Source organism: Lentzea sp. DG1S-22 (assembly GCF_036321065.1).
In the GTDB taxonomy this organism is placed as follows: Bacteria; Actinomycetota; Actinomycetes; order Mycobacteriales; family Pseudonocardiaceae; genus Lentzea; species Lentzea jiangxiensis.
Map to the genome: position 1 here is coordinate 570,164 of NZ_CP143276.1, position 57,207 is coordinate 627,370.

Consider the following 57,207-nt stretch of genomic DNA (forward strand, 5'->3'; position numbering starts at 1 on the left):
GAGCGGCGGGGTGGCGGTCGACGCCAGCAGCGAGTCGTCGAACCCGACGACCGCCACGTCCTCCGGGATGCGCCGCCCGCGGGCGTGCAGCACCTGCAGCACACCCAGCGCGATGATGTCCGCGGCGACGAACACCGCGTCGATGCCGGGGGCGCGGTCGAGCAGCTCGGTCATCGCACGCGCGCCGCTCTCCGGCGTGAAGTCCGCCTCGACCACCAGATCGGCGGGCAGCCGGGCCTCACCCAGCCCCCGGCGCCAGCCGCTGAGCCGGTCCAGGCCCGCCGCCATGTCGCGCGGCCCCGCCACGGTCGCGATGCGGTTGCGGCCCAGCGAGACGAGGTGCCGCACGGCGTCGAGGCCGCCGGTGAAGTTGTCCGAGTCCACGAACGGGACCGAACTGGCGCCGAGCGGCCGCCCGCCCACGACCACCGGCAGGCCGATCTCCTGCAGGCGCTGGGGGAGCGGGTCGTCGCCGTGCAGGCTCACGAGCAGTGCGCCGTCCACGTGGCCGCCCGCCAGGTAGACGAGGAGGTCGTCGTGGTCCTCCGGGCGGCTCATCATGAGCAGCAGCTGGACGTGCCGGCCGGACAGCTCGGCGTGGACGCCGCGCAGGACGCCCGCGAAGAACGGGTCGCCGAGCACCCGGCTGCCCTGTTCGGAGACGACCAGCGCGATGGCGTTCGCCTTGCTGCCCGCGAGGGAGCGGGCGGCCTGGTTCGGGCTGTACTTCAGGTGGGTGATCGCCGTGTGGACGGCGTCGCGCGCCCTGGCGCTCACGTACTGCTCGTCGTTGATCACCCTCGAGACGGTCGACTTGGACACGCCGGCCAGCCGGGCGACCTCCTCGATGCGAGGGCCTGGCCGGCGATACCGGTCTACGTCCGTCATGACGCTCATCGTAGGAGCACGCGAACATCAATTCGAACGTGACGAAACGCCCGCGTGTCACCGTGAGAGCGCGACCGCAGCACGGCGCTGTGCGCGGGGTGCCGCTGGGATCGGGGCGGGACGCCTGTGCCGCGCAGAACGTCCCGCCCCGAAGATCGTCAGGGCTCGACGCCCCACGCGAGCGTGCCGCCGGTGTGGGCGGTGACCCTGTCGAAGTCGGTGAGCGCGCCGCTCACCCGGTAGCTGTGGTCGTCGGTCTGGGTGAAGGTGGACCAATCGGACTTCGCGATCCGCACCTGGACGTCACCGGTACTCGCTCCCGCCGCGAGGCTGCCGGACGTGAACGACACCTCGGCGTACGCGTCGGCGCCGGGCCGGGCGGCGGGGAGCTTCACCACCCGCACCTGGACGCCGGCGCACCCGATCCGGGCCCAGTCGCACCACGTCTGGTAGCTCGCCGAGGGAGCGTCGCCGGTGAACCAGTACCGGATGGTGGTACCGGTGAGGCTGACCGGCGTCGTGCCGCGGTTCGTCAGCTGCAGCGTGGCGCCGATCTGGTTGGCCGTGGCCGCCCCGGAACCGCTGTGCTGCACGGACAACGTGCTCGCGCTCCCCGGCAGCGTGCGCGTGGTGACCGGAACGCTCGCGGCGGACACGTTGCCGGACGTGTCTCTCGCGCGCACCGAGAACGTGTACGGCGTGTCCGGGGTGAGGCCGGTGACGACAAGACCGGTCGTGGCCGACGAGCCCGTGACGGTAGTGCCGGCGAGCACGTCGTACCCGGCGACACCGACGTTGTCCGTTGAGGCCGTCCAGCTCAGCGTCGCGCTCGTGCTCGACACGGCCGAGACCGTGAGGCCGCCGGGAGCCGAGGGCGGTTCGGTGTCGTCGACGACGCCGCCGGGCTCGGTGCCCCACACCGTCCTGCCGTCCTGCCGCAGCACGATCCGGTCGGTCTGGGCGACCGCGTTGCCGGTGCCGAGGCCCACCGCCGACCAGTCGTTGGACGGGTCCCAGGTGCCGGCGCTGGTGATCCGGAACTGGACCTCCTTGCGGAACGCCGACTGCCCGGCCGGGGCCACGCCGGTGCACGGGATCTCGACGTAGTACACCGAGCCGCGGTGCTGCACGGGGGCGCTCGCCGCGCCGCACTGGTTGTAGTTCGTGGTGACGCTGATCTGGCTCGGCGCGGTCGTGCCGTCGAGGGTGAAGTAGTAGCGCAGCGTGCCGTTGAACGTCCGCGCGGGCCAGGCGCTCCTGTTGAGCACGAACGCCTTGATCTCGGTGAACTGGGCGGCGCTCTGGTTCACCGACGCCTGGACCGTGAGCTCCGGGCCGTCCGGGGTCTCCGCGACCGGGAACGAGGCGAGCGGCGTGCCGCCGTACTTCCCGTACAGGCGGGCGAGCGCGCCGGTGAAGCCCGCGTTGTAGTCGAGCGCGACCTCGTTCATCACGTAGTCGCTGCGGCTGTCGGTGTAGGCGTCGTTGTTGGTGCTGGGGCCACCGACCAGCGCGCCGTAGAGCACGTGACGGCTGACGGCCGGTTCCTGGATGCTGTCGGCCCACGAGCCGTGCGCGCCGCGGTGGTGCGGGTTGCGCGGCGGGTTCGCGCCGAACCCGACGACGTAGCTCGCGTTGCGCGGGTTGTCGCCGAGGGCGTAGTTGATCTGCCGCACGCCGAAGTCGTGGTAGGTCTTCGCGCGGGTGGTGTCTCGTGTGGACAGCCAGTCCGAGTAGGTCAGGGCGGCGAACGCCGTGTTGGCGGCGTAGCGCAGGGAACCCCAGCTGTCGAGCACGGCCTGGCCGCCGGGGGAGTAGCGCACGCGGTTGCCGTTGTAGCCGGTCGTCCAGAAGTCGAGCCACCGGTTGGCGTCGGTGATGTAGGTCTGCTCGCCGGTCAGCTTGGCCATCAGGACGTAGGCGCCGTAGGACTTGTCGTCCCACGCGATCGTCCACCGGTAGGAGCGCTCGGTGCTCTGCGGTTCGGTGCCGAGCTTCTGGTACTCGGTCTTCGCCTTCGTCAGGTAGCTCGCGTCCCCGGTGGCGCGGTGCAGCCAGATCGCACCCCACACCAGCTCGTCCTGGTAGCCGCTCCAGGAGTTGTAGAAGCTCGCGGCGTCGGTGATGCACGAGCTGTACTTGCCGCGGTAGGTGTCCGCGAAGCTGTAGAGCTGCTTGGCGTGCGTGAGCAGGGTCGCCGCGTACGTGGGATCGGTGTCCTTGAAGACCATCGACGCCGACGCCATCGCCGCCGCGTACTCGCCAGCGAGGTCGGAGCCGGGGCACGAGGCGTCCACCTTGTACGACGGACGGGCCATCGGCATCACCTCGGCCGAGCCCCACCAGGCGTGGTCGGGGTTGCCGGCGCCGACCTGGCCGTAGACGACGTTCGGGGACGGGTGCGCCTTGATGATCCAGTCCGTGCCGTGCCGCAGGTTCGCGAGCAGGTGCGGGAGTTGCCCGGAGCTCGCGTAGGCGGCCCGGTTCTCCACGGCGCCCCAGGCGAGCATGGACATGGTGAACGCGAACGGCAGCCCGAACTTCACGTGGTCGCCCGCGTCGTAGAAGCCGCCGGACAGGTCGAGCCCGACGTCGGCTCCATCGCGCAGGGCCGAGTCGGCGCGCCAGCTCACGCGGTTGCCCGCCGGCAGCTGCCCCGACCGCTGGGCGTCGTAGAACCAGACCGACTTCTGCAGCGCCTCGCCGTAGTTGAACGCGGGCGCGGCCACCGAGGGCCGCACCAGCGGACCGGTCGCCGCCGCGAGCACCGCGACGAGCGCGGCTGCGACAGCTCTCCACCTGCGACTGTGCACGTGGGCCTCCGAGGACTCCGGGCTCCGACTGAATCTGGGAGCGCTCCCAGGTCCGGGACTGTAACGGTCACGAATCCGGTCCGACAGGGGTGGAGGTGAATGTTCGCGACAAGACCACCGCTCGGCGCAATTTCGCCCGGCATTTGCGAGCAGGACGATTTCCGGCGCTCACCGCAATGTCGTGGCCGTTCGACTGTTCGATGCACAATACGTGGTCAGCGCCTCGGCCGTGCGGGGGACACCACTGGGCGAGAAGTGCTCAACAAAGGACGACGACCTGTCGCGGAAAGTGCAACATGAGGTTCGCTATTGATTCGACCGCGATTCGACACCACTTCCTCGGGGTGTTGCCGGGTGATTACAGTCCGCTCCAATCTGGGAGCGTTCCCAGGCTTGGAGGTGTGTCATGACCGGAAGGCGCGGCGTCGCGCTGCTCGCGGCCTTCGTCTCGGTGGCCGCGACCGTAGGCCTGGCGGTGGTCGCCCCGGCCGCGGCGGCACCCGGCTGCAAGGTGGACTACGCGGTGCCCAGCCAGTGGCAGGGCGGGTTCACCGCGAACGTGGCCGTGACGAACGTGGGGGACCGCGTCGACGGCTGGCGGCTGACCTGGACGTGGCCGTCCGGGCAGAAGGTGACGCAGGCGTGGAACGCCACCGTGACGTCCTCGGGCGCCGAGGCCACGGCCGTCAACGTGGGGTACAACGCGGTGATCGAGCCGAACGCCAAGGTGTCGTTCGGCTTCAACGGCAGCTGGTCCGGTGCGAACACGGCACCGACGTCGTTCGCCCTCAACGGTGTCACGTGCACCGGCAGCCCCGGCACGGACCCGACGACGACCACGACCACCACCACGACGTCGGACAACCCGGTGCCGGGTGACGCGATGGCCCAGGTGGCGGCGATGCAGCCGGGGTGGAACCTCGGCAACTCGCTCGACGCGACCGGCGCCGACGAGACGTCCTGGGGCAACCCGCGCATCACCGAGGCGTTGCTGGACAACGTGAAGGCGCAGGGCTTCAAGAGCATCCGCATCCCCGTCACGTGGGGGCAGCACCAGGGCGGGGCGCCGGGCTACACGATCGAGGCCGCGTACCTCGCCCGCGTCAAGGAGGTCGTCGGCTGGGCGCTGGCGGACGGCTTCCAGGTGATGATCAACATCCACCACGACTCGTGGCAGTGGATCTCGGCGATGCCGTCCGACCGGAGCGGTGTGCTCGCCCGCTACAACGCGATCTGGACGCAGCTCGCCACCGCGTTCAAGGACTCACCCGCGAAACTCGTGTTCGAGAGCGTCAACGAGCCGCAGTTCACCGGCAGCTCGGGTGACGCCCAGAACGCCCAGCTGCTGCACGAGCTGAACGCGTCGTTCCGCACCATCGTCCGGAACTCGGGCGGCAACAACGCGAGCCGCCTGCTCGTGCTGCCCACCCTGCACACCTCGTCGGAGCAGGCACGCCTCGACGAGCTGGCGACGTCGATCAGCGGGTTCAACGACAGGAACCTGGCCGCGACCGTGCACTACTACGGCTACTGGCCGTTCAGCGTGAACGTCGCCGGCGGGTTCCGCTTCGACGCGACCGCGCAGAAGGACCTCACGGACTCGTTCGACCGCGTCTCCAGCACCTTCGTCTCCCGCGGCATCCCGGTGATCCTCGGCGAGTACGGGCTGCTCGGCTTCGACCGGCACACCGGCACGATCGAGCAGGGCGAGAAGCTGAAGTTCTTCGAGCTCTTCGGGTACTACGCGCGCACCAAGAAGATCACGACGATGCTGTGGGACAACGGCCAGCACCTCGGCCGCACGTCCTTCCAGTGGAGCGACCCGGAGCTGATCGCGCAGATCAAGTCGAGCTGGACGACCCGGTCCGGCACGGCGTCGGGCGACCAGGTGTTCAGCGCCCGGTCGAGCGCGGTCACCGCGAAGACGATCACGTTGAACCCCAACGGGACCACGTTCACCGCGTTGCGCCAGGGCTCGACGGACCTGGTGCGCGGCACGGACTACACGGTCTCGGGCGACCAGCTCACCCTGACCGCGGCGGCGATGACCAGGCTGAGCGGTGCGCGGAACTACGGCACGAACGCCGTGCTGACGGCCCACTTCTCCGCCGGGGTGCCGTGGCGGATCAACCTCATCACCCACGACACCCCGGTGCTGTCGGCCGCCACGGGCACGACGAGCGCCTTCTCGATCCCGACGAACTTCCGCGGCGACGTGCTCGCCACGATGGAGGCGAAGTACGCGGACGGGTCGAACGCGGGGCCGCACAACTGGACGTCCTTCAAGGAGTTCGACCGGACGTTCGCGCCGAACTACACCACCGGCGCCACGACGCTGACGCCCGAGTTCTTCGCGGAGGTCAACGACAACGCGCGGGTGACGCTGACGTTCCACTACTGGAGCGGAGCGACCGCCACCTACCACGTGACGAAGTCGGGGAGCACGGTCACGGGGACTCTGTGACCCCGAGCCCGCGGCGGAGCGCGTCCACCTCGTCGGCGAACATCCGGCGTGAGATGGACGCGCTCTCCACGAGCGAGGAGCCGTGGAACGTGGCGGGGTAGTGGCGCAGCTCGGGTTGACCTCCGCGTGGTTGTGCCGGAACCCGGGAAGTCCGGGCTCTTCCGCTCCCGCCTGGTCCGCCCCGGCCGCGGTCACCCCGGTGCTCGCGGCCAGCGCGGCGCCGGCCCCGGCGCGATCACCTTGCGCCTGGTCAGCTCCACGTCCTTCGTCCCCCTCGCGGTTCGGCGCCGACATCCGAACGAGCGGCGCTCGAACCTCGGTGGAGGTCAGGGGACGAGGTGGTACGCGACCGTGGGCCAGACCTCGCCCTTCACCTCGCGGTCCTCGTCACGGGCGGGGTCGCGGACGAACCCGGCGCGTTCGGCGACCTTGCGGGAACCGGCGTTGTCGCGGTGGGTCCACAGCCTCAGCTCGGTGACGGGGTGGTGCGCGAGGATCCACGCGACGAACTCGGTGAGCGCCCCGGTCGCGAGGCCCCGGCCGCGGGCTTCGGCCGCCACGAGGTACGAGACGTGCCCGACGCCGTCCCGGAAGTCGACGGCGACGTTGCCGCAGCGCTCACCGGCGTCCTCGATGCAGAACGACGCGACCGCCGGGTTGCCGGGCAACGCCTCGATCGCCGCGGCGACCTGCTGCTCGGTGGTCGTGGGCGGGTCGGTGGTGTACCGCTGGACCTCGGGGTCCCTCGTGGCCCGCGCGTACCAGGCGGCGTCCTCGACGGTCCACTCGCGCAGCCTCACCCGAGCTCCGCCGAGTCCGTGAGCCGCAGCTTGCGCCGCGCCCGCTGGTAGAAGGTCGTCATCCCGAGCCGCACCACCCGCGCGGCACGGGCACGTCCGCGCAGCGACACCCGCTGCCCCGGCTCGACGTACCCGGCGACCATGCCGTCCACCTCGACGGCCAGGCGGCCGCTCGACGGCAGCAGGTCGAGGTCCACCTCGTCGTCGACCGACAGCACGACGCCGCGGCTGTAGGCCGAGTGCGGGGAGGCCGGGGTGACGAGCAGCGCCTCCACGGACGGGCTGGTGATCGGGCCACCCGCGCTGAAGCTGTAGGCCGTGGAGCCGGTCGGGGTGGCGACGATGACGGCGTCGGCGGAGTAGCTCACGAACGGCTGGCCGGCCACGCGGACGGCGACCCTCGCACTGCCCTGGCCGGGCGTGCGCACCACGGCGATGTCGTTGAACGCCGTGACCTTCCGGTCGTCGAACACCGCGTCGACGGCGAGGCGCGGCTCGACGGTGAAGTCGTGGGCGTCGATGGCCGACAGCGCCGCCGGCAGGTCCGGGACGTCGACCTCGGCGAGGAAGCCGAGCTTGCCGAGGTTCACGCCCAGTACCGGGGCGTGCGCGCCGTCGGCCAGGCGCATGGCGCGCAGCATCGTGCCGTCGCCGCCGAGGCTCACGACCAGGTCGGCGCGGCGGCCCAGCTCCTCCGCGGTGACCGGAGTGGCCTCGCAGCGCAGGCGCTGGATCTCGTCGGAGATGCCGAGGATCTCCACACCGCGGTGGGCCGCCCAGCCGAGGACGGCCTCGACGGCGGCGGCGGAGTCCCGTTGCGGGTGCAGCACCAGGCCGGCGGCGTGCACGTCAGCACTTCCTCAGTCGGATCACCCGACCAGTCTGCCGAATTCCCACGGGTCGTGTGCGCTGAAGAGCGTGACCTCGGCGGAGTGGTCGCGGGCCAGCGCCCTCAGCCCGTCCTGGGTCGTGACGCGGTCGCCGTGGTCGTGGGCGGAGCGCGTCTGCACGACGTCGAGAACCGGGTGTGTTTCGGGCGTTTCCTCCAATTCGCGGTGGTAGTAGTAGGCGTCACCGCAGTGCAGGAGCCACCGCGAGCCGTCGTGCACCGCGATTCCCATGTGGCCTTCGGTGTGGCCCGGCAGCGGGACGAGCTTGAACTCCTCCGGAAGGCCTTCGGGCTGGACGGCGCCGAAACCGAACCACGAGTCGTCGGCGGACTCGTAGGCGCGCCACCGCGGACCGTGTGCCCAGTGGGCAGGGCGGTAGCGGTAGCTCGGGGCCTGGTCCAGGGCGGTGCGCAGTTCGGCGGCCAGGACGTGGACCGTGGCACGCGGGAAGTCGGGCAGGCCACCGCAGTGGTCCACGTCGAGGTGGGTGACGAGGACGTGCCGGACGTCGGCGGGGTCGTGGCCGAGCGCCTCGACCTGGCGGAGAGCCGTTTCCCCCTCGTCGAGAACCGGTTGCGCCATCTCGGTCCAGGCCTCGCCGAGCGTCTCGAGCGGAGTGCGGACGTCCGCGAGCCCGAGTCCGGTCTCGACCAGGACGAGGCCCTCGCCGGTCTCCGCCAGCAGGCAGTGGTTCACCGCCGGGGCGCTCGGCAGACCCGCGCGGGTGGGGTCGAGGCGGCGCATCGAACCGCAGTTCAGGTGGTGGATCTTCATGGCGCAGAGCGTGCGACTTGAAGCGCGCTTCAAGTCAAGCCCCGCGTCCGGCCGGCCCGGTGCCGAGCCGGACTAACCTCGGCCCCGTGCTGGACATCGCCGAAGTCGCGCAGAGGTCAGGGCTCGCGCCGTCCGCCCTGCGGTTCTACGAGAAGAAGGGCCTGCTCTCCTCGAACGGCCGAAACGGGTTGCGCCGCACCTACGAGCCCGAGGTGCTGCACCGGCTGGCGCTCATCAGCTGCGCCCGCCGGGCCGGGTTCTCCGTCGCGGAGATCGGGAGGTTCCTCCTCGCCATGCCCGGCGACACCGCCGTCCAGCAGCAGATGGCCGTGAAGGCAGCGGCGCTGGACGAGGACATCGCGCGGTTGCGGCGCATGCGCGACAGCCTCGGCCACGCCTCCACCTGCACCCACGAACCGCTGGTCGAGTGCCCCGAGTTCAAGCGGATGCTCGCCCCCTAGCGGCAGAAGGTGGTGATCGTGGCGGTCAGGACGTCGGTGAGCCGGTCGAGCGAGGCGAGGTCGACGTGCTCGGTGGCCGCGTGGGCTCCGGCGCCGTCCACGCCGAACAGCACGCAGGGGATGCCGGCGCGGTCGAGCAGGGCGCAGTCGGTCCAGAACGGCTCCGCCCGGATGACCGGCGGTTCGCCGAGCACGGCGACGAGGGTGCGCACGACCTCCGCGTCCGGGTCGGCCTCGAACGGCTCCCTGGCGAGGCCGCGGGTGAGCGTGGCGCTGAAGTCCGGGACGGTCCACTCCAGCCTGTCGATGATCGCCTGCAGCTCGTCCTCGGTCTGCCGCGGTGACTCGCCGGGAACCGTGCGGCGTTCCAGCGTGATCCGGCAGCTCGCCGGGTAGGTCGACGCCTCCTCGCCGCCGCTGATCAGCGACGCGTGCACGGTTCCGGTGCCCAGCAACGGGTGCCGCGGGCCGGCCGCGAGGTCGTGGCCGAGCTGTTCCAGCGCCACGAGGAAGTGCCCCGCCTTGGCGATCGCGTCGACACCGAGCTCCGGCCGCGACCCGTGGGCCGCCCTGCCCCCGATCTCGACCTCGAACCACACGAACCCCTTGTGCGCCAGCGTGACTTCGAGGTGGCTGGGTTCGGTGACGATCGCCGCGTCGGCGGTGAACGACTCCAGCACCTCCTCGGTGCCGAGACTGCCGTGCTCCTCGTCGGCGACGCACGCGACGATCACGTCGCCGCGCAGCGGTCGTTCGGTGGCTCGGGCGGCCGCGACCATCATCGCCGCGATGCCGCCCTTCATGTCGAACGTGCCGCGGCCGAACATCCTGCCGTCCTCGACCACCGGTTGGAGCGGGTCGCCGTCGTAGCCGGCCAGGCCGACCGTGTCGACGTGACCGTTGAGCATCAACGACTTCCCGCCGCCTGTGCCCCTGCGGACGGCCACGGTCGAGGGCCTGCCCGGTCGTCTCTCCAGCCGGTGCACCTCGAAGCCGCGCTCCCGGAACCACCCGGTGCAGAAGTCGGCGATCTCGCGTTCGCCGTTGCCGTCGGGGACGAGGCCGGGGTTGACCGAGTCGATGGAGACCAGCCGCGCCAGCAGGTCGCGTGGTGTCACGAACGTCCCTCCGTGCTGATGAGGACAACGGTGTCGAGGTCGCCGAGGTCGTCCCGGATGGCACGTAGCCCCGCGAGAGCAGCGGCGCCACACGGTCCTGAATGGACGTTCTGCGCGAAGAGGTTTTCGACTGCTTCGGCACACTCTTCTTCGGAGACGGACACGGCGGCGTCCAAGCCGTTCTGCAGGAACGGCCACGCGGTGCTGGAAGGTGTACCGCAGTTGAGGCCCGTCATGATCGTGTGGCCGGTCGGGACGCTCCTCAGCTCGCCCGCCAGGAGGCTTTCGAGGACGCAGGCGGCCCGGTCGGGTTCGACGGCGAGAATCCTCGTGCGCGAGTCGCGGCCGCGGTAGTGCGTGATCACGGCCTGCGCGAACGACCCGACGCCCACGGGGACGACGACCAGGCCGGGTTCGGAGCCGAGCTGCTCGTCGACCTCGTGGCAGAGCGTGCCGTAGCCCTCGACGATCCAGCCGGGAACCTCCTCGTAGCCGTCCCAGCCCATGTCCTGCACGAGGATGCCGTCGGCCTGCGCGGCCCGTGCCACGGCGTCGTCGTACGTGCCGTCGACGACGGTGACCTCGGCGTTCTCCGCGCGGATCGCTTCGATCGCCTTCTCGGGCACCGTGTTCGGCACGAAGACGTGCGCGCGTTGACCGCGGAGCCGGGCCATGCGCGCCACCGCCCGGCCGTGGTTGCCGTCGGTCGCGGTGGTGAGCGTGACCTGCCCGGTTCGTCCCCGCAGCACGCGGTGGACGGCCCAGGACGCGCCGAGGGCCTTGAAAGCGGGCAGGCCGAGCCGGGAGGATTCGTCCTTGACGAACAACCGGCCGATCCCGAGCTCGGCGGCGAGCGCGGGCAGCTCGGTCAGCGGAGTGGGCGCGTAGCCGGGCAGTCCGGCGTGGAAGTCGCGCACGTCAGCGGGCGCGGGCGGGCACTTCCAGCGCGGGGCGTCTGGCCGCAGGAACCTCATGCCCGACAGCGTGCTGGTGGTCCGGATCATCGGTCCAGCACATGTTGCCGACGTGTACCGGTGGGAGAATCCGACGAGTCGCGGAGAGGAGGTGGCGGTGACCGAGGACGAGCTGGTCGTCGAGTTCGCGCTGACCCGCCTCGACCACCCGGGCCTCGACCTGGAGGAGGTCGCCGCACTCGTGGTGCGGCGGGTGGGACCCGACCGCATGCTCGAGTTCGCCGGGCGGACCCTGGCGCACCGCGACGAGCTGCGCGGGGCCGTGTTCCCGGCCGCGGTCGAGCACGTCCTGCGGGTGGTGCTGACGTTGCGCGGGCCGCGCGACTAGGGCTCGCCGGCGACATCTTCGGCGAGGCTGGTCCGTTCGGCAGATCAGCCGGCGCCGTTCAACGGCTCCAAACGACCTGTCGTCGTCTCTGCACCCCGCGTGCGGCCGGATCGCTGATCGACTCGGACAGGTGGGAAGACCTATGGGTACGCGGACGCCGTCAAACTGCTCGGCAAGAAGGACAGCGCGCTGGTCAGCGCGCTCGACAAGCTCGCCGGCGCGGCTCTTCCGGGTGGCGTCCCCTTCGCAGTCTCGGACCTGCTGGGGTGGTTCGACGTCAAGACGGAGTTCGTCCGGCTGAGCCGTGAACTGCTCCTCAAGCTGGGCGAACGGCGCCACGGCCTGGCGCGGCACTCCTACTCCGAACGGCTGCACGCGGCGCACACGGTGATCGTGGTCGTCGGGCTGTTCGAGGCGCTCAAAGCCGTGGACCTGCCGTTCAAGCTGAAGGACATCGGGCTGGACAAGGACGGCCAGACCGCGCTGGTGGGGCTGAGCAGCATCTTCGACGGCTCCGGACTGCTGCCCAGCGCGAACCGCCCGTACGAGGTGAACCTGCGCGTGCTGGGCGAGCAGTACCGGCAGGCCGGGCGCGAGCTGCTCACGCTGCTCCAGGACAAGGCCGTCTGGCAGCGGCTCGACGACGACCGGCGGGAGCACACCCACGAGGTGCTGACGCAGCTGCACGGACCCGCGGTCCGCCACTACGAGGAGCTGATCCGCAAGCTCGTCGTCGAGTACCAGGAGCTCGGCTACTGGCTGCAGGCCCACCACAACGCGCACGTCAGCGCCGGTCTCGCCCGGCTGGAGGAGAGCCTGGAGAGCACGCGGATCGGCGCCGAGCCGGACGAACGCCGCCGCGAGCTCGCCAACCGGTACCGCGCGGTGCTCGACCGGCCCGTCATCGACCCCGGCCAGGTGCCGCAGGAGCTGGAGATCCCCCTGACCAGGGACGCCTACGTCGACCCGGACTTCCAGGTCGTGCCGATGACGCCCAGCTGCACGCCGGCGCTGCTCGAGTGGTGGGAGGGGGTGCCCGCGCGTTCGGACCTGCACCAGTACCTCGTCGGCTACCTGACCTCGCCCAAGGCCGTGACGCACCCGCTGGTGGTGCTCGGCGATCCCGGCTCGGGCAAGTCGCTGCTGACCAAGGTGCTGGCCGCCCGGCTGCCCGCGAGCGACTTCCTGACCGTGCGGATCGAGCTGCGCTCGGTCGCGACGGAGGAGGACCTGCGCAGGCAGGTCGACCTCGGGCTCAGCGCCGTGCTGCAGGAGGACATCAGCTTCGCCGCCCTGGCGCGCGAGGCCGGGGACGCGTTGCCCGTGGTGCTGCTCGACGGGTTCGACGAGCTGCTGCAGGCGACCGGGGTGACCCAGACCGACTTCCTCGAGCACGTCCAGACGTTCCAGCGGCGCCGTGCCGAGGCGGGACGCCCGGTCGCGGTCGTCGTGACGAGCCGGATCAGCGTGTCCAGCGGCATGCGGATCCCGCCGGACGCGGACGTGCCGCGGCTGGTGCCGTTCTCCGCGGACAACATGGCGGCGTGGCTGGCCGTGTGGAACTCGTCGAACGAGCGCTACTTCGCCGAGCACGGCCTCAAGCCGTTGCCGGTGGGCGAGGTGCTCGTGCACCGCGTGCTCGCCGAACAGCCGCTCCTTCTGCTGATGCTCGCCCTCTACGACGCCTCCGGCAACGCGTTGCAGCGCCAGGCGGACAGCCTCGGCCGCGCCGACCTCTACGAGAAGCTCCTCTACAGCTTCGCGAGCCGGGAGGTGGGCAGGAAGTACGACGCGTCGGCCGCCGAGTCCGGGACCGGGTGCGAGCTGGTCGAGCGGGAGCTGGAACGGCTGTCGGTGGTCGCCTACGCGATGTTCCACCGCGGCGGTCAGTGGGTCGCCGAAAGCGACATCGACGAGGACATGACGACGTTGCTGCGCGGTGGGAACCCCGTGCCGCGCAACGGGATGCGCAAACCGTTGAGCGAGTCCGACCGCGTGGTCGGCCGCTTCTTCTTCGTGCAGTGCGCGAAGGCCATGCGTGACGAGGAGGAGCTGCGCACGTACGAGTTCCTCCACGCGACCTTCGGCGAGTACCTGGTCGCGCGGCTGACGTGGTGTGCGCTCATGGACCTGCACGACAGCGCCTCGCGGCCCCGGCGCATCACCGGGGCGCAGGCCGACGACAGCTTCCTGTACGCCCTGCTGTCGTTCACCCCGCTGACCTCGAGCGTCCCGGTGATCGAGTTCCTGGTCGAGCAGGCCGGCAAGGCGGAGAACCGGACCGTGCTCGCCGACCTGGTCACGAAGCTGTTCGCGCTGTCGCAGCAGGCGAGGCCGCGGTCGTTCGAGGCCTACCAGCCGGTGCGGCGGACGGTGCCCGCCCGGCACGCCGTCTACAGCCTCAACCTCGTGCTGCTGTCGGCCGTGCTCACGCCGTTGTGCTCGTCGCGCGACATCGGCGTGGACGACTGGCCGAAGCTGACGACGTTCTGGAAGTCGCAGCTGTCGGACGGCGAGTGGCGCACCCTGGTCGAGTCGCTCTACGTGCGCTGGGACGAACCGCCCGTGCCGGTGCTCGGGATCGGGATGCCCGTGCCGGCCACTGTGGACACCAACGGCCTCGCGGGGCGGACGTCGTTGCGCGAGGCGGCCAGGGAGGCCCGCTTCACCGGCGACCCGGCGGGCAACGAGTTCAACCACGCGTTCGAGGCGCTGCCGGTCAGCCGCTACGACGTCCACTACGCACGGGCGCTGGTCCAGCTCGCCGCGTCACCGGTCCCGCCGTGGGAACGCGCCGTGCACTACCTGCGGTGGGCGGACAGGTACCCGGACCTGGTGCTGGAGTGCCTGCGCCGCGACATCACGGTGAGCCCGGAAACGCTGCGGGAGCTGGCGAAGACCGGACTGGCCGAGGGCAGCTCGTTCGTCGTGCAGCTCTGCGACCGCATCGGCAGGGGCGGCCCCGACTCGGCGTTGCTCGACATCGTCGACGGCCTCGGGGTGCCGCGCGTGGACCACGGCACCGAGATCGCGGTGCTGGACGCGTGGCTGAGGCTCCACGAACAGGGCTACCGGCACCCGCCGCACCGGCGGGTGGACCTGATGGCGGTCCTGCGGTCCGTGGACTTCGGCAAGATCCGGCAGCACCGGCCGGACCTGGTCTACCGGGCGGGGACCGTGGCTCACGAGATCGGGTTGTTCGAGTGAGCTCCGGCGCGACTCGAGCACGACTCCGGGTACGACCGTCCATTTTTGTCGGTGCCGCCCGGTAACGTCCCGTCCATGAGTGCTGGGGACCGGATTCAGGAGCTCGCCGCGCGGATCGTCGAGCTGCGTGACGCGTACTACCAGGGCGAGCCGCTGGTGGCGGACGCCGAGTACGACGCGATCGAGGACGAGTTCCGCTCGCTGGTCGCCGAGCACCCGGAGCTGGCGCCGGCGGACAACCCGCTGGACCACGTGGGTGCGCCGTCGGTGCTGCACGCCCCGGTGCGGCACTCACGGCCCATGCTGTCGCTGGAGAAGGCGAACAAGCCCGAGCAGGTCGAGGCGTTCTTCTCGCGGTTCCCGGGCCAGCCGGTCGTCGTCATGCCGAAGCTCGACGGCCTGTCGTTGGCGCTCGTGTACGAGAACGGCCGCCTTGCGCGCGCTGTGACGCGTGGGGACGGCACGACGGGTGACGACGTCACGTTCCTCACGCGCGCGCTGTGCGACGGCGTGCCGGACAAGGTGGACGCGCCGGGCCGCGTCGAGGTGCGCGGCGAGTGCGTGATGCTGCGCTCGACGTTCGACGAGTACAACAAGGCGCACCCGGACAAGCCGTTGATCAACCCGCGCAACGCGGCGGCAGGCACGTTGCGCGCGAAGGACCCGAAGGCCGTCGAGGGCAGGCGGATGCAGTTCTTCGCCTTCGACCTGACGACCGAGCCCGAGAGCGCCGACTCCGACCTGGACGCGGGCCTGCGCAAGCTCGGCTTCAGCGTCGCCGAGATGCGCCACTGCACCACCGCGGCCGAAGCGCAGGAGCTCATCAGCGGCATCGAACAGGCCCGCAACGCACTCGACTACGACCTCGACGGAGCCGTGCTGCGCCTGGCCAACCGCGACGCGTTCGCCGCCGCCGGCACCCGCTCGTCGTCCCCGCGCGGCGCCATCGCCTACAAGTTCGCCGCCGAGGAGAAGACGACGGTCCTGCTCGACGTGAGGTGGGACGTCGGCAAGACGGGCAAGATCGCCCCGGTGGCGTGGCTCGAGCCGGTGTTCGTGGGCGGCACCACCGTCACCCGCGCGACGCTCGCCAACCAGGAGGTCATCCGCTCCCGCGGCATCAAGATCGGCGACACGGTCCTGGTCCGCCGCGCGGGCGACGTCATCCCGTTCGTCGCGGGCGTCCTGGACGAGTCGAAGCGCACCGGCGAGGAGCGCGAGATCGTGCCGCCGTCGCAGTGCCCCTCCTGCGCCCAGCCGCTGAGCGAACAGGGCAACAGCCGCGAGCTGTTCTGCACGAACGCGGTCTGCCCGGCCCAGACCGTCCGCCGCCTGATCCACTGGTCCTCCCGCGCGGCCGCCGACATCGACGCCATCGGCCAGGTCTGGATCGAACGCCTCGCCGAAACCGGCGACCTGGTGAACCCGTCCGACTTCTACACCCTCACCAAGGAACGCCTGCTGGAGTTCGACCGCGTGGGCGAGGTCTCCGCCACCCGCATGATCGAGTCGATCGACCGCAGCCGGGCCGTGGGCCTGCGCCGAGCCCTGATCGGCCTCTCCATCCCGATGGCCTCCGAAGGCACCGCCGCCCGCCTCTGCCGCGCGGGCTTCGGCTCCCTGGAAGAGGTCGCCGACGCGGGCGTCGAGAAGCTCGTGGCCGTGGAGGACATCGGCGCCAAGGTCGCCGAGTCCCTCACCCACCACCTCGAGCGCCTGCGCCCGGAGATCGAACGCCTGCGAGCCCGGGGCGTTTCCCTCGACGTCCGCTCCGAAGACCTCCCGCCCGTCGTCGTCGCCGGCGCGCCGCTCGAAGGCAAATCGGTCGTCATCACCGGCTCCATCAGCGACCCGCGCTCCGGCGAGAAGGTCACCCGCCCGACGTTCCAGAAGATGTGCGAACGAGCCGGCGCCACCGCCGCCTCCTCGGTCTCGGCCACCACCGACCTGCTCATCACAGGTGAGGGCGTCGGCGCGAGCAAGCTGACGAAGGCGGAGAAGCTCGGCGTCGAGGTGGTGGACCAGAGCGAGATCTGGGAGAAGCTGATCGCCGCCGGGGTGGCCTGAGCGGCCGGTTCCGCGCAGCCGATCACGACCGCGCCTGCGGGTGTTCTCCGTCCACCGGCAGGCGTTGCGCCTGCCGGTCGGGGGTCACGCGGCTCGCACGAGGAGGATCGGTGCCTCCTGCCGCCGGGAGTCCCGACGGCCTTGAGCGGGTAGTGGCGTTCGTAGTGGCGCAGCTCGGTTCCCGCGGACAGCGCAGGATCCGTCCGACAAAACCTGTGCACCCGGTCCGTGTGCGACCTGCGGGTACGCGGCAGGAACGGAGGCGGGCCGGCACCCGGACAGAACCGGAAGGAATACCTGCTGCCATCGAGGGCTGGTGGTGCTCCACCGGCCGGTGCATCCTGGTCGAATGCCTGAGCGGTTCAGGGTGCACAACGTCGTCAACGGCGATGTCACGGGGACTGTCGTGCAGGCCGGCGAGGTCGTCGTCCAGGCTGGGCGGCCGGCGCCCCGGCAGTTGCCCGCCTCGCCGTCGCGCTTCGTCGGCAGGACCTCCGACCTGGCCGGTCTGGCCGACCGCCCTGGAGTGCACGCGGTAGTCGGGATCGGCGGTGTGGGCAAGACGTGGCTGGCCGTGCACTGGGCGCATGCCAACCGGCACCGGTTCCCGGACGGCCAGCTGTTCGTGGACCTGCGGGGGTTCTCCCCGGACCAGCCCATGGTTCCCGCGGTCGCGGTGCGCGGTTTCCTCGACGCCCTCAACGCCTTCGACGTCCCGCCTGATCCGCACGCACAAGTGGCGCTCTACCGGAGCGTGACCGCGGACAAGCGGCTGCTTGTGGTGCTCGACAACGCCGCGGATGCGGCCCAGGTGGAGCCGTTGCTGCCCGGCGGGTCCTCCTGCACGGTGCTGGTCACCAGCCGCCGTCAGCTGACCTCGCTGGTCACCCGGTGGGGAACGCTGCAGTTCCGGCTCGGCCCGCTCGGTGACGCCGAGTCCCACGACCTGCTGGTCGCACGACTGGGAGCTGTCCGAGTCGCTTCGGACCCCGAGGCGGTGCGGCGGATCGTGCGGCACTGCGCGGGACTACCGCTGGCCCTGGCGATCGTGGCCAGTCGTGCCCAGACGTCTCCCGAGACGCCGCTTGCGCGGATCGCTGACGAGCTGGGGCAGTTCGACGACGAGGACCCGAGCAACAGCGTGCCGGCGGTGCTGTCGTGGTCGTTGCGCGGGTTGACCGACGCGCAGTCGCGTGTCCTCGGTCTGCTCGCCGCCGCGCCGGGTCCGGACATCGGCCCTGCCGCCGTGGGCAGCCTGACGGGATCGATGTCCGAACTGCAGGCTCTGGAGCGTCTGTGCCTGCTGGAGAGGAAGGCCGATGGGCGCTACCGGATGCACGACCTGGTCCGGGCCCAAGTCCGCGTCGAGGACGTCGAGGCCATGCGGCGGGTGGTCGACCACTACCTGCACACCGCCCATGCCGCAGATCGCTGTCTCCAACCGCACGGATCGCCTGCGGCCTTGCCGCCGATGTCGCGCGGATGCCGGCCGGAAGCGCCCGCGGACGTCGACGCGGCGCTGGCCTGGTTCGATGCGGAACACCAGTGCCTGCTCGCAGCCGTGGACACCGCCGCGGAGCACGGGTGGCACGACGTCGTCCGGCATCTGGCGCGAACACTGACCACCTACCACCACCGGCGAGACCAGGCTGACGCCGACATCCGCACCTGGAGCCTCACGCTGCACGAGCGGACGCGAAGTCCAGCCCTGGCCACCTCCCACCGGCGACTCGGCGAGGCTCTGGCCCGCGCCCACCGCTACCCCGAGGCTTTGACACACCTGCGGGAAGCACGCGTCCTCGCCGAGCAGTTGGGCGACGTGTACCAGCTGTCCCACGTCCACCGTGCCCTGGCGTGGGCACTCGGCCGCCAAGACGAAGACGTCAAAGCCCTGCGCCACGCCCAGGAGAACCTGCGTCTGTCTCGGGAACTTCACGACACCGTCAGCGAAGCACACGCCCTGAACGCAGTCGCGTGGTTCACCGCCCGACTCGGAGATCTCGGCCGGGCCCGCACGTTCGGTGAAGCTGCCCTCGCCGCGCAACCCAACCCGGAAGGTGAGGCGTCCTGCCGGGAAACCCTGGGCTACGTGGAACTTCGCGCCCACCGGCCGGACAGGTCGATCGAGCACTACGAACGGGCTCTCGCCCTGCGGCGCGCCCACGGCTACCTCAGACATGTGGCCAGCACTCTGGAGAGGATGGTCGCCCCTCTGCGCGACCTGGGCCGCGATGAGGAGGCCGAAGCCCTGTCGCGAGAAGCAGAAGAGCTGTTCACCCGACTTCGGAGATGACCTGCTGTCGCAGGTTCCTCGCAGCCCCACAGCGGTGGGGCTCGCCCGGCAGAACGGCGGAAGCCCCCACGCTGCCTGGGGGAGGACGGCAGCCTGGGGGCGGGTAGGGGTGGTCGGTGTGGCGGTCGCCTCTCGGCGGTGTGCGCGACGCGGCTCCGGACAGCCGGTGTTCCGCGAAGGCTTTCTGGTGGGGCCCGGGGACTCGTTCCACACCGACCGTCTGGTTCAACGGTGCGGGCTTCTGTTGTGTTCCAACGGTGATCTGTGCTGTGGCTCACCGCTGGGTGGTGCTTTGCCTTGACGGGCAAGGGGTGTTGGAGTGGGAAGGCCCTCGGGCCGGCTGGGGGGTGGGCGACCCGAGGGCGTGGCTTGTGGTCGGTGTGGCGGTCGCCTCTCGGCGGTGTGCACGACGCGGCTCCTGCCGAACGGTGTTCCGCGAAGGCTTTTCTGGTGGGGCCCGGGGACTCGTTCCACACCGACCGTCTGGTTCAACGGTGCGGGCTTCTGTTGTGTTCCAACGGTGATCTGTGCTGTGGCTCACCGCTGGGTGGTGCTTTGCCTTGACGGGCAAGGGGTGTTGGAGTGGGAAGGCCCTCGGGTCGGCTGGGGGGTGGGCGACCCGAGGGCGTGGCTTGTGGTCGGTGTGGCGGTCGCCTCTCGGCGGTGTGCGCGACGCGGCTCCTGCCGAACGGTGTTCCGCGAAGGCTGTCTGGTGGGGCCCGGGGACTCGTTCCACACCGACCGTCTGGTTCAACGGTGCGGGCTTCCGTTGTGTTCCAACGTGGTCTGTGTGTTGGCTCACCGGTCAGGTGGAGCAACCGCCCGCGGTTCTGTTGTGTCGCAACGGGTGAGTTCGGGTGGCCGACGCGGCAGGAGAGTTCCGCGCCGGCCCGGCGTCCCCAGGCCACCTGTCGGGGAGAGCTGCGGCCTGGGGACGGGCTTTGGTGGAAGTCGGTGCGGCGGTCGCCTCTCGGCGAGGGGCTCGACGCGGTACCAGCCGAACGGTCTTCCGCGAAGGCTTTGAGATGAGGCCCGGGGGACACGGACCGCACCGACCAATCTGTACAACGGGGGCCGTGCCCGCGGTGTTTCCGTGCGGGCTGTGGGGTCGCTCACCGTGTCCACGAGGCCTGGAATCCCTGCGGCACAGGTGGGAAGCGCGACGGCCGGACGGCGCGGAGGCCTACCCGCGCTCCGAGGGCCGCGGCACGACCAGGCCCGACTCGTAGGCGATCACCACGAGCTGGGCGCGGTCGCGGGCGTGCAGCTTCGCCATCGCCCGGTTGACGTGCGTCTTGGCGGTGAGCGGGCTGATCACCATGGCCGCTGCGATCTCGTCGTTCGACAGGCCCCGCGCGACCAGCACGAGGGCTTCACGCTCGCGGTTGGTGAGCTGGTCGAGGCACTGCTTCGGCCGCGGCGGCTGGCTCACGTACCGGTCGATCAGGCGGCGGGTGATCGACGGGGCGAGCAGCGCGTCGCCGCGGGCCGCGACCCGGACGGCGTGCAGGAAGTCCTCCGGCTCGACGTCCTTGACCAGGAACCCGGCCGCGCCCGCCTTCAGGGCGTGGAAGACGTACTCGTCGAGGCCGTAGTTGGTGACGATCACGACGTGCGTGCCCGCGAGGTCCGGGTCGGCGGCGATCCGCCGCGTCGCCTCGATGCCGTCGACCTCCGGCATCTGGACGTCGACCAGGGCGATGTCCGGGCGGTGTTCCCTCGCTCTGGCAACGCCTTCCGCCCCGTTCGAGGCCTCGGCGACGACCTCGATGTCGTCCTCGGCGTCGAGCAGCGCGCGGAACCCGCTGCGGATCAGCGGCTGGTCGTCCACCAGCAGGACGCGGATCACGGCTGTGCCACCGGGAGCTCGGCCCGGACGGTGAACCCGCCCTCGGAGCGCGGCGCCGCCTGGAGGCTGCCGCCGAGCGCGGTGACGCGTTCACGCATGCCCAGCAGGCCCACGCCCGATGCTGTCGCCTTCGGCGGTGCCGTGCCGTCGTCGTCGACCCGGATGACCAGCGCTTCCGGCGTGCAGTCGATGTGGATCCTGGCGGTCTCGGCGGCGGCGTGGCGGGCGATGTTCGTGAGCGACTCCTGCACGATCCGGTAGGCGGTGCGGTCGACGGCGGCCGGCACGTCCTCGTGGCGGCCCTCGATCGTGAGCCGGGCGTCCAGGCCGGTGGACCTGGCGCGCTGCACGAGGGCGGGGACGTCGTCGATGCCGTGCGGCGGGTTCTTGCCGTCGTCCCTGAGCGCTTCCAGCGTCGCCCGGAGCTCCCTCGCGGCCTCGCGGCCGGCGTCCCGGATCACCAGCAGCGGCTCGGGTGGTTCCTCGCCGCGCTTGCGGGCGAGGTGGACGGCGACCTCGGCCTGCAGCTTGATCACGGAGATCTGGTGGGTGAGTGAGTCGTGCAGTTCGCGGGCGATGTGGAGGCGCTCCTCGTCGGCCCGCCTGCGCGCCGTTTCCTCTTTGCTGCGTTCGGCTTCGTCTGCTCGTTTCTCGGCTTGTCTCAGTGCTTCGCCCGCGGCTGCCGCGGCGATGAGCCACGCGATCTGCAGGACGTCCCGCGTCTGCGCGAACGCCTCGTACGTGGTGAGGTCGCGCGGCGAGAGGAGAGCGGCGAGGGGGAGCGAGGCGAGCATCAGCACGGAGCCGGTGAGGGTGAAGACGCGGTGGCCCGCCCGCATGGTCGAGTAGACCGCGAAGAGGAACGCGACCACCGGCACGTCGGCGCCCGTCGCCTGGTAGCCGAGCGCGAGGAGGCCGGTCGCCACGAGCACCGCTCGCGGTGCCGTCCGCCGTGCGACGAGCACCAGGCCGCTGGCGGCCAGCAACGCGTAGCCCGGACCGGTGGCGGGGTGCCCGGCCACCACCAGGCTCGCGGCGACCCCGGCGGCGATCGACAGGTCCAGCCAGCGCCTGCTCATGCGGTGCAGCCTATGCCCCCGTCGCCGCTGGTAGATCGTGCGGCGGGAGGACTTCCCGACTACCGCGGACGCGGTAGTCGTTGTCTGCGCCGGCACGACGACCCGGGGTGTCCTCGCGGCCAGGCTTGTCGGCATGGTGCTTGCTGCTTGCGAACTGAGTGCTGGACGTGCGTGGTCCCTGGTCGGTGCGGCCCTGGGCATCACAGGTGTCGTGTTCGGCGTGTTGGCGCTGGCTCGGCTCCGGGGTGCGCTGGTGGCCGTGGCGCTGGGGACGGCGGGGGTGGTGATCGGCGCGGTGGTCGTGCTGATGGCCGAGGGCGGTCCCGGAACCGGCTACGGCATCGTCGGCGGCTACGTGTCCGCGGTGGTGGGGCTTGCCGGCGTGGTGCTGGGCGTCCTGGCTAAGCGAAAAGGCGCTCTGGCTGCTGGACGGCGTGCCTCGTGATCAACCCCGCGGCGCCCCGGACGACCGCGAACTCGCCGAGCGGTGAGGCGAGCAGGCGCGTGTGCCGTTCGCCTCCCGCGAGCACCCTGCCGTCCATTTCGGACTGCACGGCCTCGCTGAGGTGGTCGTACAGCACGGCGTAGCTGCCACCGAGGACGACCGTGGGGACGTCGAAGAGGTTCATCAGCGTCGCGATCCCGACGCCGAGGGCCTCTCCGGCGTTGCGCACGGCCTCCACCGCCTTGGGGTCGCCGGCCTGCAACGCCTTGCCGAGCGAGTCGAGGTGCCTGCGCCCCGCCTCGCGCAGGATGACGTCGAGTCCCGCGTACCGCTCGACACAACCGCGGCTGCCGCAGGTGCACCGGACGCCGTTGCGCTCGATCACGACGTGCCCGAGCTCGCCCGCGAAGCCACTGGCCCCCCGGTACACCTCGCCGCCCAGCACGACGCCCGCGCCGATGCCGACGTCCGCGGTGACGTGCACGAAGTCCTCGCCCGCCAGGTGCTTCGGCCACAGGTGGGCGAGCGCGGCGAGGTTCGCCTCGTTGTCCAGCTCCACCTCCACGCCGAGCCGTGCGGTGAGGCCCTCCGCGAGGGGCACGCCGACGAGTTTCGGCAGGTTGGGCGCGCGGACCACGACGCCGTCATGCACGACACCGGGGATCGCGAGCCCGGCACCGAGGAGCTTCCGCGGTCCGCTGACCTCGCGCACCAGCGCGGCGACGCGGTCGAGCACCTCGTCCGCCGGGACCTTGCGCATGTCGGCGGGCACGAGGTGCCGGTCGAGCGTCTCGCCGTCGAGTCCGAGCGTCTCGACGGCGAGGTGGCTGACGTTGATCTCGGCCCCGACCGCGACCGGCCCGTCGGGGTGGAAGCGCAACGGCTTGGACGGCCTGCCCATGCCGGCCAGCGTGGCGGGCTCCTCGACGAGGATCCCGTTGGCCAGCAACGGCTCGGTGAGGTTGGACAGGGTCGCCTTGGTCAGGCCCGTGCGCGCGGCGAGGTCGGCCCGCGAGCCGGGGCGGTCGACCAGGGCGAGCAGGACCGTCCGCAGGTTGCCGAGGCGAACCTGGCGCAGGTGGTCGACTGTGGTCATCGGACCCAGTATCGCGGCGAGGGGGTGCGGGGGTGCGCGCGCGGGTGCTGTGCCGCCCGCGAACAGCCGGGTACGAGCGGCAGCGTCGCGACCGGCCTCGACCGGCCCGCTCCGCCACCTCGCCGCTGCACGCCCGGCCTCCGCCCCGTCATCGCGTCAGGTACCGCTCGGAAGCCTCGCGGTACCGCTCCCGGACCGAGGTCACCGCGTCAGCCTCGTACCGGGTGCTCTCCGCCCCGGCCCACTCCGGTGGCGTCGCGCCGCCGGTGAGCGTCCAGGCCGCCTGCCGGGCCGCCCCGTCCGCCACGTACTCGCCCGGAGCCGGCACCGTGACCGGCACGCCGAACACCGTCGGTGCGATCTCCCGCACCGCGCGTGAGGCGGCAGCGCCACCCACGAGCCGCACGCCGCTGACGTCCGCTCCCTGCGACACCAGGGCGTCCAGGCCGACGGCGAGGCCGCAGAGCATGCCCTCGACAGCGGCGCGGGCGATGTTCGCGGGGGTGGCGTTGGTCAGGGTCAGTCCGTGCAGCGCGCCGGTGGCGTCCGGCAGGTTCGGCGTCCGTTCGCCTTCGAGGTACGGCACCAGCACCAGTCCCTCGGCACCCGCGGGGGCCGAGAGGGCGAGGGTGCTGAGCTGCTCCAGGTCCACGCCGAGCATGCGCGCCGTCGCGTCCAGGACGCGGGCGGCGTTGAGGGTGCACGCCAGCGGCAGGTACCGGCCGGTGGCGTCGGCGAAGCCCGCGACGATGCCCGACGGGTCCTCCGCGCGGACGTCGCTCGTGGCCGTCACGACGCCGGAGGTGCCGAGGGACACCACGACGCCGCCGCCCACGCCGAGCATCGCCGCGGCGTTGTCCCCCGCGCCCGCGCCCAGCCGGACCGGGCCCTCGACGAACTCGGCAGGGCCGAGGACGCGCGGCAGCACCACGTCGGAGCGGCCCAGGCCCAGGGACACCAGGTCAGGGACGTACGAGTCGGTCGCCGAGTCGAAGTAGCCGGTGCCCGAGGCGTCCGAGCGGTCCGTGACCAGGTCGGCCAGGTCGCCGGTGCCGCGCAGCCGCCACGTCAGCCAGTCGTGCGGGAGGCAGACGGCGGCGGTGCGCTGTGCGTTGGCCGGTTCGTGCTGGGCGAGCCAGCGGAGCTTCGTGATGGTGAACGACGCGACCGGCACGAGGCCGATGCGCGCCGACCACTCCGAGGCACCGAGCTCGGCGGTCAGGTCCGCCGCCGCCGCCGCGGAACGGGTGTCGTTCCACAGCAGCGCCTCGCGCACCACCTCGCCGTTCTCGTCGAGGCAGACCATGCCGTGCTGCTGACCGGCGACGCTGAGCGCCGCCACGTCGTCCAGGCCGCCGGCGTCGGACAGCGCGGTCTGCAGCGCGGACCACCAGTGCGAGGGGTGCACCTCGGTGCCGTCCGGGTGGGAGGCGCGCCCCTCGCGGACGAGCTCGCCGGTCTCCGCGTCGCGGATCACGACCTTGCACGACTGCGTCGAGGAGTCGACGCCGGCGACCAGCGTCATGTCAGCGCGCTCCGGTGAGGTGCTCGAGCGCGAGCTGGTTCAGGCGCACGAAGCCGAAGCCGCGCTCGGCCGCCTGGTTCGGGTCGAACCCGTCGTCGTCCTTCAGCAGGTCGTCGTAGGACTCGCCGGCGTTCAGGGTCGGCTGGCCCAGCTCGGCGACGCCCGCGATCTGCAGCGCCTCCTGCACCTCGGGGTCCGCGCGGAAGGCCGCGGCGCGGTCGCGCAGCAGCAGGTACGTCGCCATGTTCGCGCGCGCGGAGTCCCAGACGCCCTTGATGTCCTCGGTCCGCGACGGCTTGTAGTCGAAGTGCCTCGGGCCGTCGTAGCCGGCGGTCTCCAGCAGGTCGACCAGCGCGAACGCGTTCATCAGGTCGCCGTGGCCGAACACCAGGTCCTGGTCGTACTTGATGCTGCGCTGGCCGTTGAGGTCGATGTGGAACAGCTTGCCGTGCCACAGCGCCTGCGCGATGCCGTGCACGAAGTTCAGACCCGCCATCTGCTCGTGCCCGACCTCGGGGTTGAGGCCGACGAGTTCCGGCTGGTCCAGCTCGGAGATGAACGCGATCGCGTGCCCGATCGTGGGCAGCAGGATGTCGCCGCGCGGCTCGTTCGGCTTGGGCTCGAGCGCGAACCGGATGTCGTAGCCGCGGTCGGTGACGAACTGCGTGAGCAGGTTCATGGACTCGCGGTACCGGTCGAGCGCCGCCTGCACGTCCTTGGCGGTGTCGTACTCGGAGCCCTCACGGCCGCCCCACAGCACGAACGTCTTGGCGCCGAGCTCGGCCGCCAGCTCGATGTTGCGCAGCACCTTGCGCAGCGCGAACCGCCGCACGCCGCGGTCGTTGCTGGTCAGACCGCCGTCCTTGAACACGGGGTGCTCGAACAGGTTCGTCGTCACCATCGGGATGACGAGGCCGGTCTCGGCGAGCGCGCCCTGCAACCGGCTGATCTGCTGGTCGCGGTGCGTGGCGTCGAAGCCGAACAGGTCGTCGTCGTGGAACGTCAGGCCGTACGCGCCGAGCTCGGCGAGCCGGTGCACCGCCTCGACCACGTCGAGCTCGGGCCGCGTGGCGTGGCCGAAGGGGTCGCGACCCTGCCAGCCCACGGTCCAGAGACCGAAGGAGAACTTGTCCGCCGGAGTGGGCGTGCTCATCATCCACCTCATTCGTTCAATGCTTGAACTTAGTGTGGACAGTACGACGCCACGGCCTTGATCGCAATCGGTCAGGCGGACCGCCGTGCCGCGACGGACTCCACGGCGGGGGCGAGCGCGGTGGCGATCTCGCGGTAGCCGGCGGCGGACGGGTGGAAGCGGTCGGCGGCGAAGAGCGACGGGTCGGAGGCGAAGCGCGGGGTGACGACGCGCTCGACGTGGGCGACCACACCTCCCGCCCGGATGACGGCCTGCTGCTGCACGTTGGCGTAGTCGCGGCTCACGGCCGACACGACGTCGCGCAGCGCGGGCGGGACGTGCGAGACGATGCTCAGGTCCGGTGCGGTGGCGACGACCACCTCGGCTCCGGCGGCGCGGAGATCCGCGACGGCGTCGTGCAGCTGCTGCGCGCCGACCTGGGCCGGGACGAACCTGGTGAGGTCGTTCGCGCCGATCACGACCACGGCGATGTCGATCCCGCCCGCCACCGCGGCGCGCACCTGGGACCGCAGGTCGGCCGAGCGGGCGCCGGCGACGGCGTGCACGCGGAGGTCGACGTGGTGTCCGGCGGCGCGGAGGCGGGTGGCGAGCAACGGGCCGAGCGTGTCCTCCCGGCGGGTGCTGCCGACACCGGCGGCGATCGAGTCGCCGAGCAAGCACAGTCGCATACCCGTAGCAACGTCGAGCATGGTGGAGGTGTTCCTAAAAGCGTTGTGAGGCGCCGCTCACGATGTCTACACTCCACGATCGACATCACCTGGGACGACGAGAGGGGACCGGCCGTGCGCACCACCGTCGTCCTCCCGTCCCGTTTCGACGTGATCCTCGTGTCTCCGCGCCCCGGCTGCTCGCTGCGCGCCGGGCACCGGAGTGTCTGACGAACCCCTTCGGAGGTGTTCGTCGGGTCATCGCGCTGACCCCGCAAGTCCTTGACACCAAAGGCACACGACCATGCGCACGATCACGTTGGACGCTGTCCGCAACATCGGCGTCCTCGCCCACGTCGACGCGGGCAAGACCACGCTCACCGAACGCGTCCTGTACGCCACCGGCAGCACCTACAAGCGCGGCGAGGTCCACGACGGCACCACCGTCACGGACTTCGACCCGCAGGAGCGCGACCGCGGCATCACGATCTTCGCCGCGGCCGTCACCTGCACGTGGGACGGCCACCGCGTCAACCTCATCGACACGCCGGGGCACGTCGACTTCTCCGACGAGGTCGAACGGTCCCTGCGCGTGCTCGACGGGGCGGTCGCGGTGTTCGACGGCGTGGCCGGGGTGGAACCGCAGAGCGAGTCGGTGTGGCGGCAGGCGGACCGGCACGGCGTGCCGAGGATCGCGTTCGTCAACAAGCTCGACCGGGCGGGCGCGGACCTGGACGACGCCGTCGAGTCGATCCGCACGCGCCTGCACGCCGTGCCGCTCGTCGTGCAGCTGCCGATCGGCGCGGAGGACGGGTTCCGCGGTGTCGTCGACCTGGTGCGCCTGCGGGCGCTGGTCTGGGACGACGACGGGATGACCGAGGGACCCGTGCCGGAAGCGCTGCTGGCGGAGGCACAACGCCGCCGCAGGCTGTTGGAGGAGGCGGTGGCGGAGCTGCACCCCGACGCCGTCGAGGAGTTCTTCGCGGGAGGGTTGTCCGAAGAGACGCTCGAGAACGCTTTGAGGGAGTTGACGCTTCAGGGCAACGGAACCGTCGTGCTGTGCGGCTCGGCCTACCGCAACCGCGGTGTCGAACCGCTGCTGGACGCGGTGATCGCGTATCTTCCGTCCCCTGTGGACGTTCCGCCGGTGCGGGGCGTCGACGGCGAGGAACGGGAGGCGGATCCGGACGCGCCGCTCGCGGCGCTGGTGTTCAAGGTGAACTCCACCGCCACCGGACGGCTGGCGTACGTCCGCGTCTACTCGGGCACCCTCCACAAGGGAGAGACGGTCCTCGTCGCCGGCCGCGGCGAGCGCATCGGCCGGGTCCTGCGCGTCCAGGCCGACCGGCACACGCCGGTCGACCGGGCCGTCGCGGGGGACATCGTGGCACTCGTCGGGCTGAGGTCGGCCCGCATCGGGGCGACCCTGTGCGCGCCGGACGCTCCTCTGCTGCTCGAACCGCCGGTGTCGGCCGGCCCCGTCGTGTCGGTGGCGGTGGAGGCGAGGACCAGCGCGGACAACGCCCGGCTGGCCGAGGCGCTGGCGCACCTGGTCGACGAGGACCCGTCGCTGCAGGTCAGGACGGACCCGGAAACCGGCCAGACCGTGCTGTCCGGCCTGGGCGAGCTGCAGCTGGAGGTCGCGGTGCAGAAGGCTCGCACGAGCCACCGCGTCGAGATCAGCATGGGACGCCCACGGGTGTCCTACCGCGAGACCGTCGCGAGCGGTGTCACGGGGTTCGTCCACCGGCACGTGAAGCAGGACGGAGGCGCGGGCCAGTTCGCCCACGTGGTGATCGACACCGAACCGCTGGAGACCGGGTTCGAGTTCCGCTGCACCGTCACCGGCGGCCGGGTGCCGCGGGAGTTCGTCAGCGCGGTCGAGCAGGGCTGCCGGGACGCGCTCGCCGAGGGACCTCTGGGCCACCCGGTGACCGGCCTGCGGGTGACGCTCACCGACGGGTCCACGCACGTCAAGGACTCGTCGGAGATGGCGTTCCGCACGGCGGGACGGCTCGGGCTGCGCGAGGCGCTGAAGGCGGGCGCCACGACGCTGCTCGAACCGATCGCCGAAGTCGCGGTCACCGTGCCGGAGGAGCACCTCGGTGGTGTGCTGGGCGACCTGGCCTCGCGGCGCGGCCGGATCCTCGGCTCGCGGGCGAGAGCCGGTGAGGCGGTCGTGACGGCGAGCGTGCCGCTGGCGGAGATGTTCGGCTACGTGACGGCGTTGCGCAGCCGGACGCAGGGCCGCGGCACGTTCACCAGCACGCCGGCCGGCTACGCGCCCGCCTAGGTGAACGCGGGCCTGCCCCTTCCCCGGGGCAGGCCTGTGCCATGCTCGGCACGGTGTCGACCTTGAGCGTGATGTCGTTGAACCTGCGGTACGCCTCGGACGCCGAGCCGAACTCGTGGGCCACGAGACGGCCGGTGATGGCGCAGCTGCTGATGAGCACGCTGCCGACCGTCATCGGCACGCAGGAGGGCCTGTACGGGCAGCTCGGCGACATCGCGCACGACCTGCCGGACCACTACGACTGGATCGGCCTCGGCCGGGCGGGCGGCAGCCGCGACGAGTTCATGGCGGTCTTCTTCGACACCATCCGGGTGCAGCCGCTCGAGTTCGACCACGAGTGGCTGTCCGACACGCCGAACGTCGTCGCCTCGCGGTCGTGGGGCAACAACGTGGTCCGCATGGTCACCTGGGTCAGGTTCGCGGACCGCCTCACGGGCAAGCAGTTCGTGCTGGTCAACACCCACTTCGACCACGAGTCGGCGAACGCGCGCCTGTGCTCGGCCGAGTTCGTGCGCGACCGGCTCGCCGCGCAGACGTTGCCGGTGGTCGTCACCGGCGACTTCAACGACGTGCCCGGCTCACCGGCCTACGCCACCCTCACGTCGATCCTGACCGACACCTGGGTCGCCGGGCCGCGGACCACGCCCGCCTACGGGACGTTCCACGGGTTCGGCCCGCCGGTGCCGGACGGTCCGCGCATCGACTGGATCCTCACCCGCGGCGCCACGGTCGAGGCGGCCGCGATCAACGCCTTCCAGCGGGACGGCCAGTACCCGACCGACCACCTCGCCGTCCAGGCCCTGATCAGGTTGTAGGCCGGCGGCCAGGTGAGACGGGCTGTCAACGGTGAAGGGAAATGGTTCATACCAATTTCCGCTACGGTCCGCGGGATGCGCCTGAAATCGACGTCCGGACGCGTCGCGGTGATCGCGTGCGCGTTGCTGTTCACCCTCGGCTCGACCGCGGTCGCGAACGCCTCGCACGGCCGCGAGTGCGCCACCCCGTCCATCGACCGGTACCAGCAGTGGATCGCCAGTGGCGAAGGTGCCACGGAACCCGCGACCGGGAGCATCCTCGTGCCGAAGGGACGGCACGACCACACCGCGAAGATCAAGTTCCTCGCCGACGACTGGGCCGTCATGGTCGTCTGGCTGGGCAACAGGTTCGAGGCACAGGCGGACCTGTCGGATTCGCGCGGGTTCTGGCTCACCTACCGCGCCACCGACGACCTGTACGTCCAGCTGCGGCCCGCCGAGTTCTGGAGCGGCGGCGACAAGTGGGTCACCGAGATCCCGTCGACCGGCGGCCGGCTCGTGAAGCAGTTCTTCAGCTTCAAGACGGAGAACTGGACGTACCTGCCGGCGCTCGGCAAGCCGTCCTACCCGCTCGCCGAGGCCCTCGACGACGCCCGCGGCCTGGTGTTCGTCGGCAACACGAAGAACGACCTGGAGTTCCAGGGGCTGAAGGTCGACGGCTACCGGCCACCCTGCGTTCACTGAAACCGGGTTGGGGTCCGGGACGTGAGAGCGCTCCCGGTCCTCCTGGTCACTGTCCTCACCGCCGCACTGGCGACCCCCGCGAGCGCGGCGGTGAGAGACGACACCCGGTACGTCGACCCGCTGATCGGCTCGGCGGGCGGCGGCAACACCTATCCGGGCGCCGTGCGGCCGTTCGGGATGATCTCCTGGAGCCCCACGTCGACCCGCGGTGACCAGACCGACACCGGTGCCGCCAACGGGTACGCCCACGACGCCACCAGGGTCCGCGGCTTCAGCCTCACGCACGTCAACGGGGCGGGCTGCCACCCCGGCGCCGCGGGCGACGTCCCGATCATGCCGCACGTCGGCGAGATCACCTCGTCGCCGACGGCGGACACCCGGGACCAGATCTTCGCCAGCGACTTCTCGCACGCCGACGAGAAGGCCGAGGCCGGCCGCTACCGGGTGGGCCTGGCGTCCGGTGCCACGGCGGACCTGTCCGTCACGACCCGCGCGGGCATCGGCGAGTTCACCTTCCCGGTCAGCGGTTCGCTGCTGTTCCGCACCTCCAACCCGCTCAACGGCAGCGAGGACGCCGACATCACGATCGACCCGGCGGCGAACAGCGTCTCCGGCTCGGTGCTGACCGGCGCGTTCTGCGGCCGCCGCGCGAACGGCGGCACGAACAACCAGAAGACCTGCTACCGGCTGCACTTCACGGCGTCGTTCGACCGCCCGATCGCGAACTACGGCACGTGGGTCGACAGCGAGCTGCGTCCGGGCACGACGCAGGCGAGCGGCGGCGAGGGCTACCTGACCGGGAGCGCGCGTGCGGGCAGAGGGTCCGGCGGTTACGTGTCCTTCGCGGACAGCAAGGTCCGCATGCGCGTCGGCATCTCCTACACGAGCCTCGACGCGGCGAAGCGCAACCTCGCCGCGGAGATCCCGAAGCGCGCGACCGTGGACGACGTGGCGGAGGAAGCGCGCAAGGCGTGGGCGAAGCAGCTGCGCGCGGTCGAGGTCGACGGTGGCACGACCGAAGAACGCACGATCTTCTACACCGCGCTCTACCACACCTTCCTGCAGCCCAACGTGATCACGGACGTCGGCCAGGCGACGCGGCACGGCAACTTCTCCGGCTGGGACCAGTACCGAGCCCACACGCAGCTGCTGGCGCTGCTGGCCCCGGACGTGGCGAGCGACTTCGCCCAGTCGTTGCTGGAGATCTCGCGCCGCAACGGCGGGGTGTGGGACCGCTGGGTCCACATCACCGGCCCGACGCACGTCATGACCGGGGACCCGTCCGCACCGGCGATCGCGGGCATGTACGCCATGGGCGCCAAGGACTTCGACGTCAACGCCGCCTACGACTCACTGCTGCGCCAGGCGACCGTCCCGCACCCGGACGGCCTGTCCGACAGGGGCTGCCCCGGCCAGTGCGAGGGCCAGCGCCCGAACCTCGCGGAGTACACGAGGCTCGGCTACGCACCCCACGACACCTGCCACTGCTGGGGAGGCGCCGCCGAGACGCTCGAGGACGCCGTGGCCGACCGGGCGCTCGCCGACCTCGGGCGCAGGCTCGGCCGTCCGGACGCGGCGATGGAGGAGCGCGCGGGCTGGTGGCGCAACACGTTCAACCCGGCCACCGGCCACCAGCAGGCCCGCAAGGCCGACGGCAGCTGGGTGACCCCGTTCAACCCGGCCTCCGACCAGGGCAGCAGCGCCACCTACACGTGGATGGTGCCGCACGACGTCCAAGGTCTCGCGCAGGCGATGGGAGGGCCGGAAGTGGCGGCCACCAGGCTCGACGGGTTCTTCAAGCACGCGGACGGCTCGTGGGCCACCGGCGGTGACGCCCTGCGGTACGACCCGACGAACGAGCCCGGCATCCACACGCCGTGGATCTACAACGAGCTCGGCCAGCCGCGGAAGACCCAGGAGACCGTGCGCGCGATGGCCCGCCTGGTCTACAAGACGGGGCCGTCCGGCCTGCCCGGCAACGACGACCTCGGCACGATGTCCGCCTGGTACGTCTTCGCCGCGCTGGGCCTCTACCCGCGCACGCCGAGCAGCGCCGAACTCCACCTGTCCAGCCCGATGTTCACCAAGGCCCGGATCACGAAGAAGAACATCACGATCCTCGCCACCGGCACCCCCGGTGTGCACGTGCGGGAGACGCGGTGGAACGGCCGCGAGGTCGAGCGGCCGTGGCTGCCGGAGGCGTTCGTCGAACGCGGGGGAGTGCTGGTCTCCCGTCTCGAGGGCTGACCCGGCAGCGATCGGCCCGGCGAGGAGCCGCCGCGGTTCACGACGCCCTCCACGCCCGGCTCGACAGGGCCGAAAACCGGCAGCCCTCCCGTGCCGAACGGCCTGGATGTCCGCTGAGCTGGTGTTTGCCGCCGACGACCACGGGAAGACCCAGGTCGACGACGCAGGGAGGCGGAAACGTGAAGGCTGTCGTGTGGCACGGCGAAGGCGACATCAGGCTCGACGACGTGGAGGACCCGAAGGTCCACGAACCGACGGACGCGGTCATCCGGATCACCCGCAGCGCCATCTGCGGCACCGATCTGCACATGGTGCGCGGCACGATGCCGGGCATGGTCGAGGGGACCGTGCTGGGGCACGAGGCGGTCGGCGTCGTCGAGGAGGTGGGGTCCGCCGTGCGCGGGTTCTCGCCGGGCGACCGGGTGGTGATCCCGTCCACGATCGGGTGCGGCACGTGCTCCTACTGCCGCGCCGGCTACTACGCGCAGTGCGACACCGCGAACCCGAACGGCCCGGCCGCCGGCACCTGCTTCTTCGGCGGACCCGAGGCGACCGGCCCGGTCAACGGCCTGCAGGCCGAGTTCGCCCGGATCCCGTACGCGGCCACGACGATGGTGCGCATCCCGGACGGCGTGAACGACGACCAGGCGATCCTCGTCTCCGACATCTTCCCGACCGCGTGGTTCGGGTCGCGCCTCGCCGAGGTCGGCCCCGGCGACACCGTGCTGGTGCTCGGCGCCGGGGTGGTCGGCCAGTTCGCGATCGCCTCGGCGAAACGGCAGGGGGCCGGCCGCGTGATCGTCGTCGACGGCATCGCGTCGAGGCTCGACAAGGCACGCGAGCAGAACGCCGAGACCGTCGACTTCAACTCCGAGGACCCCCTCGAGGTCGTGAAGGACCTGACCGGCGGCATCGGGCCGGACCGCGTGATCGAGGCCGTCGGTGTCGACGCGGAGAGCCCCGGAGAGCGCGGGGACGAGCAGTGGAAGCCGGGCGACTCGCCGGCGCTGGCCCTGCAGTGGGCCGTCGAGCTCGTCGCCAAAGCGGGCTCGATCGGGATCATCGGCGTCTACCCGCCGGGGTTCGGGCAGTTCCCGATCGGCGACGCGATGAACAAGAACCTCACGCTGCGCATGGGCAACTGCAACCACCGCCGCTACATCCCGGACCTGCTCGACCTCGTGCTCACCGGCGTGGTCGACCCGACCGCGTTCATCACCCGGCACGAGCCGCCCAGCGCCGCGATCGAGGCCTACAGGTCGTTCGACCTCCGCGAGGACGGCTGGCTCAAGACGGTGCTCGATGTCGCCTGAACGAGTGGTCGTGACGGGCGGGGCGGGCTTCCTCGGTTCGCACGTCTGCGAGGCGCTGCTGCGGGAGGGCGCGGAGGTGGTGTGCGTCGACTCGTTGCGGACCGGGTCGCGCGAGAACGTGCCCGCCGGGGTGGAGATCGTCGTGGCCGACGTGTCGCGGCCGCTCGACCTGCCCGGTCCCGTCGACCTGGTACTGCACCTGGCGTGCCCCGCCTCGCCCGCGGACTACCTGCGCATGCCGGTGGACACGCTGAAGGCGGGCGGGTTCGGCACCTACCACGCGCTGGAACTGGCGCGCGGCAAGGGCGCCCGCGTCGTCGTCGCGTCGACCAGCGAGGTCTACGGCGACCCGGAGGAACACCCGCAGCGCGAGTCGTACTGGGGGCACGTGAACCCCATCGGGCCGCGCAGCGTCTACGACGAGGCCAAGCGGTTCGGCGAGGCGATGACCGTCGCGTTCCGCGCGGAACACGGCGTCGACACGGGAATCGTGCGGATCTTCAACACCTACGGGCCCAGGATGCGCGCGCACGACGGCAGGATGATCCCCACGTTCCTGCGGCAGGCGCTGGCGGGCGAGCCGCTGACCGTCCACGGCGACGGGTTGCAGACCCGTTCGCTGTGCTACGTCGACGACCTCGTGCGCGGGCTGCTCGCGATGGCGCGCTCCGAGCACCCCGGACCGATCAACCTCGGCAACCCGGACGAGGTCACCGTGCTCGACGTCGCGCGCCGCAGCATCGAGGTGACCGGCAGCTCGTCGGTGATCCGCCACGTCGAGTCGATGGTGGACGATCCCCGCCGCCGGCGCCCGGACATCGCCCTGGCGCGGGAGGTCCTGGGCTGGCAGCCGAGCGTTCCGCTGGAAGAGGGACTGCGGTCGTTTGTCCGGGAATTCGCCGGGTAGCCGCTCGTCATGCGAGTTCTCGGGATCAACGCGGTGTTCCACGACCCCGCCGCGGCACTGGTGGTCGACGGCGAGGTCGTGGCGGCGGCGGAGGAGGAACGGTTCTCCCGCCGCAAGCACGGCAAGCGCCCGGTGCCGTTCTCCACGTGGGAACAGCCCGAGCTGTCGGCGCGCTGGTGCCTCGAGCAGGCCGGCCTGACCGCCGCCGACCTCGACGCCGTCGCGTACTCCTACGACCCCGCCCTGGTCGACGCGGAGTACGCACCATGGGAGGAACTGCGGACGACCTACGCGCGCAAGGCTCCGCAGTTCCTCGCCACCTCGCTGCCGGGTCTCGATCCCGACATCGTCCAGTTCGTGCCGCACCACGTCGCGCACGCCGCGTCCACCGGCCTCGCCGCGCCCTTCGGCGGCAACTGCGCCGTGCTGGTGGCCGACGGCCGCGGCGAGTGCGGCTCGCACCTCGCCGGGCGGTACGTGGACCAGACGCTGACGACCTTCGCGTCCCAGCGGCTCCCGCACTCGCTCGGCCTGATGTACGAGGACCTGACCGAGCACCTGGGGTTCCTGCGGTCCAGCGACGAGTACAAGGTCATGGCGCTGGCCTCGCACGCCGAACCGGTGCACCTCGACCTGATGCGCGAGCACGTCGTGGTGCGCGACGGCGGCTTCGAGATCCGGCCGCTCGACTGGAGCACGCTCGCCAAGCAGCGCGGCAAGGACGAGGACCTCACCCGTGAGCACGCCGAGCTGGCGGCGAGCGTGCAGGTGCGCCTCGAGGAGGTGCTGCTGGAACTCGTGCGGTGGCTGCACGAGCGCACCGGCGAGACCCGCCTGACGATGGCCGGCGGCGTGGCGCTGAACTGCGTGGCCAACACGAGGATCTTCGCGGAGGGGCCGTTCGACGAGGTGTGGGTCCAGCCCGCCGCCGGAGACGCGGGCACCGCGCTGGGAGCGGCGCTGCACGCGAGCGCGGACGTCGTGTCGCCGATGCCGGGCGCGGACCTCGGGCGCGGCTTCACCGACGACGAGATCGAGTCGGCGCTGCGGGTCGCCGCCGTGCCGTACAAGAGGTCCGACGACGTGGCGCTGGAGGTCGCCGAGGCGCTGGCCGCGAACAAGATCGTGGCGTGGTTCCAGGGCCGCAGCGAGTACGGCCCGCGCGCCCTCGGCCGCCGCTCCCTGCTCGCGAACCCCTGCTACGCCGAGAACCTGACGCGGCTGAACGACGTGAAGGGCCGCGAGCAGTTCCGGCCGGTGGCGCCCATGGTGCTCGCCTCGCGTGCCGCGGACGTGTTCACGCGCGGCCCGATCCCCAGCCCGTACATGCTCTTCGTGCACGACGTCCGTCCGGAGTGGACCGACCGCATCCCGGCCGTGGTGCACGTGGACGGCACGGCCCGCGCCCAGACCGTCGACGGTGACCCGCTGCTCGAGCGGATGCTGCACGAGTTCGAGGCGCGCAGCGGCGTCCCGGTGGTCGTGAACACCAGCCTCAACACCGCGGGACGGCCGATGGTCGACAGCCCGCGCGACGCGCTGGAGTGCTTCGGCTCGTCCCCGATCGACCTGCTCGCCATCGGCCCCTTCGTGGTGCGCCGATGAGCTACTCCGTCGTGATCCCCACCGTCGGGCGGCCGAACCTGGACGTCCTGCTGCGCGCGCTGGCCGAGGGCGAGGGGCCCGACCCGTGCGAGGTGCTCGTGGTGGACGACCGCGAGACCCGCCTCGGCCCGGCCGCCGCGCGCAACACCGGCTGGCGGAAGGCGAAGGGCGACTGGGTGGCGTTCCTCGACGACGACGTGGTGCTCGCGCCCGACTGGAAGGCGCGGCTGTGGGCGGATCTCGCCGACCTGCCCGAGGACGTCGGGGCGAGCCAGGCGCGGATCGTCGTGCCGCTGCCGCAGGACCGCAGGCCGACCGACGCCGAGCGCGGCACGGCGGGTCTCGCCACCGCCCACTGGATCACCGCCGACATGGCGTACCGGCGTGAAGCCCTGGCGCGGGCGGGCGGGTTCGACGAACGGTTCCCGCGCGCCTACCGCGAGGACGCCGAGCTGGCGTTGCGCGTGCAGGACCTCGGCTACCGGATCGTGCGCGGCTCCCGCGTCACGACGCACCCGGTGAAGCCCTCGACCTTCCTCACCAGCGTCCGCGACCAGCGCGGCAACGCCGACGACGCCCTGATGCGCCGGCTGGTGGGGCCGAAGTGGCGGTCGCGGATCGGAGGGCAGCGGGGACGGCTGCCGTCGCACGTGGCGACCACGGCGTCCGGACTGCTCGCGGTCCTGTGCGGAGCGCTCGGCCTGCGCCGCGTGGCGGGGGCGTTCGCCGCGGCGTGGGCGGGACGCACGGTGTGGTTCGCGGTCGTGCGGATCGCGCCCGGACCGCGGACCTGGGACGAGGTGGTCCGCATGCTGGTGACGAGCGCGCTGATCCCTCCCGTCGCCTGCTGGCACCGGGTGCGCGGCGAGCTGCGGCACCGGCGGGTGCGGCCGTGAGGATCCTGGTGCTGCGGGCGCTCGGGCTGGGCGACCTGCTGACCGCCGTGCCGGCCCTCAGGGGGCTGCGGGCGGCGTTCCCGCGGGCGGAGATCACCCTGGCCGCGCCCGGGTGGCTCGCGGACGCGGTGTCCAGGATCGAGGTGGTGGACGCGCTGCTGCCCACCGCGGAACTGGCGCCGATCGACTTCCACCGGCCCGACCTCGCGGTCAACCTGCACGGCAGGGGTCCCCAGAGCGTCGAACGGCTTTTGGCCACGCAGCCGCGCCGCCTGATCACCTACGCCGACGGCCGGTGGGACGAGAGGGTGACGGCCCTCGCGTGGCCCGCCGAACAGCACGAGGTGCTGCGGTGGTGCCATCTGCTGCAACGGCACGGGATCCACTGCGATCCCGACGACTTCAGGCTGGCGCCCCCGGGAGAGCGGACCGGCCGGATCGTGGTCCACCCCGGCGCGAGCACGGGCGCGCGGAGGTGGCCGGCGGAGAGGTACGCCGAGGTCGCGCGGGCGCTCGGACCCGAAGTGGTGATCACCGCCGGACCGGGGGAGGAGGACCTCGCCCGCCGGGTCGGCCCGAACGTCGTGGCGGGCACCCTGGCCGACTTGATGGACCTCGTCGGCACCGCCCGGCTCGTCGTCTGCGGCGACACCGGGGTCGCCCACGTGGCCACCGCCTACCGGACGCCGTCGGTGCTGCTGTTCGGCCCGGTTCCGCCTGCCCTGTGGGGACCGCGCCGGGGACCGCACCGGGTGCTCTGGCACGGCACGACCGGCGACACGTTCGCCGACGTCCCGGATCCGGGGCTGCTGCGGATCACGGTCGAGGAAGTCCTGGACGCCGCGGGAGGTGTGCTGTGCGAATCGGAGTCATCGGCGCCGGCTACGTCGGCCTGACCACCGCTGCCTGCTTCGCCCACCTCGGGCACAACGTGACGTGCGCGGACGTGGACGCGGCCAAGGTGCGGGCGCTGTCCGCGGGCGAGGTCGCGCTGCACGAGCCCGGGCTGCGCGAGCTCGTCGCGGAAGGTCTGGAGAGCGGCCGCCTGCGGTTCGTCCAGGGCAGCGCTCTGTCCGATGTGGACTACACGTTCATCTGCGTGCAGACGCCGACCGGCGCCGACGGCGAGGCCGACCTGTCCGCCGTCGAGGACGTGCTGGGCCAGACCTCGACCCCGGTCGTGCTGAAGTCGACCGTGCCCGTCGGCACGGCGGCCAGGCACCCCGGTGTCGTGTCGAACCCGGAGTTCCTGCGCGAGGGCCACGCCGTCGAGGACTTCCTGCGCCCGCAACGGATCGTGGTCGGCGCGCAGGACGAACGGCAGGCCCGCGAGGTCGCCGAGCTGTACGGGCCGACCCGCGCCCCCGTCGTCCTCACCGACAACACCAGTGCCGAACTGGTGAAGTACGCGAGCAACTGCTTCCTGGCGCTGAAGCTGTCGTACGTCAACACGCTGGCCGAACTGTGCGAACAGCTGAACGCCGACATCGACGGCGTCACGGAGGGGATGCGGCTCGACGACAGGATCGGCGCGTCGTGCCTCGCGCCCGGTCCGGGCTGGGGAGGCTCGTGCCTGCCGAAGGACACGCTGGCGCTGCTCGCGACGGCGCGCACCGCCGGCGTCGACTTCGCCACGCTCGAGGCGGCCATCGCGACCAACCGGCACCAGCCGCGGCGGGTCGTCGACCGGATCCGCTCGGAGGCCGGACCGCTCGCCGGGGCCCGGATCGGGCTGCTGGGGCTGACGTTCAAGGCGGGCACCAACGACCTGCGCGACTCGCCGGCCCTGGTGGTGGCGGGGATGCTAGCCCGGGAAGGCGCCTCGCTGACGGCCTACGACCCGTGCGTCACGGGCAACCGGCCCGGCATCACCGTGGTGGGGAGCGCGGCGGAGGCGGCGGCCGGGGCGGACGTCGTGGTGGTGCTGACGGAGTGGCCGGAGTTCGCCGAGCTGGACTGGCCGGAACTGGCGCACCACGTGCGCGTGCCGCTCCTCTTCGACACCCGTGACGTGGTGCCGCCGGAGAAGGCGGAGGAGGCCGGGTTCCGGCTCATCAGGACCGGGCACTGAGGCAAGGCGCCCGGACCGGGCGCCGGCGTCTCCGGCCGGTCCGGACCTGGTGCGGGGAACCCCGAGGTGGACCACCTTGGTCGTGGTCATCTCGTCGAGCAGCTCCGGCCCGTAGCCGAACCCCGTGCCGGACGCGCCACGCGGCTGTGCCGCACCGCCGGGTGCGCCGCCGAACACCGCGTTGACCTTCACCGTGCCCACCGGCAGCTCCCGCCAGGCGCGCTGGGCGTTCTCCATCGACGCGGTCAGCACCGTGGCCGCGAGGCCGTAGTCACCGGTGCAGGCCTCGGTCAGGCCCTCCTCGAACGACGACACCAGCTGCACCGGCGCGACCGGACCGAAGGTCTCCTCGCACATCACCCGCATCGCGCTGCCGCAGTCCGCCAGCACCGTCGCCGGGTAGAACGCGCCGGGACCGTCGGGCACCGACCCGCCCACCAGTGCCGAGGCGCCGGCCGCGAGGGCGTCCGACACCTGCTCGTGCACGAACTCGCGGTGCCGGGTGTCGACCAGCGGCTGCGGATCGGTGTTCCACTCGCGGGCCTGCGCGCACAGCGCCTCCAGGAACGGCGTCGCGATCGCCTTGTGGAGGTAGATGCGCTCGACCGACGTGCAGAGCTGGCCCGCGTTGGTGAACGCCCCCAGCGCGGCCTGGGAGGCGGCCCACACCGGGTCGACGTCGTCGTCGACGAGCAGCGGGTCGTTGCCACCGTTCTCCAGCAACAACTTCGCCGACGAGGTGCGCGCGATCGCACGGCCCGTCGCGGTGCTGCCGACGTGGGCGACGAGGTCGACCTCGGGGGAGCCGACGAGCGCGGAGCCGACCTCGCCGTCACCGACCAGCGTCTGCAGCACCCCGGCGGGGAAGTGCGGCCGCAGCACGGTCGCGAGCAGCAGGCCGGTGTGCGGGCAGCGCTCGCTCGGCTTGTGCACCACCACGTTCCCCGTCACCAGTGCGGCGCCGATAAGGCCGCACGCCACCGCGACCGGGTCGTTCCACGGCGTCAGCGCCACGACGAGCCCGCGCGGTTCCGGGACCATGAAGTCGACGGCGGAGCCGAGCAGGGACCGTCCGCGGTGGACCGGGCCGAGCTCGGCGTACTGCTCGAGCGTGGAGACGCCGGCCATCACTCCCTCGCGGGCGGAGGCGAACGGCCGTCCCGTCTCGGTCTCCACCACCGTCGCGAGGTCGTTCGCCCGTTCCCGCAACGCCGCCGCTGCTTCGCGCAGCGCCGTTCCGCGTTCGGCGGCGGGGGTGGCGGCCCAGCCGGGGAAGGCCGACCGGGCGGTGGACAGCGCGGAGGAGACCTCGGACGGCGTGGCGGTGGGGAGCCATCCGACGAGCTGCGAGTCGCGCGGGCTGTGGACATCGATGGCGTGCATGGTCGTCATGTCGTTCGGGTACCCGTCATCGCAGGTGAAAACCTTGGAGGAGAGCCATGCCCGGACGGCAGGAACTGCCCAGCACGGTGGCCCGCTCGTCGGAGAAGGCGCAACGGACGTGGATCAAGGCGCACGACTCGGCGGTGGAGTCCTACGGCGAAGGCGAACGTGCGCACCGCACCGCCTTCTCCGCGTTGAAGCACGGCTTCGAGAAGGTGGGTGACCACTGGGAGGCCAAGCAGGAGAAGGGGCCCTCCGACCCGCAGGCCGAGCGCGGCACCCCGGCCGCCGGCGAGACGGCCGGCGGAGTCGACGCGAACGCGAGCAAGGAACACCTCTACGACATCGCGACGAGGCTGGAGATCGAGGGCCGCTCCCGGATGACCAAGGACGAGCTCGTGGACGCCATCCAGAAGGCGAACGACCGCGAGACGGCGAGGGCGCGCTCATGAAGGTCGTCGTCACCGGTGCGAGCGGGAACGTCGGAACGGCTCTCTTACGCCGGCTGGCCCAGGAACCGGACGTCCAGGTGCACGGCATGTCCCGCCGCCCGCCGGGCGACGCGCCGCCGTACCGCGGGGTGCCCTGGACACCGGTCGACCTCGGCCGGGCCGGCGCGGAGGAGGTGCTGAAGACGGCTTTCGAGGGCGCCGACGCCGTGGTGCACCTGGCGTGGATGATCCAGCCCTCCCGCGACGAGCGGCGGCTGTACCGGACGAACGTGGCCGGTTCCGCGCAGGTCTTCAGCACGGCGGCCGAGGTCGGTGTGCCGCACCTGGTGCACATGTCGTCCGTCGGCGCGTACTCGCCGGGCGGCAAGGACCGGCACGTGGACGAGTCGTGGCCGGTCAACGGCGTGACGTCGTCGTTCTACAGCAGGCACAAGGCCGCTGTGGAGCACATGCTGAACAAGTTCGAGTCGCAGCTGCTGATCTCGCGTCCGCGACCCGGCCTGATCCTGCAGTCCGACGCCGGGTCGGAGATCCACGGGTACTTCCTGGGCAAGCTGGTGCCGAAGTCGCTGTTCCGGCAGCGCATCCCCGTCCTGCCGCTGCCGCGCCGCCTGGTGCTGCAGTTCGTCCACGCCGACGACGTCGCCGACGGACTGGCCCTCATCCTGAAGCACCGGCCGCACGGCGCGGTGAACCTCGTGGCCGATCCCGTCGTCACTCCCCGTGTTCTCGCGGAGGTCCTCGGCGGTCGGCACGTCCCGGTCCCGGAAGGGCTGGTGCGGGCCCTGGCGAGCGTGAGCTGGCACCTCCGGCTGCAGCCCACCCCACCCGGCTGGGTGGACCTCGCGCTGAAGTCTCCGCTGCTAGACGCCTCGCGCGCACGAATCGAGCTGGGCTGGAAACCGCAGTTCGACGCGCAGGAAGCCCTCCGGGCCCTGGTGCGCGGGATCGGGGAGGGCAAGGACGTGCCGGCCAGCCCGGCGCTCTAGAAGCGCTTCGCCGAGTAGCGTTTCAAGCCGTTTTTCTAGGCTAACTCTCCTCTATGGACGAGCCTTTCGACGCGGTGCTGTTCGACCGCGACGGCACGCTGATCCGGGACGTCCCGTACAACGGCGACCCGGATCGCGTGACCCCGATGCCAGGCGCCCGCGAGGTGATGCGGGCCCTGCGCGCCCGTGGCCTGCGCACCGGCGTCGTGAGCAACCAGTCCGGGATCGGCCGCGGAATCCTGGCCCACGAGCAGGTCGCGGCGGTGAACGCGCGCGTCGAGGAGCTGCTGGGTCCCTTCGGCACCTGGCAGATCTGCCCGCACCACCCCGACGAGGGCTGCGCGTGCCGCAAGCCCGCGCCGGGTCTGGTGCTGGCGGCCTGCGAGGCCCTGGACGTCCGTCCCGAACGCGTTGTCGTCGTCGGTGACATCGGGGCTGACGTCGACGCGGCCGCCGCGGCCGGTGCGTCGTCGGTGCTCGTGCCCACCGAGGTCACCCTCCGCGAGGAGGTCGACAGGGCACCGCGCACCGCGCCCGACCTCCGGTCCGCGATCGGGATGATCTTGTGAGGACGCTCGTCGCGCGTCTGGACAGCGACGGGGACGTGCTGCTGGCCGGGCCGGCGGTGCGTGCCGCCGCGACGGCCGGCGAGGTCGTCTTCCTCTGCGGCCCGAACGGTGTCCGGGCCGCGGAGCTGCTGCCCGGCGTCACCCGCGTCATCGAGTGGGAGTGCCCGTGGATCGCGAACCCGGCTCCCGAGGTCCGACCGTTCGACATCGAGGCCGTCACCGCGTTGCTGCACGGCGTGCGCGCCGACGTGGCGTTGATCCTGACGTCGTTCCACCAAAGCCCGCTGCCGCTCGCCCTCGTCCTGCGACTGGCGGGTCTGCCGAAGATCGTCGCGCGGTCGGTCGACTACCCCGGTTCGCTGCTCGACGTACGTCTGACCGGTGACGAGGACATCCCCGAGGCGCAGCGGGCACTGGAGGTCGCGCTGGCCGCCGGGTTCGCGCTCCCGGACGGCGACGACGGCCGCCTGGCCGTCGTCGACCCGCCGAAGTCGCCGCTGGGCCGTCCGTACGTGGTGGTGCACCCCGGTGCGACGGTGCCCGCCCGCACCTGGTCGCCCGACAGGTGGGCCAAGGCCGTGGTCGCCCTGACCGCGGCCGGCCACCGCGTGGTCGTGACCGGGGGTCCGGCGGAAGCCGCCCTCACCGGGCACGTCGCGGGCGCGTGCGGAACCGATCTCGGCGGGCGCACCAGCTTGCTCGAACTGGCCGGGGTGCTCGCCGGCGCCGAGGCCGTCGTGGTCGGCAACACCGGCCCGGCCCACCTCGCGGCCGCGGTCGGCACACCCGTCGTGTCGCTGTTCGCCCCGGTCGTCCCGGCGGCCAGGTGGGCGCCGCACGGCCGGCACGTGCTGCTCGGTGACCAGAACGCGCCGTGCCGCGGGACGAGGGCCCGCGACTGCCCGGTGCCAGGACATCCCTGCCTCGACCAGGTCGACCCGGCCGACGTCGTGGCCGCTGTAGCGGAGGTGACGGCGTGAAGATCCTGCTGTGGCACGTGCACGGCTCCTGGACGCACTCGTTCGTCCAGGGCGGCCACGAGTACCTGGTCCCGGGGCCGCCCCACGGCATCGGGCTCGCCGGGAGGCCGTGGGACGCGCGGGAGGTCGATCCGTCCGAAGTGGACGCCGACGTCGCGGTCGTCCAGCGGCTGGAGGAGCTCTCGCAGGTGCCGTCCGGGATCCCGGTCGTGTACCTGGAGCACAACACCCCCGGCCGTCCGGCGCAGGAGCACCCGCTGGCCGGCTGGGACGGGACGCTGGTCCACGTCACGCACTTCAACGACCTGATGTGGGACTGCGGCACGACGAGGACCGTCGTGATCGAGCACGGCGTCGTCGACCCCGGACCGCTCTACACCGGAGAGCTCCCGCGCGCGGCGGCGGTCATCAACGAGCCGGTCCGCCGCGGCCGGATCGTCGGCACCGACCTGCTGCCGAGGTTCGACCCGATCGACGTGTTCGGCATGGGGACCGAGGAGATCGGCGGCATGGGCGACCACGGACTCCAAGCGCTGCACCGGGAACTGGCCCGGCGCCGCGTCTACGTGCACACCCCGCGCTGGACCTCTCTCGGGCTGTCGCTGCTCGAGGCCATGCACATCGGCATGCCGGTCGTCGCGCTGGCGAGCACCGAGGCGATCAGGGCGGTGCCCCCGGAAGCCGGCGCGATCTCGACGAACGTGGACGAACTGGTGGCCGCGACACGGGAGCTCATCGCGGATCCCGTTCTCGCGCAGGAGAAAGGACGACGGGCTCGCGAGACCGCGCTGGCCCGCTACGGGCTCGACGCGTTCCTGCGCAACTGGGACGCGACCCTGAAGGAGGTGATCGGATGAGGATCGCGATGGTGTCGGAACACGCCAGCCCGCTCGCGGCTCTGGGTGGTGCCGACGCGGGAGGGCAGAACGTGCACGTGGCCGCGCTGGCGGCCGCGCTGGTGCGGCGTGGTCACGAGGTCGTGGTCTACACCCGGCGCGACTCGCGCCGCCTGCCCCGCCGGGTGGGCACCCCCGACGGCTACGAGGTCGTGCACGTGCCCGCGGGCCCCGCGAAACAGGTGCCCAAGGACGACCTGCTGCCGCACATGACCGAGTTCTCCCACTTCCTCGCGCACGACTGGGGCGAGCGGCCGCCCGACGTGGTGCACAGCCACTTCTGGATGTCCGGCCTGGCCTCGGTGCTCGCCGTGCGGCACACCCGGATCCCGCTCGTGCACACCTACCACGCCCTCGGCACGGTCAAGCGCCGCCACCAGGGCGCGCAGGACACCAGCCCGACCGAACGGATCGCCGTGGAGCGCCTGGTCGGTCACGAGGCCGACGCCATCGCCGCCACGTGCGACGACGAGGTCGAGGAACTACTCGCCATGGGCCTGCGGCGGAACAAGATCGCGGTCGTGCCGTGCGGCGTGGACACCGCGCTGTTCAGCCCCGCCGGTCCGGCTGCACCGCGGACGGGTCGGCGCAGGATCGTGTCGGTCGGCAGGTTCGTGCCCCGCAAGGGTTTCGACGACCTCATCGCAGCGCTGCCGCTGGTGCGGGACGCGGAGCTGGTGATCGCCGGAGGGCCGCCCGACCTGAAGGCCGACCCCGAGGCGCGCCGGCTGCTCGCCCGCGCGGAACTGTGCGGGGTGGCGGACCGGGTGCGCCTCGTCGGGCAGGTGGCGCGTGCGGACATGCCCGCGCTGCTGCGCTCGGCGGACGTGGTGGCGTGCGTGCCGTGGTACGAGCCGTTCGGCATCGTCCCGCTGGAGGCGATGGCCTGCGGCGTCCCGGTCGTCGCGTCGGCGGTCGGTGGTCTCACCGACACCGTCGTCCACGGCGTCACCGGTGTGCAGGTGCCGCCGCGTGATCCGCGCGCCCTCGGACGGGCGCTGCGCGAGCTGCTGTCGAACCCGTCGCGCGGCTTCGCCTACGGGATCGCGGGCAAGGACAGGGTGGACGCCAAGTACACCTGGGACGAGATCGCCGCCCGCACGGAGCTCGTCCACCGGCGGGCGCGGACGACCGGCGACCTGGCGGTGGCCCAGTGACGGTAGAGAGCCACCTCGACGGGCTGACGACCACCCTGGCGGGGCTGCGCGCCCAGTCCTCCCGCATCCACCGCTGGGGAGAGCACCTGGCGCGGCTGCTCGTGAGCGGCGGCAGGGTGCTCGCGGCTGGCAACGGCGGTTCGGCCGCCGAGGCCCAGCACCTCACCGCCGAGCTGGTCGGCCGCTACCGCGACGACCGCGCGCCGTTCTCCGCGCTGGCGTTGTGCGCCGAGACCTCCAGCGTCACGGCGATCGCCAACGACTACGGCTACGACCAGGTCTTCGCCCGCCAGGTCACGGCGCACGCCCGGCCCGGCGACCTCGTGGTCCTGCTGTCCACCAGCGGCAGCAGCCCGAACCTGCTGGAGGCCGTGCACGCCGCGCGTCGGGCGGAGGCGACCTCGTGGGCGCTCACCGGGCCGCTGCCGAACCCCCTGGCGTCCCTGGCCGACGACGCGCTGGCCCTGCCCGGCCAGGCCTGCAACGTGCAGGAGGCGCAGCTGGTCGTCGTGCACGCGCTGTGCGAGGCCTTCGAAGCGGCGCTGCCGTCCTCGATGAGGAGGGCGTCGTGAGGCTGGTGGTGGTCGGTGACTCCCTGCTCGACGTCGACGTGGAGGGGACCGTCGAGCGCGTCTGCCCGGACGCCCCCGCCCCCGTGCTGGACGTCGTCGGCGAGCACCCCAGAGCCGGGGGCGCCGCCCTGGCGGCGGCGATGGCGGCGCGCGACGGCGTGGACGTGACGCTGGTCAGCGCGCTGTCCTGCGACGAGGCGGGGGAGCGGCTGCGGTCGCTGGTCGAGGTCCCCGGCCTGTACGGGCGCACCGGGGCGGTGCCGGTCAAGACGCGCCTGCGGTCCGGCGGCACCTCCCTGGCGCGCGTGGACCGCGCCGGTTCGGGAACGCCCGAGGTCACCGACGACATGCTCGACGTGGTGCTGTCCGCCGACTTCGTCCTGGCCTCCGACTACGGGCGCGGCCTGCTGCGCGACGAACGGCTGCGGTCGGTGCTCACGCGCGTCCCGGTGGTGTGGGACCCGCATCCCCGCGGCCCGGCGCCGGTGCCGGGCGCGCGCCTGGTGACGCCGAACCTGGCCGAGGCCACGGCGTTCAGCGGCCTGGCCGGCCCCGACGAGGCGGCGCGCGAGCTGGCGGCCCGCTGGCGCGCCCGCGCCGTCGTGGTGACGCTCGGCAGCCGGGGCGCCCTGCTGCACTGCGGCGGGACGCCCGTCGCCGTGCCCGCGCCGGTGGTGCGGGCGGCGGATCCCTGCGGAGCGGGGGACCGGTTCGCCGCGTCGGCGGCCGTCCAGCTCGCCGGGGGCGCCGCGCCGGACGACGCGGTGGCGCGGGCGGTCGCGGACGCGGCCGAGTTCCTCGCCGGCGGCGGGGTCTCGGGCATGCGGGCGCCGCTGCCGTCCACTGTGGAGTCGGTGCGCCGTCGTGGCGGGAAGGTCGTCGCCACGGGCGGGTGCTTCGACGTCCTGCACACCGGGCACGTGCGGATGCTCGCCGCCGCCCGCGCACTGGGCGACTGCCTGGTGGTGTGCCTCAACTCCGACCAGTCCGTGCGGAGGCTCAAGGGCGAGGGACGGCCGGTCAACCGGGAGTCCGAGCGCGTGGAGGTGTTGCGCGCGTTGGAGTCCGTGGACGACGTGGTCGTGTTCGGGGAGGACACCCCGGAGAACGTGCTGGGCCGGTTGCGCCCCGACGTGTGGGTGAAGGGCGGCGACTACACCGCCGACCAGCTGCCGGAAACCGCTGTCGTGCGGCGCTGGGGTGGGCGGACGGTCGTCGTGCCGTACCACCGGGGCCGTTCGACGACCGCGATCCTGTCGAGGAGGGCTTGATGCTGGGCAACGTGCTGGTGACCGGAGGTGCCGCAGGACTCGGGGCGGCGGTGGCGCAGGCGGTGCGCGAAGCCGGGGGGACACCGCTGGTGCTGGACAAGTCCGCGCCGACCACCGGGGAGTTCGAGCTGGTCGACCTCGCGGACGGGCGTGCCGCCGAGGAGGCGGTCCGGACGCTCGCCGAACGGCACGGCCGCTTCACCGGTGTGGTGACCGCGGCCGGGATCGACCGCTGCGGCACGCTGGCCGAGGTGCCGCCAGACGAGTGGGAACAGGTGGTGCGGGTCAACCTGTTCGGCACGGCGGCGGTGATCAGGGCGGCGTTGCCGCACCTGGAGAACGGCCGCGTGGTCACGGTCGCCTCGACGCTCGGGCTGCGCGCCGTCAGCGACGCGACGGCCTACTGCGCCTCGAAGTTCGGCGTCGTCGGGTTCACCCGCGCGCTGGCCGCCGAGACCGCGGGGAAGGTCGGCGTCACGCTGGTGGTGCCCGGCGGGATGCGCACGAACTTCTTCGACGACCGCACCGAGCAGTACCGGCCGCAGGACCTCGACAAGCTGAACCCGCCGGACCGCGTGGCGGCGGCGATCGTGTTCGCGCTGAACCAGCCGGAGGGCTGCGAGATCCGCGAGCTCGTCATCGCCCACGCGGAGGAGCCGTCCTGGCCGTAGGCTGGCGAAATGCCGTTCCGGGTACATGACGCGCCATGAGCGGCGCGGACGAGCTGGAGGAACTGGACGCGGACTCGTTGCACGACAGCGAGGCGCTGCCCTTCCGGCGTCCGCACCCCGTCGTCATCGCCGCCGGCGTCACGGCACGCGGTGGCGCGCTGTGGTTGCCGGTGGCCGGCCTGCTCGCGCTGGCCGGTCGGCGCAGGACCGCGAAACGCGCGCTCACCGCGGCCGCGGTGGCGATGCCGCTGGGACATCTGGTGAGCTTCGTGGTGCACCGCCGCAGACCGCCCGCCGCGAACCTGCCCGCACGGCAGGCGTTGCCGGAGCACCCCGACTCGTCGTCGTTCCCCTCCAAGCACGCGGTGACGGCGGCCGCGTTCGGCACCGCCACCGCGTTGGAGGACCCCGGGGCCGCCGTGTTCGTGACCCCGCTGGTGCTGCTGGTCGCCTACAGCCGCCTCAGGACCCGTGTGCACTGGCCGACGGACGTCCTGGGCGGCTTGGCGATCGGTGCGCTCGTGGCGCTGGCTCAGGCCGGGACGGGGCGTTCGGCGAGGGCCAGGGCGACGACGTGCAGGTGGGCTGCCATCGTGCGGCCGGTCTTCTCCGACCACTCGTGACCCTCGTCGGTCTCGGACCAGCTCGCCCCAGCGAGGACGGCTGGGCGACCTCTTCAGGGACCGTTCAGCACCACGGCACGCGTCAGGGCTGCCTCCACTTCCCGTCGGTCATCAGCTGGCTCGCCTGCGGACCCATCAGGGACATGCCGCCGTCCACGACGAGCGACGCCCCGGTCACGTAGCTCGCGGCCGGGGTGGCGAGGAACGCGACGACCGCGGCGACCTCGTGCGCGCTGCCCGGCCTGCCGAGCGGCACACCCGGACGCGACTCGGTGTGCGGGTCCACGTCCTCCTGCCCGGTCATGGGCGTCGAGATCTCGCCCGGCGCCACGGAGTTGACCGTGATGCCGTGCTCGGACAGCTCGAGCGCGAGCACCTCGGTCAGCGCGCCGAGCCCGGCCTTCGCGGCGCAGTACGGCGCGGCACCCACCCGCGGCAGGTGCTCGTGGACCGAGGTGATGTTGATGATCCGGCCACCGCGCCCGGCGTCGATCATGTGCTTGGCGGCGCGCTGGCAGCACAGGAACGCGCCGTCGAGGTCGACGGAGAGCACCTCGCGCCACTTGTCGAACGACATGTCCACGACCTTCTCGCTGCTGCCGGTGCCGGCGCAGTTCACCAGGACGTCGAGGCCACCCAGTTCCCCGGCGAGCTCGTCGACGACGGCCGCCGCCGCGGGCAGGTCCGTGAGGTCCAGCCGCCGCACGGCGCACCGGGCACCGGCCTCGCGCACCTCGTCCGCTGTTCTCGCGGCTCCGTCGGCGTCGTGGTGGTAGGTGATGCCGACGTCGATGCCGCCCCGCGCCAGCGCGACGGCGATGGCCTTGCCGATGCCGGAGTCGGCTCCGGTCACCACGGCGTGCAGAGGTGTGTTCATGCGACGCGAGTACCCGTCGGCGTGGTCCGCAAGCGGATCGCGAAGTGGTTCAGCGTGGCGGGCAGCGGGGCGGGCAGCGCCGGGAACGACAGGTGCTCGCCGAGCGTGTCGAGCATCGCGCTGCCGGTGGCCAGTACCAGGTCGCGGCCGGGGCACACGCCGGGACCACCGCTGAACGGCACGATCGCCGGGTCGAGGGGCCGGTCCCAGATCTCCGGCGCGTACCGGTCGGCGTACGGCAGCCGGTCCGGGTCGCGGTGGAAGAACGGCGTGAACACCACGAACAGGGTGTCCTCCGGCAGCCACGTGCCGTGCCAGCGGGTGGCGATCGTGCTCTCCCGCAGGATGACGGGCGTCGTCGGCCACAGCCGCGCCGACTCGAGGATGCCGTGCGTCCCGCGTGCTCCGATGGCCAGCGCTCGCATCGTGACGATCCCGGCGGCGTCGAACGCGAACAGCCAGTGGGGGACCTGACCGGACAGCTCACCCGGCTGGGCGGCCAAGCTGCCCTTCTCGGCGCGGGCGAGGTGGTCGTCGAGCCTGCGCTGGAAGCGTTCGCGCAGGCGGCGCTGCTTCGGGTGCAGGAAAGCCCAGTTGGCGTTCTGGCGGAGTGCCAGCAGATCGTCGGTGAGCCGGTCGTCGCCGCGGGCACCGTCACCGAGGACGATCCTGCGCACGATCCGCCACCACGTCTGGGAGAAGGCGTCCCAGGTGAGTTCGCCCGTGCTCATCACGTGGCGGGTGAGCAGGTCGGCCTCGTCGCGCACGATCGCCTCGACCGGCACGTTCTCCGGCCGTAGCGCCCGTTCGTTGACCTCGCGCAGCCGCTTCCTCTCCGCGCCCTCCGAGATGAGCACGCCGTGCGGCTGGAAGTGCCGGAGCGCGGCCTTCTTCTCCTTCGTGGCCAACGCGAACGGCTCGGGTGACTCGTCGAGCAACCGGTGGACGTCCGTCGGGTCGACGAGGACCGCGATGCTGCGGCCGGTGACCCGCAACCGGACCGGTTCCGGTCCGTAGCGGTCGCGGAGCTTGCGCATGGTCTCGACGGCGCGCTGGTCGGACTGGACCTTTCCGGCCGCCGCCATGACACCCGGCCTGCGGACGATGACGCCCTTGGCGAGGGTCGGCAGCAGCACCGTCGCCAGCACGCGCGCGGTGTCGAGTCGTGAGGAGATCGCCATGTCCGGGGTTACCCGGTGACCCGTGTGTGAACCTCCCCGATCGCGGGTATTCGCGGGCCAGCACCGAGCAAGGAGGTCGTGATGCCCGCGGGATCGAACGCGAAACGTGAACGCCAGTACCAGCACATCAAGGACTCCGCTGAGGACCGCGGCGCGTCGCCCAAGCGCGCGAAGGAGATCGCCGCGCGCACGGTGAACAAGAACCGCGCCCAGGCCGGGGAGTCCAAGACCGCCAGCAGGTCGTCCACCGAGGACACGTCGCCGCAGAAGCGCGGTGGCCAGCGGTCGGGCACGAACCGGCCGAAGGGCCCCACCAAGGAGCAGCTCTACAACGAGGCCAAGAAGAAGAACGTCAAGGGCCGCTCCACCATGACGAAGAAGGAGCTGGCGAGCGCGCTGGGTCGCTGATGTCTGATGTGGACAAGTCCTCGATCCTGACGATCCTCACCACCGAGCACTACACGTTACAGATGGTGCGCACCGCGACGATCACCGACGCCGCCAGCCGGGCGGGGCACCTGCTCACCACGATCTCCGCGTCGATGATCGCGATGGGGTTCGTCGCCCAGCTCGTGCCGCCGGAGGTGCTGCTCGTCATGATGCTGGTCATCTCCACCGGACTGTTCCTGATCGGGCTCGCGACCCTGTTCAGGACGGTGGAGCTCACCATCGAGGACGTGCAGGCGGGTTTGGGCATCAACCGGATCCGGCACGTCTACGGCGATCTCGAACCCTCCACCAGAGAAGTCTTCGTGCGGCAGATGCACGACGACACGACCGGCGTGCAGCTCGACGCCGGTCAGACCGGCTGGCGCAACGCCAGGCGGCCGCGGCTCATCGGCACCGCGCTGGGGGTGTCCGGCCTGGTGAACCTCGTGAACGGACTGCTCGCCGGCGTCGTCGCCGGTGCCGCCGCGGGGCTGCTCGACGCGGGCTTGACCTGGTCCGTCGCGATCGGTGCCGTTGCCTGCGCGGCCGTCATCAGCGGCTTCGGCATCGCGCTCGGACGCATCGGACGGCGCGGCATCGCGCCCATCACCACGCGCTATCCGAGGAACAACCCGAACTGAAGGGGAACCACCACCATGCAGTACGACGTCGTCGACCTGATCATGCAGGACCACCGCGAGGTGGAGCGCCTGTTCGACGAGCTGAAGAACCACCCGGAGAAGCGACCCCTGCTGACCCCGGTCCTCTGCGGTCTGCTGGTCGCCCACAGCCGGGCAGAGGAGGCCGAGGTCTACCCGGTCGCCAAGGACGCCGGCGGTGAGGACGAGGTCGAGCACAGCCAGGAGGAGCACGCCGAGGCCGAGCAGCTGCTCGCCAAGCTCCTCGACACCGACTACGACTCGCCGCAGTACGAGAAGGCGCTGCAGGACGTCGTCGACTCCATCACCCACCACGTGGAGGAAGAGGAGAAGACGGTGCTCCCGGGCATGCGCCAGCGCCTGAGCGCGGAACGCCGCCACGAGCTCGGCGAGGCGTTCGCGCGCAGCCGTGCCGACCACCTCGGTGAGCTGCCCGGCCAGGCCACGCGCGAGGAACTGCTCCTGCAGGCCAAGAACATGGGCCTGGACGGCGCGTCGAGCATGACCAAGGAGCAGCTGCGCCGCGAGCTGCAGAAGGCGGCGTCCTCCTAGGCGTCGTCCGTCCGCACCGTCTGGATGTGCACGGTCCGGGCGCCGGTGTGCGCCTCCCGGCCGTGCCAGCAGCGGTAGTTGTCGAGGGCCAGCACGTCGCCCTCGTCGAGCCTGATCCTCGGCAGCTCCCGCTGGACCCGCTCGACCTCGGTGTCGAAGCGGGCGAGCATTTCCTCGACGTGGTCGGCCTCGGGGTCGCGGTGCAGGGCCGTGACCCCGTCCGAGCGCCGGGTGATGCGCCTGCCCGTGCGGGTGTACTCGATGTGGCGGCCTACCCGCGGTGTCGCGGGTAGGCCGCGCGTCTGCGCCCAGCGTCCGTAGAGGTCGACGTCCTTGCCCCGCAGGAACTCCCTCAGCTCCGCGTCCAGCGAGTCCGTGAACTCGTGCGCGTCGAGCACGAACGACTGACCTCCGTACGGAGCCTGCGAAGCGAGCAGCACCAGGACGTGGTCCTCGTCCGGATGCCTGCGCCGCACCGGTTTCCCGCCGACGTCCACCACCACGTCGAAGCCGTCCGCGTGCAGCCCCACCACCCCGCCGTCCACGGACCGGCGCGTGCGGTGCGGGAAGAGCTCGCGCAACGCCGTGCCGAACAGCAGCGCGGCGGCCACCGGCAGCGAGCCGGGGGAGTTCGGCAGCCCCGTCAGGACCACCGCGCCGTTCTCCGCCAACGTCGTGCGAGCGGCGGGGTCCAGGACCGGGACGCGGGGGACGATCACCGGCGCGGCTCGAAGTCGCGGGACGACGGCACGAGCGCCGCCAGGGCGGGTGCGGCGAAGCAGATCACCGCGCAGACCGCGAGCACCGCCGGGGCGCCGAACTCGGAGATGGCCGGGGCGATGAGCGCGAGGCCGACCGGCGCGAGGCCGTACGACATCAGGAAGTCCAAAGAGGACACACGGGCGAGCTTCGAGGGCTCCACCTCGCGCTGGGTCGCGGTGAACCACGGCACGTTGAACAGCTCGATGCCGATGCCGGCGACGACGTAGGCGGCGATCACGACGAACGGGTGCACCGGCAGCAGCAGGCTCAGCGGCGCGAAACCGTACAGCGCCAGGCCGGACAGCGCGGTCCACCCGGCGTGGCGCGGCCGCCAGCGGGCGATCAGCAGCGCCCCGGCCAGTGCGCCGAGGGTGTAGGCGGTCATCGCCCCGGCGAGCACGGCCTCGGTGTCGTAGCGGTCGCGGCTGACCAGCGGCAGCACCACGCCGGTCGCCGAGTAGCCGGTCGCGATCACGGCGGTGAGCGCGCCCAGACCCGCCAGGAACCACGGGTGGCGCCGCGCCTCCCGCACGCCCTCCCAGAAGTCGGCCACGAAACCGTTGCCGCCGCCCGGTGCGGTGAGCCCGGTGCCGGCGGGCGGGACCAGCGCGGCCACGAGCCACAGCGCGCCGATGCCGAGCAGCAGCACCTGGGTGTTCACGAAGAGCGCGAGCAACGCCGTGAGACCCGGTGCCACCAACGTGGTCACGCGCACCGACAACGTCATCGCGGCGTTGGCCTGCTGGCGCTGGTCGCCCTCGACCACCTCGGCGGTCAGCGCCTGGAACGCCGGGCGGCAAGCGCCCTGTCCCGCGCCCATCGCCGCCGCGGCAAGAGCCGCCACCACGAGCGAATTGCCCACGAACGCGGCGAGCACGGGGGCGGCGACGGCGGACGTCAGACCCGACCACAGCACGACCTGGCGGCGCGCGTAGCGGTCGGCGAGCACACCGCTGACCGGCACGGCGGCGAGGAAGCCCACCGTGCGCGCGGCCAGCAGGACGCCCAACTCCACGGCCGTGATGGAGCGGGAGAGCACCGCGAGCCCCAGCACGAACGGCAGCGCCCAGGTCGCGATGCCGGACGCCGTGGTCGCGGTCCAGAGGCGGAGAAAAGTGGTGCTGCGCAGCACCGATGGGCTGCGCACTGTGTCGTGGACCACGTGTTCGACCTCTCGGCAGGGTTGCAATGAAAATGATTGTCGTTACAGTAGCGCAAGCCGTTCGAGTGAATCTCTGGAGGATCTGATGTCACACCCGAGCCGGTTCGGCCCGGTGCTGTTGGTCGCGGCGCTCGCCGCGGGCTGCGCCACCCCGGGAGGTGCCGAGGTACCGGCGGCGCAGTCGGTGGTGGTCGAGAGCTGCGGCAAGCAGCTGTCGTTCGCCGGTGTTCCGCAGCGGGTGGTGACGCTGGACCAGAACTCGACGGAAACCCTGCTGGCGCTGGGACTGCAGGACAGGATCGCGGGCACGGCGAACCTGAAGACCAAGGTGGCGCCCAGGTTCGCCGAGGCCTACGCCAAGATCCCCGTCCTCTCACCCAAGGTCCTCACCTCGGAACCGTTGCGGGCGGCCAACCCCGACATCGTGGTGGCGTCGTTCAAGGAGCTCTTCACCGCCGACCGCGCCGGGACGCGCGACGAGCTGGAGTCCCTGGGCGTGCCTACGTTCGTGAGCGCGGTGAACTGCTCCGACGGCGCGACCGCGCCGTTCGAGCGGCTTTTCCGCGACTACGAGAACTTCGGCAAGATCTTCGGCATCCAGGACAGGGCGAACCAGCTCGCCGCCGAGCAGCGCGCCGCCGTCGCCGAGGTGCAGGCCGTCAAGCGGGAACCGGTGAAGGTCGTCTGGGTCTACTCGGTGTTCAAGGGTGTCCCGTACGTGGCGGGCAGGGACGGCATGGCCAGCCAGATGAGCAAGATCGCCGGTGCGGTCAACGTCTTCGACGACCTCAACCAGGAGTGGCCGGAGGCGTCCTGGGAGGAGATCGCGCGCCGCGACCCCGACGTCGTCGTGATCGGCGACCTGTCCGAGCGCGGCAACCCCGGTGACAAGGCGAGCGAGAAGCTCGCGATGATGCGCGAACACCCGGCCGTGTCGCAGCTCAAGGCCGTGCGGGAGAACAAGGTCATCGAACTGCCCGGCATCGAGATGGACCCGTCGGTCCGCACGGTCGACGCGCTCAAGGCGTTCGGCGCGGGACTCGACAAGATCGCCGGCCGTGGCTGACGCCGCCGTCCTCGATCAGAACCCGGTCGTCGACCCGGCCCCGAAACCCCTTCGCCGCAGGAAGAACACTTTCGTCGTCGTCCTGAGCCTGGTCGTCCTCGTCGTGTCGCTGGTGCTCGCCGTGCGCATCGGCGTGGGGGCGAGCTGGGCGGAGATCGGTCGTGCCGCGGGCAGCCGCCTCGGGCTCGCCGTGGTGCCGCTGCCGCGCCTGCTGGACTCGTTGATCTGGGACCTGAGGCTGCCGCGGGTGCTGCTCGCGGCGCTCGTCGGTGCGGCTCTGGCGGTCTGCGGCGCGGTGCTGCAGAGCGTCACGCGCAACTCGCTCGCCGACCCCTACCTGCTCGGGGTGTCCTCCGGTGCTTCGACGGGCGCGGTGGTCGTGGTGGTGCTCGGGTTCGCCGGGTCGCAGCTCGGCATCACCGGCGGTGCGCTCATCGGAGCGCTGGTGTCGTTCGGGCTGCTGATGGTGTTGTTGCGCCGCACCGGTCTCGACTCCTCGCGGATCGTGCTGACCGGTGTGGTCGTGGGGCAGCTGTTCGCGGCGCTCACGTCGTTGATCCTGCTCTCGTCCGGTGACGCCGACAGCATCCGCGCGGTCACCAACTGGCTGCTGGGCTCGCTCGCCTCGGCGCGCTGGACGTCCGTGGCGGTGTGCGCGGTGGTCCTCGGCGCGGGGCTGCTCGTGGTGTGGCTGTGCTCGGCCGCGCTGGACGGGTTCGCGTTCGGCACCGACACGGCGTCCTCGCTCGGTGTCGACGTCCGCGCCACCAGGGCCGTGCTGCTGGTGACCACCTCCGTGCTGACCGCGGTGGCGGTGGCCGCCGTGGGCGCGGTCGGGTTCGTCGGGCTGATCATCCCGCACGGCGTCCGGTTCCTCGTGGGTCCGCTGCACCGCGCGCTGCTGCCGATGTCGGCGGTGGTCGGCGCGGTGTTCCTGGTCTGGACGGACGCGCTGACCCGCGTCGTGTTCTCGCCGCTGGAGGTGCCGGTGGGCGTGTTCACCGCGCTGATCGGCGTGCCGCTGTTCCTGCTGGTGCTGCGCAAGCGGGGTGAGCTGTGAGGATCGAGGTCCGCGACCTCAGCTGGGGCGTGCCGGGCAAGACGATCGTGCACGACGTGAGCCTGGTGGTGGAGCCGGGGGAGACCGTCGGGCTGATCGGGCCGAACGGCTCCGGCAAGTCGTCGCTGCTGCGGTGCGTCGCCGGGCTGCGCACCCCGGCCGCCGGAGCCGTGCTCTACGACGGCGCGGAGATC

The 57,207-nt window shown here is 71.9% G+C and carries 50 protein-coding genes and 2 pseudogenes (2 of these 52 only partly in view); 34 read left to right on the forward strand and 18 right to left on the reverse strand.

The window, feature by feature from the left end:
- On the reverse strand, nt 1–888 hold the 5' portion of the coding sequence (locus V1227_RS02605; RefSeq protein ID WP_442916445.1) for a LacI family DNA-binding transcriptional regulator. Its footprint begins 135 nt before the window's first position; only the first 888 of its 1,023 coding nucleotides appear in the window; its start codon is at nt 886–888; its stop codon lies beyond the left edge, outside the window.
- 158 nt (nt 889–1,046) lie between these two features.
- Entirely contained in the window at nt 1,047–3,701 is a 2,655-nt protein-coding gene (locus V1227_RS02610; protein WP_329790849.1) for a glycoside hydrolase family 9 protein, read from the reverse strand.
- Between the two features lie 406 nt (nt 3,702–4,107).
- On the opposite strand from V1227_RS02610, the gene V1227_RS02615 reads away from it, so the two are divergent.
- Entirely contained in the window at nt 4,108–6,165 is a 2,058-nt protein-coding gene (locus V1227_RS02615; RefSeq protein WP_329790850.1) for a cellulase family glycosylhydrolase, read from the forward strand.
- A 326-nt stretch (nt 6,166–6,491) separates the two neighbouring features.
- On the opposite strand, the gene V1227_RS02620 is transcribed toward V1227_RS02615, so the two are convergent.
- Genes V1227_RS02620 through V1227_RS02630 form a run of 3 tightly spaced genes read right to left on the reverse strand, consistent with a single transcriptional unit; the run spans nt 6,492 to nt 8,629 of the window.
- On the reverse strand, nt 6,492–6,965 hold the full coding sequence (locus tag V1227_RS02620; protein WP_329790851.1) for a GNAT family N-acetyltransferase: 474 nt from the start codon (nt 6,963–6,965) through the stop codon (nt 6,492–6,494).
- Nucleotides 6,962–7,813 carry an NAD(+)/NADH kinase gene (locus V1227_RS02625; RefSeq protein WP_236222204.1) on the reverse strand — a complete coding sequence of 284 codons (852 nt, stop codon included), beginning with the start codon at nt 7,811–7,813 and terminating at the stop codon, nt 6,962–6,964. Before V1227_RS02625 ends, V1227_RS02620 begins: the two co-directional genes overlap by 4 nt.
- 21 nt (nt 7,814–7,834) lie before the next feature.
- Complete coding sequence (locus V1227_RS02630) at nt 7,835–8,629, reverse strand: MBL fold metallo-hydrolase (RefSeq protein ID WP_329790852.1); 795 nt, start codon at nt 8,627–8,629, stop codon at nt 7,835–7,837.
- Between the two features lie 86 nt (nt 8,630–8,715).
- On the opposite strand from V1227_RS02630, the gene V1227_RS02635 reads away from it, so the two are divergent.
- Entirely contained in the window at nt 8,716–9,090 is a 375-nt protein-coding gene (locus V1227_RS02635) for a MerR family transcriptional regulator (RefSeq protein WP_236222208.1), read from the forward strand.
- On the opposite strand, the gene V1227_RS02640 is transcribed toward V1227_RS02635, so the two are convergent.
- Together V1227_RS02640 and V1227_RS02645 are read right to left on the reverse strand one after the other, a co-directional pair.
- The gene (locus tag V1227_RS02640) at nt 9,087–10,208 is read right to left on the reverse strand and encodes an ArgE/DapE family deacylase (RefSeq protein WP_329790853.1); all 1,122 of its coding nucleotides are present in this window, start codon (nt 10,206–10,208) and stop codon (nt 9,087–9,089) included. The genes V1227_RS02635 and V1227_RS02640 overlap by 4 nt on opposite strands.
- Complete coding sequence (locus tag V1227_RS02645; protein ID WP_329790854.1) at nt 10,205–11,212, reverse strand: pyridoxal-phosphate dependent enzyme; 1,008 nt, start codon at nt 11,210–11,212, stop codon at nt 10,205–10,207. Before V1227_RS02645 ends, V1227_RS02640 begins: the two co-directional genes overlap by 4 nt.
- 67 nt (nt 11,213–11,279) lie before the next feature.
- Here V1227_RS02645 and V1227_RS02650 point away from each other — a divergent pair, with 67 nt between their 5' ends.
- From V1227_RS02650 to V1227_RS02665, 5 genes and pseudogenes are all read left to right on the forward strand, one after another.
- A complete protein-coding gene (locus V1227_RS02650; RefSeq protein ID WP_090096295.1) occupies nt 11,280–11,510 on the forward strand; it encodes a hypothetical protein in 231 nt (76 codons plus the stop codon).
- 147 nt (nt 11,511–11,657) lie between these two features.
- Nucleotides 11,658–12,266 (forward strand): annotated as a pseudogene (locus tag V1227_RS40515) (NACHT N-terminal helical domain 7-containing protein); the annotation flags it as partial.
- Nucleotides 12,267–12,497: 231 nt separating this feature from the next.
- Nucleotides 12,498–14,717 carry an NACHT domain-containing protein gene (locus V1227_RS02655; RefSeq protein WP_442916515.1) on the forward strand — a complete coding sequence of 740 codons (2,220 nt, stop codon included), beginning with the start codon at nt 12,498–12,500 and terminating at the stop codon, nt 14,715–14,717.
- 75 nt (nt 14,718–14,792) lie between these two features.
- Nucleotides 14,793–16,784 carry an NAD-dependent DNA ligase LigA gene (gene ligA / locus V1227_RS02660; protein WP_329790856.1) on the forward strand — a complete coding sequence of 664 codons (1,992 nt, stop codon included), beginning with the start codon at nt 14,793–14,795 and terminating at the stop codon, nt 16,782–16,784.
- Nucleotides 16,785–17,133: 349 nt separating this feature from the next.
- On the forward strand, nt 17,134–19,077 hold the full coding sequence (locus V1227_RS02665; RefSeq protein WP_329790857.1) for an ATP-binding protein: 1,944 nt from the start codon (nt 17,134–17,136) through the stop codon (nt 19,075–19,077).
- A gap of 1,183 nt (nt 19,078–20,260) precedes the next feature.
- Here V1227_RS02665 and V1227_RS02670 read toward each other — a convergent pair.
- Nucleotides 20,261–20,926: a response regulator transcription factor gene (locus tag V1227_RS02670; RefSeq protein WP_329790858.1), complete on the reverse strand. Its 666-nt coding sequence runs from the start codon at nt 20,924–20,926 to the stop codon at nt 20,261–20,263.
- Nucleotides 20,923–22,005: a sensor histidine kinase gene (locus tag V1227_RS02675; RefSeq protein ID WP_329790859.1), complete on the reverse strand. Its 1,083-nt coding sequence runs from the start codon at nt 22,003–22,005 to the stop codon at nt 20,923–20,925. Before V1227_RS02675 ends, V1227_RS02670 begins: the two co-directional genes overlap by 4 nt.
- Before the next feature lie 133 nt (nt 22,006–22,138).
- Between V1227_RS02675 and V1227_RS02680 the strand changes: the two genes are divergently transcribed.
- Nucleotides 22,139–22,450, forward strand: a complete 312-nt coding sequence (locus tag V1227_RS02680) for a DUF6223 family protein (protein WP_329790860.1) — start codon at nt 22,139–22,141, stop codon at nt 22,448–22,450.
- Here the strand turns inward: V1227_RS02680 and V1227_RS02685 are convergent.
- From V1227_RS02685 to V1227_RS02700, 4 genes are all read right to left on the reverse strand, one after another.
- Nucleotides 22,407–23,546 (reverse strand): ROK family protein, encoded by a 1,140-nt coding sequence (locus tag V1227_RS02685; RefSeq protein ID WP_329790861.1) that lies wholly within the window; start codon nt 23,544–23,546, stop codon nt 22,407–22,409. The genes V1227_RS02680 and V1227_RS02685 overlap by 44 nt on opposite strands.
- Nucleotides 23,547–23,694: 148 nt before the next feature.
- Nucleotides 23,695–25,071, reverse strand: a complete 1,377-nt coding sequence (gene xylB / locus V1227_RS02690) for a xylulokinase (RefSeq protein WP_329790862.1) — start codon at nt 25,069–25,071, stop codon at nt 23,695–23,697.
- Nucleotide 25,072: 1 nt separating this feature from the next.
- A complete protein-coding gene (gene xylA, locus V1227_RS02695; protein WP_329793942.1) occupies nt 25,073–26,227 on the reverse strand; it encodes a xylose isomerase in 1,155 nt (384 codons plus the stop codon).
- A gap of 68 nt (nt 26,228–26,295) precedes the next feature.
- Nucleotides 26,296–26,913, reverse strand: a complete 618-nt coding sequence (locus V1227_RS02700; protein WP_329790863.1) for an SGNH/GDSL hydrolase family protein — start codon at nt 26,911–26,913, stop codon at nt 26,296–26,298.
- A gap of 262 nt (nt 26,914–27,175) precedes the next feature.
- On the opposite strand from V1227_RS02700, the gene fusA reads away from it, so the two are divergent.
- The 10 genes from fusA (at nt 27,176) to V1227_RS02750 (ending at nt 39,702) form a co-directional block, all read left to right on the forward strand.
- A complete protein-coding gene (gene fusA, locus V1227_RS02705; protein ID WP_329790864.1) occupies nt 27,176–29,164 on the forward strand; it encodes an elongation factor G in 1,989 nt (662 codons plus the stop codon).
- 53 nt (nt 29,165–29,217) lie between these two features.
- Nucleotides 29,218–29,979: an endonuclease/exonuclease/phosphatase family protein gene (locus V1227_RS02710; RefSeq protein ID WP_329790865.1), complete on the forward strand. Its 762-nt coding sequence runs from the start codon at nt 29,218–29,220 to the stop codon at nt 29,977–29,979.
- Between the two features lie 75 nt (nt 29,980–30,054).
- On the forward strand, nt 30,055–30,663 hold the full coding sequence (locus tag V1227_RS02715; protein WP_329790866.1) for a hypothetical protein: 609 nt from the start codon (nt 30,055–30,057) through the stop codon (nt 30,661–30,663).
- A 21-nt stretch (nt 30,664–30,684) separates the two neighbouring features.
- Nucleotides 30,685–32,910: a GH92 family glycosyl hydrolase gene (locus V1227_RS02720; RefSeq protein WP_329790867.1), complete on the forward strand. Its 2,226-nt coding sequence runs from the start codon at nt 30,685–30,687 to the stop codon at nt 32,908–32,910.
- 179 nt (nt 32,911–33,089) lie between these two features.
- Entirely contained in the window at nt 33,090–34,223 is a 1,134-nt protein-coding gene (locus V1227_RS02725; RefSeq protein WP_329790868.1) for a zinc-dependent alcohol dehydrogenase, read from the forward strand.
- Nucleotides 34,213–35,130 (forward strand): NAD-dependent epimerase/dehydratase family protein, encoded by a 918-nt coding sequence (locus V1227_RS02730; protein ID WP_329790869.1) that lies wholly within the window; start codon nt 34,213–34,215, stop codon nt 35,128–35,130. The genes V1227_RS02725 and V1227_RS02730 overlap by 11 nt, the downstream gene beginning before the upstream one ends.
- Nucleotides 35,131–35,139: 9 nt before the next feature.
- Nucleotides 35,140–36,735 (forward strand): carbamoyltransferase family protein, encoded by a 1,596-nt coding sequence (locus V1227_RS02735; protein WP_329790870.1) that lies wholly within the window; start codon nt 35,140–35,142, stop codon nt 36,733–36,735.
- On the forward strand, nt 36,732–37,631 hold the full coding sequence (locus V1227_RS02740) for a glycosyltransferase family 2 protein (protein ID WP_329790871.1): 900 nt from the start codon (nt 36,732–36,734) through the stop codon (nt 37,629–37,631). The genes V1227_RS02735 and V1227_RS02740 overlap by 4 nt, the downstream gene beginning before the upstream one ends.
- Nucleotides 37,628–38,527 carry a glycosyltransferase family 9 protein gene (locus V1227_RS02745; RefSeq protein WP_329790872.1) on the forward strand — a complete coding sequence of 300 codons (900 nt, stop codon included), beginning with the start codon at nt 37,628–37,630 and terminating at the stop codon, nt 38,525–38,527. Before V1227_RS02740 ends, V1227_RS02745 begins: the two co-directional genes overlap by 4 nt.
- Nucleotides 38,488–39,702, forward strand: coding sequence for a UDP-glucose dehydrogenase family protein (locus tag V1227_RS02750; protein ID WP_329790873.1), 1,215 nt, complete (start codon nt 38,488–38,490; stop codon nt 39,700–39,702). Before V1227_RS02745 ends, V1227_RS02750 begins: the two co-directional genes overlap by 40 nt.
- A 54-nt stretch (nt 39,703–39,756) precedes the next feature.
- Here the strand turns inward: V1227_RS02750 and V1227_RS02755 are convergent.
- A pseudogene (locus V1227_RS02755) lies at nt 39,757–41,094 on the reverse strand (aldehyde dehydrogenase family protein); the annotation flags it as partial.
- 47 nt (nt 41,095–41,141) lie between these two features.
- Between V1227_RS02755 and V1227_RS02760 the strand changes: the two are divergent.
- Genes V1227_RS02760 through V1227_RS02805 form a run of 10 tightly spaced genes read left to right on the forward strand, consistent with a single transcriptional unit; the run spans nt 41,142 to nt 49,265 of the window.
- On the forward strand, nt 41,142–41,537 hold the full coding sequence (locus V1227_RS02760) for a ChaB family protein (protein WP_329790874.1): 396 nt from the start codon (nt 41,142–41,144) through the stop codon (nt 41,535–41,537).
- Nucleotides 41,534–42,526 carry an NAD-dependent epimerase/dehydratase family protein gene (locus V1227_RS02765; protein WP_329790875.1) on the forward strand — a complete coding sequence of 331 codons (993 nt, stop codon included), beginning with the start codon at nt 41,534–41,536 and terminating at the stop codon, nt 42,524–42,526. Before V1227_RS02760 ends, V1227_RS02765 begins: the two co-directional genes overlap by 4 nt.
- 53 nt (nt 42,527–42,579) lie before the next feature.
- On the forward strand, nt 42,580–43,095 hold the full coding sequence (locus V1227_RS02770; RefSeq protein WP_329790876.1) for a D-glycero-alpha-D-manno-heptose-1,7-bisphosphate 7-phosphatase: 516 nt from the start codon (nt 42,580–42,582) through the stop codon (nt 43,093–43,095).
- A complete protein-coding gene (locus V1227_RS02775) occupies nt 43,092–44,075 on the forward strand; it encodes a glycosyltransferase family 9 protein (protein ID WP_329790877.1) in 984 nt (327 codons plus the stop codon). Before V1227_RS02770 ends, V1227_RS02775 begins: the two co-directional genes overlap by 4 nt.
- Entirely contained in the window at nt 44,072–44,932 is an 861-nt protein-coding gene (locus V1227_RS02780; RefSeq protein WP_329790878.1) for a glycosyltransferase, read from the forward strand. Before V1227_RS02775 ends, V1227_RS02780 begins: the two co-directional genes overlap by 4 nt.
- Nucleotides 44,929–46,128 carry a glycosyltransferase gene (locus V1227_RS02785; RefSeq protein ID WP_329790879.1) on the forward strand — a complete coding sequence of 400 codons (1,200 nt, stop codon included), beginning with the start codon at nt 44,929–44,931 and terminating at the stop codon, nt 46,126–46,128. The genes V1227_RS02780 and V1227_RS02785 overlap by 4 nt, the downstream gene beginning before the upstream one ends.
- Nucleotides 46,125–46,700, forward strand: a complete 576-nt coding sequence (locus tag V1227_RS02790; RefSeq protein ID WP_329790880.1) for a D-sedoheptulose-7-phosphate isomerase — start codon at nt 46,125–46,127, stop codon at nt 46,698–46,700. Before V1227_RS02785 ends, V1227_RS02790 begins: the two co-directional genes overlap by 4 nt.
- Nucleotides 46,697–47,971 carry a D-glycero-beta-D-manno-heptose 1-phosphate adenylyltransferase gene (gene rfaE2, locus V1227_RS02795; RefSeq protein WP_329790881.1) on the forward strand — a complete coding sequence of 425 codons (1,275 nt, stop codon included), beginning with the start codon at nt 46,697–46,699 and terminating at the stop codon, nt 47,969–47,971. The genes V1227_RS02790 and rfaE2 overlap by 4 nt, the downstream gene beginning before the upstream one ends.
- Nucleotides 47,971–48,642, forward strand: a complete 672-nt coding sequence (locus V1227_RS02800; protein WP_329790882.1) for an SDR family oxidoreductase — start codon at nt 47,971–47,973, stop codon at nt 48,640–48,642. The genes rfaE2 and V1227_RS02800 overlap by 1 nt, the downstream gene beginning before the upstream one ends.
- Nucleotides 48,643–48,677: 35 nt before the next feature.
- Nucleotides 48,678–49,265, forward strand: coding sequence for a phosphatase PAP2 family protein (locus V1227_RS02805; RefSeq protein ID WP_329790883.1), 588 nt, complete (start codon nt 48,678–48,680; stop codon nt 49,263–49,265).
- 82 nt (nt 49,266–49,347) lie between these two features.
- Here V1227_RS02805 and V1227_RS02810 read toward each other — a convergent pair whose 3' ends face one another.
- The gene (locus V1227_RS02810; RefSeq protein WP_329790884.1) at nt 49,348–50,142 is read right to left on the reverse strand and encodes an SDR family oxidoreductase; all 795 of its coding nucleotides are present in this window, start codon (nt 50,140–50,142) and stop codon (nt 49,348–49,350) included.
- Entirely contained in the window at nt 50,139–51,323 is a 1,185-nt protein-coding gene (locus V1227_RS02815) for a cytochrome P450 (RefSeq protein ID WP_329790885.1), read from the reverse strand. Before V1227_RS02815 ends, V1227_RS02810 begins: the two co-directional genes overlap by 4 nt.
- An 81-nt stretch (nt 51,324–51,404) precedes the next feature.
- Here V1227_RS02815 and V1227_RS02820 point away from each other — a divergent pair, with 81 nt between their 5' ends.
- Genes V1227_RS02820 through V1227_RS02830 form a run of 3 tightly spaced genes read left to right on the forward strand, consistent with a single transcriptional unit; the run spans nt 51,405 to nt 52,963 of the window.
- Complete coding sequence (locus tag V1227_RS02820; RefSeq protein ID WP_329790886.1) at nt 51,405–51,731, forward strand: plasmid stabilization protein; 327 nt, start codon at nt 51,405–51,407, stop codon at nt 51,729–51,731.
- On the forward strand, nt 51,731–52,393 hold the full coding sequence (locus V1227_RS02825) for a hypothetical protein (protein WP_329790887.1): 663 nt from the start codon (nt 51,731–51,733) through the stop codon (nt 52,391–52,393). The genes V1227_RS02820 and V1227_RS02825 overlap by 1 nt, the downstream gene beginning before the upstream one ends.
- Nucleotides 52,394–52,408: 15 nt before the next feature.
- The gene (locus V1227_RS02830; protein WP_329790888.1) at nt 52,409–52,963 is read left to right on the forward strand and encodes a hemerythrin domain-containing protein; all 555 of its coding nucleotides are present in this window, start codon (nt 52,409–52,411) and stop codon (nt 52,961–52,963) included.
- Here the strand turns inward: V1227_RS02830 and V1227_RS02835 are convergent.
- The gene (locus V1227_RS02835; protein WP_329790889.1) at nt 52,960–53,682 is read right to left on the reverse strand and encodes a TauD/TfdA family dioxygenase; all 723 of its coding nucleotides are present in this window, start codon (nt 53,680–53,682) and stop codon (nt 52,960–52,962) included. The two genes, V1227_RS02830 and V1227_RS02835, sit on opposite strands and share 4 nt — an antisense overlap.
- Entirely contained in the window at nt 53,679–54,857 is a 1,179-nt protein-coding gene (locus V1227_RS02840) for an MFS transporter (protein ID WP_329793943.1), read from the reverse strand. Before V1227_RS02840 ends, V1227_RS02835 begins: the two co-directional genes overlap by 4 nt.
- A gap of 115 nt (nt 54,858–54,972) precedes the next feature.
- Here V1227_RS02840 and V1227_RS02845 point away from each other — a divergent pair, with 115 nt between their 5' ends.
- The 3 genes in view from V1227_RS02845 to V1227_RS02855 are tightly spaced (each overlapping or abutting the next) and all read left to right on the forward strand, a layout consistent with a single transcriptional unit that may run on beyond the window.
- Nucleotides 54,973–55,953, forward strand: coding sequence for a helical backbone metal receptor (locus tag V1227_RS02845; RefSeq protein WP_329790890.1), 981 nt, complete (start codon nt 54,973–54,975; stop codon nt 55,951–55,953).
- Nucleotides 55,946–57,013: a FecCD family ABC transporter permease gene (locus V1227_RS02850; protein WP_329790891.1), complete on the forward strand. Its 1,068-nt coding sequence runs from the start codon at nt 55,946–55,948 to the stop codon at nt 57,011–57,013. The genes V1227_RS02845 and V1227_RS02850 overlap by 8 nt, the downstream gene beginning before the upstream one ends.
- Nucleotides 57,010–57,207, forward strand: the 5' end (the start) of a protein-coding gene (locus V1227_RS02855) for an ABC transporter ATP-binding protein (RefSeq protein WP_329790892.1). The gene runs 573 nt beyond the window's last position; only the first 198 of its 771 coding nucleotides appear in the window; its start codon is at nt 57,010–57,012; its stop codon lies off the right edge, out of view. The genes V1227_RS02850 and V1227_RS02855 overlap by 4 nt, the downstream gene beginning before the upstream one ends.

Excerpts from the sequence above, each read along its gene's own strand:
- V1227_RS02615 (WP_329790850.1), top strand. The coding sequence starts at position 4,108 with ATGACCGGAAGGCGCGGCGTCGCGCTGCTCGCGGCCTTCGTCTCGGTG.
- V1227_RS02630 (WP_329790852.1), bottom strand. The coding sequence starts at position 8,629 with ATGAAGATCCACCACCTGAACTGCGGTTCGATGCGCCGCCTCGACCCC.
- V1227_RS02645 (WP_329790854.1), bottom strand. The coding sequence starts at position 11,212 with ATGATCCGGACCACCAGCACGCTGTCGGGCATGAGGTTCCTGCGGCCA.
- V1227_RS02655 (WP_442916515.1), top strand. The coding sequence starts at position 12,498 with ATGACGCCCAGCTGCACGCCGGCGCTGCTCGAGTGGTGGGAGGGGGTG.
- ligA (WP_329790856.1), top strand. The coding sequence starts at position 14,793 with ATGAGTGCTGGGGACCGGATTCAGGAGCTCGCCGCGCGGATCGTCGAG.
- V1227_RS02665 (WP_329790857.1), top strand. The coding sequence starts at position 17,134 with ATGCCTGAGCGGTTCAGGGTGCACAACGTCGTCAACGGCGATGTCACG.
- V1227_RS02675 (WP_329790859.1), bottom strand. The coding sequence starts at position 22,005 with ATGAGCAGGCGCTGGCTGGACCTGTCGATCGCCGCCGGGGTCGCCGCG.
- V1227_RS02680 (WP_329790860.1), top strand. The coding sequence starts at position 22,139 with ATGGTGCTTGCTGCTTGCGAACTGAGTGCTGGACGTGCGTGGTCCCTG.
- V1227_RS02685 (WP_329790861.1), bottom strand. The coding sequence starts at position 23,546 with ATGACCACAGTCGACCACCTGCGCCAGGTTCGCCTCGGCAACCTGCGG.
- xylB (WP_329790862.1), bottom strand. The coding sequence starts at position 25,071 with ATGACGCTGGTCGCCGGCGTCGACTCCTCGACGCAGTCGTGCAAGGTC.
- xylA (WP_329793942.1), bottom strand. The coding sequence starts at position 26,227 with ATGATGAGCACGCCCACTCCGGCGGACAAGTTCTCCTTCGGTCTCTGG.
- V1227_RS02700 (WP_329790863.1), bottom strand. The coding sequence starts at position 26,913 with ATGCTCGACGTTGCTACGGGTATGCGACTGTGCTTGCTCGGCGACTCG.
- fusA (WP_329790864.1), top strand. The coding sequence starts at position 27,176 with ATGCGCACGATCACGTTGGACGCTGTCCGCAACATCGGCGTCCTCGCC.
- V1227_RS02715 (WP_329790866.1), top strand. The coding sequence starts at position 30,055 with ATGCGCCTGAAATCGACGTCCGGACGCGTCGCGGTGATCGCGTGCGCG.
- V1227_RS02730 (WP_329790869.1), top strand. The coding sequence starts at position 34,213 with ATGTCGCCTGAACGAGTGGTCGTGACGGGCGGGGCGGGCTTCCTCGGT.
- V1227_RS02735 (WP_329790870.1), top strand. The coding sequence starts at position 35,140 with ATGCGAGTTCTCGGGATCAACGCGGTGTTCCACGACCCCGCCGCGGCA.
- V1227_RS02740 (WP_329790871.1), top strand. The coding sequence starts at position 36,732 with ATGAGCTACTCCGTCGTGATCCCCACCGTCGGGCGGCCGAACCTGGAC.
- V1227_RS02760 (WP_329790874.1), top strand. The coding sequence starts at position 41,142 with ATGCCCGGACGGCAGGAACTGCCCAGCACGGTGGCCCGCTCGTCGGAG.
- V1227_RS02765 (WP_329790875.1), top strand. The coding sequence starts at position 41,534 with ATGAAGGTCGTCGTCACCGGTGCGAGCGGGAACGTCGGAACGGCTCTC.
- V1227_RS02770 (WP_329790876.1), top strand. The coding sequence starts at position 42,580 with ATGGACGAGCCTTTCGACGCGGTGCTGTTCGACCGCGACGGCACGCTG.
- V1227_RS02785 (WP_329790879.1), top strand. The coding sequence starts at position 44,929 with ATGAGGATCGCGATGGTGTCGGAACACGCCAGCCCGCTCGCGGCTCTG.
- V1227_RS02800 (WP_329790882.1), top strand. The coding sequence starts at position 47,971 with ATGCTGGGCAACGTGCTGGTGACCGGAGGTGCCGCAGGACTCGGGGCG.
- V1227_RS02805 (WP_329790883.1), top strand. The coding sequence starts at position 48,678 with ATGAGCGGCGCGGACGAGCTGGAGGAACTGGACGCGGACTCGTTGCAC.
- V1227_RS02810 (WP_329790884.1), bottom strand. The coding sequence starts at position 50,142 with ATGAACACACCTCTGCACGCCGTGGTGACCGGAGCCGACTCCGGCATC.
- V1227_RS02815 (WP_329790885.1), bottom strand. The coding sequence starts at position 51,323 with ATGGCGATCTCCTCACGACTCGACACCGCGCGCGTGCTGGCGACGGTG.
- V1227_RS02820 (WP_329790886.1), top strand. The coding sequence starts at position 51,405 with ATGCCCGCGGGATCGAACGCGAAACGTGAACGCCAGTACCAGCACATC.
- V1227_RS02825 (WP_329790887.1), top strand. The coding sequence starts at position 51,731 with ATGTCTGATGTGGACAAGTCCTCGATCCTGACGATCCTCACCACCGAG.
- V1227_RS02830 (WP_329790888.1), top strand. The coding sequence starts at position 52,409 with ATGCAGTACGACGTCGTCGACCTGATCATGCAGGACCACCGCGAGGTG.
- V1227_RS02845 (WP_329790890.1), top strand. The coding sequence starts at position 54,973 with ATGTCACACCCGAGCCGGTTCGGCCCGGTGCTGTTGGTCGCGGCGCTC.